The sequence below is a fragment of the Labrenzia sp. OB1 genome, from assembly GCF_001624695.1.
In the GTDB taxonomy this organism is placed as follows: Bacteria; Pseudomonadota; Alphaproteobacteria; order Rhizobiales; family Stappiaceae; genus Roseibium.
On sequence record NZ_JSEP01000007.1, the window covers coordinates 172,611 to 229,454 of the forward strand.

Consider the following 56,844-nt stretch of genomic DNA (forward strand, 5'->3'; position numbering starts at 1 on the left):
CTGCTGCTGTGGCTCACATGGGCGCAGCCCCTGCGAAACCCCCAGCATGAGTGAGGGCTGAACTCGGGAAGCGATGATTGCGGCGTTTTCCAGAACCCGACCTGTTTCAGCGCCGTGCGCTGCTCATTGATCACGTAAAGCCCGCCCGAAAGATCCGGAAAAATGTGCGGTGCGAATATGCTGACGACGTCGCTCAACTCCTCCAGCCGCTGGCAGGCCTGCAGGCGGTGCATCATCTGCAGGAAGAGATCCTTCATCTTGACTTCCCGCTGGCTCTCCATATCAAGGCGCTCACGCTCAAGGCCATTCTGACGGAATATATGTATGGCCGCGTTGAGCTCGCCGATCTCGTCACTGCGATTTTCCAACGGCACTTCGACTTCATAGTCCTGGGTCGCGAGACGATTGACGATGCCGCTCATGCGCTTCAATGGCAAGGCCACCCGCCGGCGCAGGACAAAATAGAGCACTCCCAGGAACAGCGCCGCCGTAATACCGAGCAATATACGCGCGATCAGTCCGTACCAGTCGCTGCGCAGTTTCGCGATCTCAAGAGCTTCAGTGGTGCGCGCCTCCACCACCTCGCGAAACCGCGCGACATTCTCCACAAGCTGTATGTGATGCCGGTAATGCTCTTCGCCGAACAGGATGGACCGGGCGGCCTCATCATTGCCGGCCTTGCTGGCTTCGATTCCCTCCAACTCAAGGGTTTCCAGCGTATCGATCTGGCTCCTGATCTGCTCGAAAAGCACTAGTTCGTTCTGCGTTGCGCCGTTTTCATCGGCATGGCGGGCTTTTTCCTCCAGCCGGTGCTCCTCGGCATTGGCGACCTCGAAGGCCTCAAGGTGGATGGTATCGCCGCGCATCACATAAAGGCGGGCCTCATCGGTTCTCAGCTCGGCTTCGATTTCAAGCTGGTCGGCAAGACCTATCAGCGCCAGATGTTCTTCAACGGACCTGCGTTCATCGTGCGCGCTACGGACGGACAGGATAAAGGCGGTGCCGGAAAGAGCCGTCAGAATGACCGTTACGCCATAGGCCCAATTCGTGATTGTGCTGATCTTCATGTAACCGATCCGAAAGTCCTGGCGTGCAGAAGCAGCAGCGACGCGCTCCAGCCGGCCTTCGAGCGATATCCGCTCTGTCCTCCCTTACAGGGTGACACGAACCAATTTAATTTCCGTTATGGATCCGTCCCCTGCCGAAACAGGTTCAAGGATCCATCCATTCTTCCGGGCAAGTCTCGTTGAGACCGTTCGCGCAAACGAGACAGGCTGCAACTCCGCCAGGGAAGAAACACGGTGGTATTTTTACGAAATTCGCTTGAGGTTTAAGCGCGTTCCAGCACATGACCGCCTGAAGGCCGGTATTCCATTCGAGGCGCCCGACGCACATGCATGCACACCCCGACTGCCCATAGAAACGGCAGGTACGCCGGCCTTTCGACCGGCGCTCCTGCCGTTACGTTAGGATCAGATCAGTGCAGCGAGGCCATCAGCAGGTCTGCCTCGAAGGCATTGGCAACCGCGGCTTCGCGGCTGTCTGCAAGCAGGATCGGCGTGCCGTCCGCATTGAGCAGCGCATAAAGCGTCATGTTGTCGTGCAGGGGCGGAACATCCGGGAACATTTCCTTCAGGTCACGCGCCTTGATCGGCTTGATATAGGCGATATCGCCCGTTCCGAGCTCGGTCAGTTCGTCGACAGACATGAATTCGGACAGAATTTTGCGGTCTGTCCAGGCCGGGATCTTCGTATTGTGCATCAGTCATTCTCCATCCGTTGGCCGACGAGGGTCTATTCGCCGCTGGAGATTTCTATTTTTCTTATAACACGTTCCGGTTCGGGACGTGCGAGGTCGATGGACAAAAGCCCATCTTTCAGGTCGGCACCGAGGATTTCGATCCCCTCGGCCAGAACAAAGGCCCGCTGAAACTGCCGGGCGGCTATACCGCGATGCAGATACTGCCGGGACTTGTCATCCACCTGACGGCCCCGGATGACGAGCTGGCTCTCCTCCACGGAGACATCGAGCTGGTCTCTGGTAAAGCCCGCGACAGCGAGCGTAATGCGGATGGTATCGCCCTGATCGTCCGATTTCGGCAATCTTTCGATATTATAGGGCGGATAACCGTCATTCGCGGCCTTGGAGACGCGATCAAGCACACGCTCGATATCGTCGAACCCGAGCATGAACGGGCTAGAAAACGCTGACATGCGTGTCATCCTCAAAGTCCTTGTCGAAGCGACCTTGCATCCGGACCCTTCTATTAGGCATCCGGACCGGAGCCCACCGGCTCCATTCGCCATTAAATATGGCGCTTCGTTAAATTTGATTCAAGGAGGGGCGTTTTCAGCGCTTTTTGGCAGCCTGTCATCCTGTTGCGGGCAAACATGGTGAACAGGAACCCTTTGATCAAGGCGGCCGGATTTCCCGGCGAGGCGCGCAGTGCAGCTGACCGATCCCGTCTACCGGTTGTCCATGTGCTCACCCTATGGCAAGATCTCCGAAGACATCTGAGCATGATAGGGATTGTTCACGGGCCGGGAGACAGGAGCGGGTTTTGCTTCAGCATCTTTGCAAGAGCCGAGACCGCATGGCGCACAGCCGGTTCGTGGCGTTCATCCTGGTGCATGACCAACCAGCGCTCCGTTGTCAGGCTTTCGACAGGATCCGTGATCCGGAGCAGATCCGGATAGGCATCACCGACAAATGTCGGCAGCAGCATCCGGGCATATCCCTTGCGCACGAGTGACAATGCCAGGGTTGCGTTGTTGACCGTTATATCGACCTCTTCTCCATGGTTCTCCTTGAGCCACAGACCCGTCGGGAAATGCGCCTCCTCCTCCACCAGACCGATCCAGCCGGGCTCGCCGCCGGAAGGAACGACCCTTGCCCGGTAGGCGGCATGTTCGACATGGCCAACCTTTTGTCCCGCCAGCCAGGCCTGTTTTGGCCGGCCGTTCCTGACGCCGATATCGATCTGGCGTCTGGCGACATCGCGATTGCGCAGGTCCGTTAAAAACTCCGGCACCCAATCCGAGCCCGGGGACCAGAAGCCGGCGATGTTGTCGATCAGGAGGCGCGAGGTCCAGCCGCCGGCGGAGATGCGTATCCGGCGACGGACCCTGCCGCTTTCCCGCCAGGTGGCGATGGAGCGGGCTGCCTGATCCATGTCTTCCAGATGCAGAAGCAGATCGCGCCCTTCCGCTGTCAGCTGGTAGCCGCGGGCCTCGCGCTCCACGAGACGCACGTTCAGGCTTTTCTCCAGGGACGATACCCGCCGCCCCAGCGTCGCCGCGCTGACGCCGGTTTTTTCCGCCGCCCCCGAAAGCCCACCTGCCTTGGCGACGGCAAGAAACAGCCGTAAATCTTCCCAACCCATATTTCGTTTCATTTTTGAAAACTCAATTACACTTTGAAAACATGCCAATAACGTCGCTTCATGAGATTGATTGCAAGACACCACGAAAAGCAATCAAATATGAAGAGAACCTGCATGTCCATCCCCCTGCCCCCGCGCTCACAGTCTGCGCGCACGAAAAACGGCGGCCTCGCCTGGAATGACCCACTAAGGGAGCTGCATCCGCACCACGCGGTCTTCTGGCCGGAAGACCTGCCGGAGCATGTGCTGCTTGAAAGGCGGCACATGGCCCGCGCTCTCAGGATCAGAAAACTCTTCTGGAGACGCTTGCTGCGCAGGATGCTCTCCCCCTTTCGACGCGCTGTCCGACGGGTCAGACAGGGCCAGGTCGCCCGGGAGACTGGGTCGATCGTGCCTTCCCGCGAACAGACCTGTCAGGCTTTTCCGCCGAAATGACGCGTCCGTGATCCGGTTCGCCTTGTGCCCGGGGGCAGGACAGGCCAGTCTGGCCACCGGCCCCGCGCCGGTGCCGCATTGCTCATGAATGTTCCCGCATACACGACGCTTCAAATGACCCGCGACGAATTCGATATATTCTGCAGCCGGCTGCCTGCGACCACCCATGTGGTGCAATGGGGCAATGCGTCCGTATGGAAGGTGGGCGGCAAGATCTTTGCCATCTGCTCAAGATGGGGAGACGGCGATCTTCCCCGGTTCAGTTTCAAGTGCTCCGACATCTCCTATGCGCTGCTGATCCAGCAGGACGGCCTGATCCCGGCGCCTTATCTCGCCCGGGCGAAATGGGTGCAGATGGAGGAAGAGGGCGCGCTCGATGATGACAGCCTGAAAGCCTATATCGAGGCCGCGCACAAGATCATCTCGGCGAAGCTGACCCGCAAACAGCGCAATGAGCTCGGCCTTGCCGTCTGAGCGCGCCCTGAAATGGCGGTCGCTCAGGCTCCTCATGCTGGCCGAAATCTCAGCCATGAGCCTATGGTTCATGTCTGCCGCCGTCCTGCCCGATCTGACCCGCGAATTCGGGATTTCCCCGTTCCGGCAGGCCGCGCTGTCCAGCTCCGTGCAGATCGGCTTTGTCGCCGGGGCTCTCGTCTCCGCATTCCTGGGGCTGGCGGACAGGATCGATCCGCGGCGTTTCTTTGCGTTCTGCGCGATCCTTGCCGGTCTTTTCAACGCCAGCCTTCTGGTTGTCGAGCCGGGTGGAGCGGCCTCTATCCTCGCCCGGTTCGCGACCGGCGCCCTGCTTGCCGGGGTCTACCCGGTGGGCATGAAAATCGTCGTCGGCTGGGGACAGAAAGATCGTGGATTTCTTGTTGGCATGCTTGTCGGTGCGCTGACGTTCGGGTCGGCCGGACCGCATCTTCTCGCCCTTCTGGGGGGCACGGACTGGCGCTGGAGCCTGACGGTGGCCTCTATTGCCTCCGCTGCCGGCGGGGTCCTGTGCCTTCTGACCGATCTCGGCCCCTACCACGCCCGCGCCGCACGCATGCAGGTGCGCGCCATCCTGACGGCCTGGACCAACCCGAAGATCCGGTATGCCTATGCCGGTTATCTCGGCCACATGTGGGAGCTTTATGCCATGTGGGCGTGGATCGGCGTGGCGCTCGCCGTTTCCTTTTCCGCGCATATGGGACAGGAGGCGGCCATTTCGCTCTCGCGCCTGATCGCCTTCCTGAGCATCGCGGCCGGTGGCGCCGCCTGTATTGCCGCCGGCCTCGCCGCCGACCGGATCGGCAAGGCGAATATCGCCGTCCTCGCCATGGCCGTGAGCGGCACCGCCGCCATTGCCTCCGCCCTCACCTTCGGCGGCCCCGTCTGGCTGACGATTGTCTGCGTTCTCGTCTGGGGTGCCGCGATCCTTCCGGACTCGGCGCAGTTTTCAGCGCTTGTTGCCGATTACGCCCCGGCGGACCAGGCCGGCAGTCTGATGACCTTCCAGACCGCGCTCGGATTTGCTCTGACGTTCTTCACCGTGCAACTGACCCCGCTCGGCGTCGATCTCATCGGCTGGCCGGGCGTGTTCGCGCTCATGGCCATCGGTCCGGTGTTCGGGATCTGGGGCATGGTGCGGCTGAAACGGCTCGGCTGATTTTCGCAGCGCGCGCCGGGCTCCATGTCGGTCTTCCATCCCCGTCCTCGTCTTCGAGAGGTCCCGGATCTTCGCTTCACTTCGTCCGGGACAGCTGAGGGAGATGCAGGCGCAATGAAGCTGCGGTTACCTCTGGCGCTCCGGCATCACCAGTTCAAACTCCACATGTCCGAAATCCTGGCCATTGATGCGCAGGCTGAGCGCCTGCGTGCCGCCGTAATAAACCCGCGTGGTGATCGGCCGGATAGTATGGATGCGCGCCAGGGAAATGGTTTCACCGGGAGCGAGCCGCAGCTTCGTCCATTTGAATACCTTCGGGGACAGCGTCCCGTTGGCCTTCCTGAAATGCACCAGATAGTCGATCACCAGGTCCTGCGACGTGCCGCCGGTGGAGACAAGATCGGCGGCGAAGGCAACCGCGTCGCCATATGACACCACGGGGCTCTCGATGCTCAGGCCCTCAAGGCGGATCTCCGGCGGATTGAGCCCGAAGGCCGTCAGCGTCGCCGGATGACCCTGCTTGATCAGCGAGCGGCAGGCGTGGCGCACCAGTTTCTCCCGGGTCCTGTCCGCGCCCTTCAGCCAGCGCGCGGCAAGCTCCGCCACCAGATCCGGATGGTCCTTGGCGATGTCGTTCAGATGGTTGGCGACGGAGCGGCGGACGTAATCTTCCGGATCGTCCTTCAGCGCTTCCAGAAGCGGCAGGGTCGGCGACGGATCCTCCACAAGGCGTCTGAGCCGCATTCCCCAGGGAAGACGCGGGCGCGTACCTTCGGAAACAAGGCGGCGGACATGCACGCTCCGGTCTCTCACCCAGGGCGCCATGATCGCAAGCGCCCGGTCCTGATCCTTGTCAAGGAATGGACGGACGTCGAATTCGGCCGTCGCCCTCCTGGTCATTTCTTTCAGGAGCGCAAAGGATTTCTCGAAATCATCGAGACCGGATCTTGAGACGATCATGCCCAGCGGCATGATACCCCAGCCACGGATGCCTTTCTCGTCGCTGCCCCGGTCGAAGGCAATCTCCGTTACCGGATGCAGGACAGCTTCCAGAACGGCAAAGCGTTCGCACAGATTGTCCGGCAGATGGCGATCCGTCACATCGGCAATATGCGCGGCCCGCTGTTTAAGCTCCAGTTGCTCCAGATCTGACAGGATCGCCGCTTCATAGGCCTGCCGGTCGAAGCCTCTCACATGCCGCGCAAAGTGGCCACCAAGGCAACGCACGAGGTCCGGCGAGATATTGTTCTTGAACGGTTCCATGCTCCAACCTCCTTGTCCGTGATCTTGCACCGTATGCCGGAGGAGCACCGCTTCGCCTAGTCCGGCCCGGAGAGCTCCTGACAGCGTCTGTCAGGAGACCGCATTCCGGACGATTGCCGCACCGTATCGAGGCCGGCCAACAAAAAAAGCCACTCCGGTTTTCCGGAGTGGCCAGTTCGGGTCGAAAGACCCGTGTCGGTCCGCCGCTACGGCCCGTTATTCAGGTTCTCAAAGTATCCGGGCGTCAGTCAATCCGGCGACCGGTCTGTGCGTCGAAGTAATGGACATGCTCCGGAGCGACCTTCAGGGTGAGCTTTTCGCCTGCCGGGTGGACCGCATGGCTGGAGACACGCACCACGAGTTCGGGACCGCCTTCCTCGAAGCTGGCATAGATGAAGCTTTCCGCGCCGACCGGTTCGAGAACATTGACGGTAACCTCAAGGGTTAGTCCGCCGCCCGCCGACGCACTGTCCACGACTTCCATGTGTTCGGGACGGATGCCGACGGTGTAGCCGTCCCCGCCCTTGACGTTCGCGCCGGACAGCCCCGTGCCTTTTACCAGTTCCAGGCCGTCGCCATTGGCTTTGACTTCCAGAAGGTTCATCGCCGGCGAACCGATGAAGCTGGCCACGAAGGTGGAGGCCGGATTGTCGTAGACCTCGATCGGCGCGCCGATCTGCTCGATGTTGCCGCCATTCAGAACCACCAGCCTGTCGGCCAGGGTCATGGCCTCGAGCTGGTCGTGGGTCACATAGACACTGGTGGTGCCCAGGGCCCGCTGCAGGCGCTTGATCTCCACACGCATCTGCACGCGCAGCTTGGCGTCGAGATTGGACAGCGGCTCATCGAACAGGAAGGCCGCGGGCTCGCGCACGATGGCACGGCCCATGGCGACGCGCTGACGCTGGCCGCCGGACAGGGCCCGGGGCTTGCGGTCGAGATACTCGCCGATTTCCAGGATGCCGGCGGCTTCCTTCACCCGGCGGTCGATTTCGGCCTTGTCCATGCCCCGGTTCTTCAGACCGTAAGCAAGGTTGTTGTAGACCGTCATATGCGGATAGAGCGCATAGTTCTGGAACACCATGGCGATGTCGCGGTCGGCCGGGTCGACCTTGTTGACCAGACGATCGCCGATCCTGATGTCGCCGGTGGTGATCTCTTCCAGACCGGCGATCATGCGCAGCAGGGTGGACTTGCCGCAGCCGGACGGACCGACCAGCACGATGAATTCGCCGTCGGTGATATCGATGGAGACACCTTTGACGGCCTCCACATTGCCCGCATACACCTTTCGGACGGTGTCGAGAGTAATCGTTGACATTTAATACCTCACTTATCGCTCTCGACGAGCCCTTTGACGAACCAGCTCTGGAAGACGACCACGATCAGGACCGGCGGCACGATGGCGAGGATCGCCAGGGCCATGGCCTCGTTGAAGTCCGGGATCTGCGCGCCCACCCAGACCTGAAGGATCTGCTTGATGCCGCGTACCAGCGTGAACATGGATTCATCGGTGGTGATCAGGGTCGGCCAGAGATACTGGTTCCAGCCATAAACGAACATGATGATGAAGATCGCCGCGATCATCGTCTGGGAAAGCGGCACCAGGATATCCTTGAAGAACTTCCAGGGACCGGCCCCGTCGATCCTGGCCGCTTCCAGCAACTCATCGGGAACCGACATGAAGAACTGGCGGAAGAAGAAGGTGCCGGTCGCGGAGGCGATCAGCGGCACGATCAGGCCCGAATAGGTGTTCACCATGCCGAGCTGCTGCACGATCTCGTAGGACGGCAGGATGCGCACCTCGAGCGGCAGCAGCAGCGTGGCGAAGATCACCCAGAAACACAGCGTTGCCATGGGAAAGCGGAAATAGACGATCGCATAGGCCGCCAGCATGGAAATCACGATCTTGCCGATGGCGAAGCCGAAGCCGAGGATCATGGAGTTCTTGAGCATGACCAAGCCGTTGACTTCCTTAGTGAAGCCACCGGCCTCGAACAGGACCGTCTCGTAGTTCTTGAAGAACTCGCCGCCGGGCGTGAACTGGAGACCCTGCTTGTAGATGGTCAACGCATCGTGGGTGCTGGTCATGAAGGCCAGCACGACCGGGGTGACCATGAAGAAGACACCGAGAAGAAGGATCACGTGGTCCGAGATCTGCAGTCGATTCATTTCAGCTCCCCCGTCAGGTGTAATGCACGCGCCGCTCGATGAGGCGGAACTGGATGATTGTCAGGATGAAGACCATCGCCATCAGGATGACGGACTGGGCCGATGAGCCCCCCAGGTCATTGCCGCGGAAACCGTCCAGATAGACCTTGTAGACAAGGGTGACCGGGTTGTTGCCGGGCTCGTTCTTGACGATGACGTCGATGATGCCGAACGTATCGAAGAAGGCGTAGGTGATGTTGATGATCAGCAGGAAAAATCCGGTCGGCGCCAGCAGCGGAAAGGTTACGGTCCAGAAGCGGCGGAAGCCGGACCGGCAGTCTATGCTGGCGGCCTCCTGAACGGACTTCGAAACACTCTGCAGGCCGGAGAGAAAGAAGATGAAGTTCACCGGGATCTGCTTCCACACCGCCGTGGTGATCATGGCGAAACTGGTGTCGAAATAGTTGACGCCTATCTGCATCTGCCAGCCGAACATGGCGAAGAAATCCACCATCGGGCCAACATGCTGGTCGAACAGAAGGACGCCGATCAGACCGGCGACCGGGGGCGCCACGGCATAGACCCACATCAGCAGCGTCTTGTAGGAGGAGGCCCCGCGCAGAACCTTGTCCGCCTTGACCGCCAACAACAGGGCAAGTCCCAGAGACAGGAAGGTCACGGAACATGTAAACACCGCCGTGAACCGGGCGACGCGGCCGTAATCGGTCGATGTCAGCGTGTCCGTGAAGTTGTCGAGACCGACAAAGGTCGAGCCGAAACCGAACGGATCTTCAAGGTAAAAGGACGATTCGACCGCTTCGGCCGCCGGCCAGAGGAAGAAGATCGCCACGATTGAGAGCTGCGGCAAAAGCAGCAGATATGGCAGCCACGGGGACTGGAAGTGGACTTTTTTCATCGGATTGCGTCTCGACCACCGGGAACGGGCAAAGCGAGCCACCGGTCGACCGGCAAGCCCGCTTCCCATGTATGGGAAATGGGGGCGCGAAGCGTCCCCATCGGGATCAGGTCAACTGCCGATCAGTTGCCGGCGGTCTTGGAGAAACGATCCAGAAGCTTGTTGCCGTCCGCCTCGATCGTGGCGAAAGCATCTTCTACGGAAGCTTCACCGGACAGGATCTTGCCGTATTCGCGGTTCATGACGTCACGGATCTGGACGTAGAACCCCATGCGGTAGCCCTTGGTCCATTCGCCGCCCGGCAGGGTGAGCTGCTTGATGCCGACTTCGGCAGCCGGCGTGCTTTCGTAGTAACCGTCTTTCTTGGCCAGCTCATAGGCAGCGTTGGTGATCGGCACGTAGCCGGTTTCCTTGTGCCACATGTACTGGACTTCCGGGGAGGTCAGGTACTGGTAGAAGGAGGCAACACACTTGTTTTCCTCGTCCGGCTTGCCGGACATGGCGAACAGGGCCGCGCCGCCGATGAACGTGCCGGTGCCGGCGCCTTCAACAGCATCCCAGTAAGGCAGGTAGGTTGCGGAGAACGGGAATTCGACGGTCTTGGAGATACCGCCGAAGGATCCCGAAGATCCGAGCCACATGGCCACCTTGCCTTCGTTGAACGGGGTCTGGTTGTCGCCCCAGCCGGTGCCGTAGTAACCGAACAGGCCATCGTCCAGCCAACCCTTCACCTTGGTGAAGTGGTTCTTGATCGGCTCACCGAAGACAAGCTTGGTGTCCTTCGAACCGTCGTAACCGTTGTTGTTGGTCGCGAACTGCAGGTTATGACGGGACTTGAAATTCTCGGTGAAGATCCACGGCAGGTGAGACTGCGCAAGCGGCACATAACCGGCTTCTTTCAGCTTCGGAGCGATTGCCTCGAACTCTTCCCAGGTCTTCGGCGCCTCGACACCGGCCTTCTTCAGGGCGTCCTCGTTGGTGTAGAGGATCGGCGTGGAGGAGTTGAACGGCATACCGATCATCTTGCCGTCGCTGTCGGCGTAGAAATAGCGGACACCGTCGATGTAATCCTCAATGTCGAAGCCCACACCGGCGTTTTCCAGGATGTCCTGGGCCGGGATAACGGCACCCTTGGCGCCGATGATGGTGGCTGCGCCCGCATCGAAGACCTGCAGGACGTTCGGCTGTTCGCCGGCACGGAAAGCCGCGATACCGGCTGTCAGGGTCTCTTCATACGTGCCCTTGAACACGGGAGTGATCTGGCAGGCGTCCTGAGCATCATTGTAACCATTGGCGATGTCAACGACGACTTCGCCAAGGCGGCCGCCCATGGCGTGCCACCAGGTGATGTCGGTCGCTGCAAAAGAAGCGGAGGAAGTGCCCAAAAGGGCAGCCGCAGCCACCAGGCTGGCGACAGTCTTACGATAAGCCATGTATTTTTGCTCCCATGTATCAGGGCGTCGGGGCCCATGTCAGCAGTTGGTCTCTTTCACGATGCTGAATTGGCTCGATCAGCATCAAAAACGATAACGCCTGCGTTTCGTATTGTTTTCATATGAACGTTATGTGACGCTCATATGAACATTAAAAGACGCCGTGACCGCGTCCGCAAGCAGAAATGGTTTTAAATCTGTAAAACCCGGTTTCCTGTTCATTGCGACAGGCTGTTTGCGGAGTATCGATGGCCCGTCCGGCCTTGCAATTCCCTTGCGTCTGCCCCCTTCGGAAAAACGGGAGAGCACTTTCAAAAAATTATCCGGCAGAAGGTTAGACGGCTCATATGAAGCTTGAGCGTCGTTCATATGAACAGACGGCGACATATTCCCGGGCCTTGCGAATCCACACGGGTTCTGCCTCCCGCACGCCTGCGTGAGGGCCCGCGGGCCGGGGTCAGACCCTTGCCGGACAGACTTAGAGCTTGCCGAAAATCCGGCGTTTGGTGCTGGCGGAGGAATGCAGGATCTTGTTGAAGAGGTAGTGTCTGGCGCGCATGTCCACGAACCGGAGCGCGTATTCCAGCCTGCCGGCCAGGCTCCTGCGGGCCCTTGGTCCCGGGGTCAGATGTCTCACAATGCGGCCTTCGGCGCAGAGCCGTTCGGTCCAGTGGCGCTCCGCGCTCCAGTCGTGAGTGTGCTGCTTGCCCTCATGGGTGAAGCCGAACAGATGGATTTCCGCCTCGGGGTAGAGGTCCAGCAGCTCGGCGATGATCGATGCCCCCGAGGTCGGGTTGCTCTGATCGAGCGCGTCGAACTCCTTCAGATGGGCACGGGCCCTGGTGATGGGACCGAAGCCGAGGTAGCGCGGTTTGCACTCCCGTTCGAACAGCCAGTCAACCCGGCCGTTCTCCTCGATGTCGTTCACCCAGACCTCCGGTGCGCGGTGCAGGGCCAGCGGGTTGATCCGCTTGCTCATGTAGACGCGCGCCCGGTTGAGCATCAGGGCGTCGACCCTCTGGCCCGCCGCCCCGCAGGCCGGCGCGCTGTTGAAGCGCAGCACGAAATCCGCATCGTCGACAAGCGCCGCATCGGCCTGCGAAACAGGTCCGTTGCCGACGATGGAAATCGTTTTGATCGGCCCTATGTCCGGAATACCGCCCGTCATCGCATGTTCCCGATTTTCTCTGACAGGCCGTATAGCAATCCGGCTCCCGACCGGCAACGGCTGTTTGCCGGGGCAGAGGCGGACCGCATTCGGCCTGTGATTTGCAATCAACCTTCCCCGTTATTCCGGACAAGCGCAGCCGTGCTGCGCTTGTCCGGAATAACGGAATGAAGGCACGCCGGTTGCATGAAAGCCGGTTCCGCACGCGGCCGGCTTCCGCTAGGATATGGACCCATGAAATTCTCCTCCGCCTTTCCCCTGAAGAAAGCCCGCGCCCATGAAGTGTGTGGCGACGGCGCGCTGGCGTTTGCCGCCATCAGTGCGGGGCTTTCCGAAGGTACCGTCGTGTGGGTGTCGGAGCACCGGCTGCCGGTGGTGAACCCGGAAGGGCTTTTTCCCTATTGCGACCCCGGCCGGCTGCTTGTCACCCGCGCCGACAGCCATGTGAACGTGCTGGCCAGCACGGAGACGGCGCTGCGCTCCGGGGCTGCGGGACTGGTGGTGGCCGAACTCGGCGCCGCCATCGGCCTGACGGAGGGCCGCCGCCTGCAACTGGCCGCCGAGGCCGGCGGCACCACGGCGCTGCTGGTCATCCCGGAGGGCGCGGGAAGCAATGCGGCGGAAACCCGCTGGCGCTGCGCGGGCCTTCCGCCGGATACAGGCGGGTCTTCCGATCTGCCTCTACGTCAAAATTACCCTCCGCAAAACGGTCCCGACTCGACTCGCTGGCGCTGGTCGCTTATAAAGAACAAAATAGGAACATTGTCTGAATGGATTGTAGGTTGGGATGCAGCGGCGCATCGTGTCATTGTGGTTTCCGAGGCTGGCGGCTGAGCGCTCCTTACGCGCCCGTCCCGTCGACGCGCCCTTTGCGCTGAGCCTTTTCGACCGCAATTCCGAACGCCTTTACGACCTTTGTCCGCGCGCGGAAAGCTTCGGCCTGCAGCGCGGCATGACACTGGTGCACGCGCGCAGCTTCTGCCCCGGCCTTCTGACGCGGACCGCAGATCCGGACGCCGACCAGCGCTTCCTGCGCATTCTGGCAAGATGGGCGACACGTTATTGCCCCTGGGTGGGGCTCGACGGCCGGGACGGGCTTTTTCTGGACGTCACCGGCTCGGCCCATCTTCTGGGCGGCGAGGAGCCGCTTCTGGGCGACATCCGCGCCCGGCTGGCGCGTGCCGGTCTTTCCGCCCGCCTCGGCCTTGCCGGAACGCCGGGGGCAGCCTGGGCGCTGTCACGCTTTTGCGAAGGCATCGCGCCGCCCGGCGAGAACCTGTCGCGCATCGGCCCGCTGCCATTATCGGCCCTGCGCCTTGCCGACCAGACCTGCACCAGCCTGGAGCGGCTCGGCATCGCGACGGTGTCCGACCTTCACAACCTGCCCCGGGCCACCGTCGCCCGGCGCTATGATCCCGATGTGCTGCGCCGTCTCGACCAGGCGCTCGGCGCGGTCGGGGAACAGATCTCCCCCCTGCAGGACGCGCCGGGCTTCGCGGCCCGCCTCACCCTGCCCGACCCCATCGGCCTTCTGGACGATGTGATGGCCGGCGCCCGGCGCCTGATCGGCCATATGTGCACCCAGCTGGACGCGACGCAGAAGGGCGCGCGCATGCTGCGGCTGACCTTCCACCGGGTGGACCAGGAAAACCGCTCGGTCGAATTGCGCCTTGCCCGGCCGATGCGCGATCCGGTTCGCATCGCCGCACTGTTCGAGCGCGGCGTCGGCGCGGTGGATGCCGGCTACGGCATCGACATGATCCGCCTGGAAGCGGTGGAGATCGAGGCGCTCGGCATGCGCCAGCTCGACCGCGCCCAGAACCGGGAAAAGGACAGTCTCGACGATCTCGTCACCCAGCTCGGCAACCGGCTGGGGCTGGACAACATCCTGCGCTTCCAGCCTGTCGACAGCCATATTCCGGAGCGCAGCTTCACGCTCGTGCCCGCCGCCGGGAGCCGCCCCGCCCCGGCCTGGCCGAGCCGCCGCCCCCGCCCCCTCAGGCTGTTTGCACCCGAACCGGTGATCGCCTCCGGCGGCGGGAGCCGCCAGGGACTGGAACCGCCGCCCCGCTTCCGCTGGCGCGGCAGCTTTCTGACAACCATCGGCGCCGAGGGCCCGGAACGCATCACCCCGGCCTGGTGGGAAAACGACGCCGGCTGGCGCGGCGGCCTGCGCGATTACTGGCGCGTGGAAACCGGCGAGGGCCGCCGCCTCTGGCTGTTCCACACGCCCCAGGCACCGCGGCCCCGGGGATGGTTCGTGCAAGGGGAGTTCGCCTGATGCCTTTCTCCTTCGCCGCTTGCGCATTCTCTCCCCCCTTGAGAGGGAGATGTCCCCGCAGGGGACAGAGGGGGGTATCGGCCTGCCGGCAGACGCAGCCTTTCAGAATGCGCCGCACCGCTTCCCCCCCCTCTGTCAGCAGAGCTGACATCTCCCCCTCAAGGGGGGAGAGTGGTGTTCGCCGCGCGGCCAGGAAAATAAAACCGGGTGGAGAAAGGCTGTCTTTCGGCACCGCCTCCCGGCCCATGCGGCGGGACGGAGGTCGGCGATGAGTTCCCTGCCCTCCCCCGGCACGTTCCGCGTCGAGCCTGCGCGCTATGCGGAGCTGTGTGTGACGTCGAACTTCACCTTCCTGACGGGTGCCTCCCATCCGGAGGAGCTGGTGACGCGGGCGGCGGCGCTGGGGCTGGAGGCGATTGCCATTACCGACCGCAATTCGCTGGCCGGCGTGGTGCGGGCGTTTTCGGCACTGAAGGAGATCAAACGCGCGGCGGCGGAAGAAGGTGTGGCCGTGCGTTCGCATGCGCAGACGGATCCCTCCTCCCGCCAGGTCACTACCGCCGCGCCGCCGCTTGCCCTCACCCTGCCCGCGCCGCAAGACCCGGCTGGAACCGCTTCCGAAACCGCCAGCAGTGCTGCCTGTGAGGCCCACTCCGCGACCACGCTCCGCGCCCCCCCGCACTCCGGTCCCCTGAAACTGCCCAGACTGATCGTCGGCGCGCGGCTGGTGCTGCGCGACAGCCCGGTGGAGTGGGTGGCGCTGCCGAGCGACCGGGCGGCCTATGAACGGCTCAGCCAGCTGCTGACCCTCGGCAAGCGGCGGGCGGAAAAGGGCGACTGCCATCTCGATTTCGCCGATCTTGTGACCGCCGCCGCCGGACTGATCCTGATCGCGCTGCCGCAGGTGTCCGGTCCCGTGCATGAATTTTGTAAGACGGCTAAGGATCATATCCGCCGGCTGCGCGAAGCCGTTCCGGGGCATGTGTTTCTGGGTGCCGCACCGCGCTATGACGGTACGGACCAGGCGTGGTTTCGCACCTGCGCCCGGGCCGCTCACTCTCTGGCCGCGCCGATGGTCGCCGTCGGCGACGTGCTGATGCACCATGCCGGGCGGCGGCGGCTGGCCGACGTGCTGACCTGCCTGCGCGAGGGCTGCAGCATCGATCAGATCGGCACCCGTGCCCTGCCCAATGGCGAGCGGCGGCTGAAATCGCCGGCCGACATGGCCCGGCTCTACCGCCACTACCCGGCGGCGCTGCGGCGGAGCATCGAGATCGCCACCCGCTGCAGCTTCGACCTGTCGGAACTTTCCTATGAATATCCGGACGAGATCACCGGCGACGAAAGCCCGCAGGAGCGGCTGGAACGGCTGACGCGGGAGGGCCTGGAGCGGCGCTACCCGCAGGGCGTGCCGGCAAGTGCCGAGGCGCTGGCGGAAAAGGAACTGGCGCTGATCCGCAAACTGAAATTCGCCGCCTATTTCCTCACCGTGCACGACATCATCCAGTTCGCCCGCAGCCGGTACATCCTGTGCCAGGGGCGCGGCTCGGCGGCCAATTCGATCATCTGCTACGCGCTCGGCATAACCGATGTGGGACCGGAGACGATCACCATGGTCTCCGAGCGCTTCATCTCCGAGCACAGGGGCGAGCCGCCGGACATCGATGTCGATTTCGAACATGAGCGCCGCGAGGAGGTGATCCAGTATATCTACGAGCGCTACGGCCGCCACCGGGCGGGGCTGTGCGCCACCGTCATCCATTTCCGCTCGCGCGCGGCGACCCGCGAAGTCGGCAAGGTGATGGGGCTGAACGCCGATGTCACCGCCGCCCTCACCGGGCAGATCTGGGGCAGCTCGAACACCGGTCCGGAGGAGACCCGGGTGAAGGAGATTGGCCTCGACCTCACCAACCCGCGCATTATCCAGACCATCGAGCTGATCCGCGAGATCATCGGCTTTCCGCGCCATCTCAGCCAGCATGTCGGCGGCTTCGTGATCACCCAGGGACGGCTCGACGCGCTGTGCCCGATCGAGAACGCCGCCATGGAAAACCGCACGGTGATCGAATGGGACAAGGACGACATCGACGCGCTCGGCATTCTCAAGGTCGATGTTCTCAGCCTCGGCATGCTGACCTGCATCCGCAAGTGCTTCGACCTCCTGAAGGACCATCACGACCGCGAGCTGACGCTGGCGAGCGTGCCGCAGCACGACACGCCCACCTATGACATGCTGTGCGTGGCCGACGCTGTCGGCGTCTTTCAGGTGGAAAGCCGGGCGCAGATGAACTTCCTGCCGCGCATGCGACCGCGCGTCTTCTACGATCTGGTGATCGAGGTGGCGATCGTGCGGCCCGGACCGATCCAGGGCGGGATGGTGCACCCTTACATCAACCGCCGCCAGGGCAAGGAGAAGATCACCTTTCCCTCCAGAGAGCTGGAGGAGGTGCTCGGCAAGACACTCGGCGTGCCTCTGTTCCAGGAACAGGCGATGCAGATCGCCGTGGTCGCCGCCGGTTTCACCCCGTCGGAGGCGGATAAACTGCGCCGCTCCATGGCGACCTTCCGGCGCATGGGCACCATCGGCCAATTGAAGGAAAAATTCATCACCGGCATGCTGGAGCGCGGCTACCAGCTCGAGTTCGCGCAGAACTGCTTCGGCCAGATCGAGGGGTTCGGCGAATACGGCTTTCCGGAAAGCCACGCGGCGGCCTTCGCCATGCTCGCCTATGTCTCGGCCTATCTGAAATGCCACTTCCCGGCGGAGTTCGCCTGCGCGCTGCTCAACTCCCAGCCGATGGGCTTTTACGCCCCGGCGCAGATCGTGCGCGACGCGCGCGATCACCAGGTGGAGGTGCGGCCCGTGTGCGTCAACACCAGCTCCTGGGACTGCACGCTGGAGCGGCGCGGCGACGGCGCGCTGGCGCTCAGGCTCGGCTTTCGCCAGATCAAGGGTCTGCGCGAGGAAGACGCCGCCTGGATCGTCGCGGCGCGCGGCAACGGCTATCCGGACCCGGAATCTCTCTGGCTGCGCACCGGCGTCGCGCCGGCGACCTTGGAACGCCTTGCCGAGGCCGACGCCTTCGCCGGCATGGGCCTGAGCCGCCGCGCGGCGCTGTGGCAGGTGAAGACCATCCGCAGCCCGAAGCCGCTGCCGCTGTTCAACGATCCCATCGACGGCGAGGCGATCTTCGAGCCGCAGGTCACCCTGCCGGCCATGCATCTGGGCCAGGAGGTGGTGGAGGATTATCTCTCGACACGCCTGACCCTGCGCGCCCACCCGATGGAGCTGCTGCGCCCGCATATCGCGCAGCTCACCCCGCACGACCGGCTGGCCGCGCTCTCTTCGCGTGAGGCGCGCCGGGTCTCCGTCTGCGGGCTGGTGATCACCCGCCAGCGGCCGGGCACGGCGTCAGGCGTGATCTTCCTGACGCTGGAGGACGAGACCGGCGTTTCCAACGTGGTCGTCTGGCCGAAAATCTACGAAAAATACCGCCCCACCGTCCTCGGCGGGCGCCTCGTCAAGGTCACCGGCCGTCTGGAACGCGAGGGCCAGGTCGTGCATCTGATCGCCGACACCATAGAAGACCGCTCCGCCGACCTCTCCCTGCTCGGCCACCCGAACGGCAACGTGCTGGGACAGACGACCGCCAAGACCGACGACGTCCCCGCCCACATGAAACCACCGCCAGCCCCAAAGCCCCGGGCGATGCATCCGCGGGATCAGGCGAAGCGGCTGTTTCCGAGCCGGGATTTTCATTGAGGGGGAAGTTCTAAAACGAGCGGGAAATTGACTTTCGCTGCGCTCCGAACCAACGGCGACACAGCGGGAACTTTGCCGACTTTCGCTGCATGTGTGCCAATGTCCGGTTCAGAGATATGTTCAAAAGCGGGCGGTTTTTTTGGGGGCCATGCTAGCGCCAGAAGCCGCAGCATGGAGCTGTTTTGCCACTCGGTTGACAAAAACAGCTCCCTTATTTAGTTATCATGATAATCAAATAAGGGAAAATCCAATGCCAAGCTCATTATTCATTTTTGCTGAAATCAAACCAAAGCCAGAACACTTCAAGGATGCCCAGAAAGCCATCATCGGCATTCTGGATCAAACCCGGGCTGAAAGTGGTTGCCGCTCGTTCAAGCTATTCGAAGCGCCAGATCAGGATACTTTGTATCTTTTCGAGGAATGGCAAGATCAGGACGCGCTCGATCAGCATCATGCGCAGCCTTACACGTCCGCAGTTTTCAAAGCCTACGAAGGATGGTTGGCGCAACCACCCCATATTCTACCTTTGCATGGCGTGAAATAGCGGCATGTTTTTTCTTCGGGAACTGCCCACAAGGATGATGATCGACCGATACGTTTCGGCGTCTGGTGTGGGTGACACGGATACCGTGGCGCAAGCGCTATCCATGATGCGCGAAGCAAGCCAACTGGGGCGCATTTTGGACGCTTACTTTAGCAACTATAACCTTTCGCAGTTGAAGTTTCATATTCTCATCGTGATAGACCGGGAGCCGAATACGGACAGTCTTCGTCAAAGCGAAATCAATCAGCGACTGGATGTTTCCAAGCCAGTTCTGCACCGGACAGTGGCTTCGTTGCTGGACGAAGGGTTTCTCGTGCGTAATGACGATACCCAAGACTCACGTGCCCATCGTCTGGCCCTGACAGATGCAGGCAAGACCATGCTTGCTGCGATTCTCCCCGGCTATTTTGAGACCATTTCCGACTACATGGAGAAAAAGCCATGACGAGGTTCTTAAATGTCTTCTTCGTATGGTTGGCCGTTTATGTGGCGGTCACTGCTACGTTGACAGGATTTCAGTGGGCGGGCCTGGATATGCCCCTGCCAGCTCAAACATTCGTCCTTTCAGCTGTTCTGGTGCCAACGATGATCTTCATCATTGGGCCGTTTACAGCAAATCTTGCACAGTATTTGGTAAGTAAGTTTGGATAGGCAGATGACCTATCCGTCAGGCCGTTCCAAAGATCCATTCAAACCCAGTCTTTTCTGGAAGTTTTTCAGCTGGCTCATGAAGCAGACATCCGTGCATCATGCAGCATCGGTGACATTGGGCCCGGGGCTGACTTATACCAACCGCAATAAACAAGAACCTATTGGATGGCTTGTTCAGGCCCGTCTGCAAGGCGCGGCACGCAGATCGGCCTGGTTGGCCGGTCCACACCAGAAGTTTCGCAGCGATCCACAAAAGACACCCAAGCTGTTCAGTCAGCGACGCGAACCTCACTTAGGTGGTTTCGTGTGCCCGGCTTCCTGCTGCATACGCACGGCCCAAGCATCGGCAAGATCGATCAGAATGGCCTTGAACTGAGGTTTTGCCATTGTCGCGAACAACCATTTCGACAAGGCGTTGCCTTTCAGCGTGGCGATAATCTCGATGTCGAACTCCGATCCCAGCGGATGCTCCTTGACCCTCCAGCGGCCAGACAATTCCGCAAACGGATAGGGATAGTCATCGGCCTCCGTGTGGATGCGAAACCCGTAGGCGTGGCCCGGCTCGAAGAGATCGCAGGTTTCCTCCCAGTTCTCGCCTTTCGGACCAAAGCACCGGCGCTTCATACCCAAGCCGTCGCCTGACAGGACTTCGACTTTCGCGATGTTGTCTGCAACATCCGCGTAGGCCGGGTGGTCCGTCATGACGTTCCAGACTGTTTCCGGCGGCGCCTTTACGGTTCGTTTGACGGTTGCGAAAAGCTTGCCGTCCGTAGCTTCGACACGCGCGACAGGCACTGGCTTTTCGATTTTGGCCGCGGCGGCAAACTGGGACACGGCGAAAAACGCCACGACCATCGCGACTACAGACACTGCAACGATGCCCTGTGTCGTGAAAATGTCTCCCATGAAAGCGATAAGCACGACGCTGCCCACAACCCATAAAGCGTCGAGCAGGACAATCTCATTGACTACTTTGCGCGACACGAACCTGTGCCTGGACAGAACATAGAGAAGCACGGCAAAGCCCAGCAAACCGACCCCGAGAGCGCGCAGACCGGGGGCGGCCCAATCGACCGGATTGGAAAGCAACAGGGGCGCGATCAAACCGGCTGCGAGCAGCAAGCTGACGCCATTGAGCGCTGAAAACTGACTGTTCAGTTTGAGAAAGATGCGGGCGGATGCTGAGCGTGGCATAATGTACCTCCGATGGTTTGTTCCGTTTCGACCATCACTCCCACCCGGGGCCCCGCCTCTCAATTACTTCTTACGTAATAAGAACGCAGACAGGCAGGTGCGATAGGGAGATATGACACTCTTGATGAACAGACCTCAGGATGCATTTGGTCCGCTGCTCAAATCATGGCGGAACAGGAGGCATGTAAGCCAACTCGACCTTGCGATGGATGCCGGCATGTCGCAGCGCCATATCAGTTTCCTCGAAACCGGCCGTTCCAGCCCAAGCCGATATGCGGTCAGGCAAATCTGCGAAGCCCTTGAAATGCCGGCGGCGGAACAGGACGTCATGCTGGTCTCAGCGGGGTTCGCGCCGCGGTCCAGCACGGCAAGTTGGAGCGCTGACGTTCGCGCTGCGGTGGACATCTCGATAGATCATGTGTTGGCGGGCCATGAACCATACCCCGCTGTCTCCATCGATCGTATCTGGAACCTTCAAAAGGCGAACGAAGGGGCGCTGGCGTTCTTTGCCGTTGCAGGCGGTACGGGGCAACCGAACCTGCTTCGGGACGTGTTTTCGCCCGGACGGCTCCGCAATAACATTCGGAACTGGTCAGAGGTGACCCGCGCCCTTTTTCGACTGCTTGACCTTGAGGTGGCGCGGCGGCCCCATGATGAAGACGGAAAGAACCTGCTGGAAGACCTGAAGTCGCTTCCAGGTGTTGCCGATGCAATCGCGGAGCGCCCGCAGGAGCATCCAGCGCCGGTCTTGTCAATCGAGTTCCTCATTGACGGCACCGAATTGAAACTCTTTTCACTGATTGCCACCGTGGGGATGAGCATGGATGCAAACCTCGATGATTTGCGGATCGAAACCTTGCTTCCGGCCAACGAGCAAACCCGGCAGTGGTTCGCAAGTTTCAGATCATAGAATGAGGGCGTGCATCCGGTTCGCAATGCAAAAAAGCCTCGACGTCACAGGCCGTCCGGAACGCGAGGGCCAGGTCGTGCATCTCATCGCCGACACCATCAAAGACCGCTCCGTCGACCTCTCCCTGCTCGGCCACCCGAACGGCAACGTTCTGGGACAGACGACGCCCAAGACCGACGAGGTGCCCGCCCACATGAAACCGCAGCCAGCCCCGAAGCCCCGGGCGATGCATCCGCGGGATCAGGCGAAGATGCTGTTTCCGAGCAGGGATTTTCATTGAGGGGGAAATTCTGGAATGGGCGGGGAGCGGACGATTAATGCGGTTTGTAGGAATGACCATAAGGGGGTCGAGAGGGGACTGGCGAATTTTGGCGGATAAAATGGCAAATGCGCCATTAAGAGAAAACATAGAATGATTCTCGTCTCGCCATTCCGTTTAAACTAAATTCTACCCTACAATTAATTTGCAGCTTCTTGACAAGAAATTGCATCTAACTTCTTCTAAACCGATGATAGGGAAGAGGCTAATTCTAGAAGTTCTGCGGTTGGGCCTGCAGCGGGTTACTTTTACCAACTGCGGTATGGCCTGCTAAGGGCATTAGAAGTATTTCCGAAACACCCTACATCAATCATTTCAATAGAGACTTTGGACGACGTTTCAATCGAGGGTGAAAATCTCACGGTAGACAGCCAGCTGAAGCACAGCGTTGATATTCAAAAAAAGATATCAAAGTTCAGTCCGGCGATTTGGAGGACTTTGGCTATCTGGATGGCGCGTTTGCGCCTGGGTGTCGAAGATCATCACGAATTCCACTTCGTCACCACTGGCGAGGTAGAAGATGACAACCCCTTACATTTCCTTCGACCGACACCGAACGACTTAGAGGTCAACGCGGTGCTTCAGGGCCTAGAAGTGGCTGCGAAGAGTTCGTCAAACGCCATTACAGCGAATGACAGGGCGGCATTTTTGGCCGCTTCAGCTGGAGAGCGACTTTCGCTCGTGCGCCGCATTCGGCTTGCAGACACAAGCCCAAATCTCGAAGCGATTGGAAGCGAGATCGAACACGAAATCCGCTACGCCTGCGAAGCGGAACAAGTTGCCTCCTTCCGCAGAGATCTCGAGGGTTGGTGGATCGGACGCGTTTTCGACAAATGGATAGCTGATGGTGGCGCACAAATCGAACTCGAGGAACTCGGGGCGCAAGTGAGTTTTCTAAAGGAACGCTATAAACCGAGTGAACTTCCACTCGATGTCCCTGAACAAGAATGCGAGGACCTGATGGAAGACAGCGTCTTCATCAAACAGATCCGCGCTGTGACTGAAAGCGAACGGCGCTTGAGAAACGCCCAAAGGGCGTTTTTGCGAGCCAAGGTGCAACGATCAAAATGGGTTCGCGAGCACCGTATCGATCCGCGCGAACTCGAGAGCTTTGATGATGCTCTCAAGGATCGATGGGAAGCCCATCATGCGGGCGAGTGTGATTCACTTTCGACCGCCTCGACGCCGGATGAAAAAGTCACTGTGGGGAAGAACGTTTTGAGGTGGGCTGAAACCAGTGAAGTGCCCATCAGATCGACCCGAAGCGTCTACCTCACAAGCGGCTCCTACCACGCCTTGGCTGACACGCTGGAGATCGGTTGGCATCCAGAATTCCCCGATCTGTTTGGACCTCAGGAATGACCCCTGAAACCCTACGCCTTCTGAACCCAGCATTTCTCGCCACCGTGATAGGACATGCTGCAACTGGCTATGCCGAGCATCGGGACCAAGGCCTTCCATTCGCCCTTACATTCATCGTACCACCATTGGTGCTTCACAAAGACACACGTATCGTACTGCCCAAGATGATCACCTCAAAACTGCCAGATTGGGCTCACAAAAATTCTGCCGAACTCGCCTTTCTTCCGAATCATGCTCGTGAACTTCAACCGGCGGTCAGAAGCGCAATCCTGATCGGGGTGCACTTCGACATCATACAATTTGATGAAGAGGCACGAGTACGCGCATCCTCGCAGTTCAACCCCAAGGCAGCCCAGAAAGAACTCAATAAATCGGACGAAGTCGGAGAAATCATGAAAAAGAGTCAATTCATCGGGCGGTGGCTATCCGTGTCAGGCAACCAGCCAACCGTTCTCAGTATTCTTGGAATTGGCATTTGATATGCGCATCGGCGAGATCCTCGTTTACAGCCATGATGGTCAGCAACGGAAAATTGGCTTCGCGCCGAGTGGGTTAAACATCATCACCGGCGAATCTAATTCCGGTAAATCCGCGATCATCCATATTCTTGACTACTGTCTCGGGTCAAAGAATTGTCACATCCCGCTTGGGATCATCAGGGAGAAGGTTGCTTGGTACGCTGTCAGGCTAATCCTTGATGACGGCGAACTTTTCGTGGCGCGAAAGAACCCAGCCGCCGATAAGAAGACATCCTATGAGATCTTCCTTGACACCCAACCTGAGACTTCGCCGGGATCGCACGATGAACTAGAAGCTAATTCCAACTTGGACGGACTCCGCAAGGTCTTGTCGTCGGCGGTTGGCATTGGTGAGAATCTTCACGTCCCAGGTGAGGGACAGACGCGTGATCCATTGGAAGCGAATTTCCGTCACTCCTTAATCTACAGCTTTCAAGACCAGAGCGTGATCGACAATAAGAACCAACTATTTTTCTCCCAGAATGATTCCTTCGTGGAGTTGGCCATTCGCGACACGCTCCCATATTTTCTCGGGGCAGTAGATAAGGACGAACTGCTGAACCAGAATCGTCTGGCGAGTCTGAAAAGACGACTTAAACAGCTGGAGAAGCAACTGACTGTCGCCATAAGTTGGCAGGACGCATCGATCGACCGCGCACAATCATTCCTCGCGGAAGCCCGCCAAGTAAGGCTCATTGGCCCAGAACAACGTCCAGTCTCGCCCGACACCGTTTTCGAGCTCCTTGCGGACGTTCCGTCGATGACCTTGGAAGATCCTGAGTTTATGGACACCGATGACGAGCTCGAAAAGCTGGAGGACGTCAGGGATAGCTTGCGGGATGAGTATTTTGCAATCGGAAAACGCATAGACGACGCGTTGAACCTTTCCGTCAGCCGCAAGGAATATGGCAAGGAGCTACTGGAACAGCGCGCTCGGCTTTCTCTCCTACCGGAGAACGACCAGGAAGCCGTAGTCTGTCCGCTCTGCCACAAAATCGACGAAGCCAGCCAAGAGTTGCTCCAACTCCTGAGTGGCGAGATTTCGGACGTTTCGGACCGAATAGCGGAACTGCAGATTCACGGCCCGCGCCTCCAAGCCCATATCTCGCGCTTGGAGAAGCGTCAGACTGAGCTGCGCGAACAGATCTCAAGTAGTCAGGCACAGATCAACAGTATCCTCGCGCAAGCGGAGAAGCTCCGTGAAATACGTAATCTGCAGGCGAGACGTGCTCGCGTGCAGGGCCGCATAAGCGCATTTCTCGAGCAGCAGAGTTCTTCTGAAGAACGCGATGAGCTGGAATTGAAAGCAGAAGAGCTAAGGCGCTCAATCGCTCAGATCGAATCCAATATCGATGGTGATAACTTTTTCGCTCGGCTCCGAAACGCAGAGGCCAATCTCGAGCGGCTTATGACCGAGTATGCACGCGATCTACTGCTGGAACATTCGGATGGGCAAACACGGCTCGATACACGGCGGCTCACAGTGGTTTCAGAGACGCAATACGGGTCGATTCCCCTCGAAGACATGGGAAGTGGCGACAATTGGGTTGGCTGTCATGTTATCTCCCACATGGCGTTGCACGATTGGTTTAGAGCAAAAAATAGGCCTGTCCCGGCCTTCGTCGTTTTCGATCAACCATCAAAGGCCCATTACCCACCCGAGATTGATGATCTAAGCGGCATGGATGACGATGACCGGAAATCCGTAGTCCGCTTGTTTCGCTTTATGTACGAAAAAAGCGAGATGGACCGCCCGTTTCAAACCATTGTGCTGGACCACGCAGACGAGAAAGAAGAATGGTTCCAGGCAAGCGTCATAGAGCGTTGGCGGGAAGGTGTGAAACTCGTTCCCGACGTATGGCCGTCGCGATAAAGTATCTAAACTGATGTATTGGGGGCAAGAAGCAGATGTTGGCCCCAAAATTGATGAATGGCAAATCCGGGCCGAAAGAAGTCGTCTTCTTGTCACCAAAGCTCGCCTGAAAACTCGTCGCCGTCAGCGCAACATGCGCCTCCAGCGGTGGGCGCAGTTCGAAGGCCTTGGGAGCGCGGGCTAATTCGTAGAGGCGGAAGAGGTACCAGTCGTCGCGATGGGCCTCGGCCTCCTCCAGTTCGTTGCGCGAGATGTGGAAGGGTTCTGGCTTCCCCCCTTCCAGCGCCCAAGCCAATGGCTTAAGAAAGACCTCGTCAGATTTTGCAAGACGTCGAGGGTAACATGGAACAACGCAGACTGGGTGCAAACGGACCGGAAATCGGCGCGATCGGCTATGGGGCGATGTCCTTTTCCGACATGTACGGGCCGACGAACGAGACGGAAAGCCACGCGATCCTCGATGCCTGCCGCGACCTTGGCGTCACGCATCTGGACACGGCAAATGTCTATGGCATGGGCAAATCGGAAAACGCCATCGGGACCTATCTGAAAGCCGATCCGGGCGCGCGGGACGACTTCATCATCGCGACAAAGGCCGCGATCAAGCGCGATGCGGACGGCAACCGCGGCTATGACAATTCGGCGGAGCACCTTGAATCCGAGCTGGACAAGTCGTTGCAACGGCTCGGTCTGGAGTGTGTCGATCTCTTCTACGCCCACCGCCGCGATCCGCGCTTCACCCCGGAGGAAACGGCGGCCAATCTTGGCCGGCTGGTCGAAAAAGGCAAGGCCCGCGCGATCGGTCTTTCGGAAGTCGCGCCCTCGACCCTGCGGCGCGCCATGAAGGCCTTTCCCGTCGCCGCCGTTCAATCGGAATATTCGCTCGCCACGCGCGCGCCCGATCTCGGACTGGTGCAGGCCTGCGCCGAACTCGGTGTCGCCATGGTGGCCTTTTCGCCCCTGGGCCGCTCGCTGCTGACGGACACCCCGATCCCGCGCGAGCGGATCGCCGATCTGCCGTTCCTCGCCGCAAACCCGCGTTTCACGGAACCGAACCTGAGCGAAAACCTGCGCATCATGGAAGGCTTCCGCAAACTCGCGGCGGAGATGGGCACGACGGCGGCAGGGCTGGCGAATGCCTGGCTGCTGAGCCGCGGACCGCATGTGATCCCGATCCCGGGCACGCGCTCGGTGGATCACCTGCGCGAGTGCATCTCGGGCGCGGCCCTGACCCTCACGGCAGAGGATCTGGAGCGTATCGAGGCCGTGCTGCCGGTCGGCTGGACCCACGGCGACCGGTACTCGGAGGCACAATGGGCCGGCCCCGAGCGCTATTGCTGAAAGCTTCTCGCCGTCAGCGTGCCGTGTACTCCGACGGCGAGAGCCGTTCGACGGCCTTGCCGCGCGGCGTGCTGCCGCCTTTGCGCCTCTTTGCCCGCCAGCGGTCGAGCCCGTGAATTGCCTCGCCGACAAGGCCGCGGGGCAAGAACATGACGCTGACAATGAAGAGCCCGCCGAGCAGGAGAAGCCATGTGTCTCCAAACACGGATGACAAGTTGCTTTCAAGAACCCTTACGAGGATCGCGCCGGCACAGGCGGCAACCAGCATGCCGCGTCCTCCCAGAGCCACCCAGATCAAGACCTCGGCCGAGAGGCCGAACCCGATCAGGGACGGCGAGACGAAGCCGAACTGCACGACGAACAAGGCTCCGGCCAGACCGGCTATGGCGGCCCCGATGGAAAAGGCCGTCGTCTTGTAGTGTGCCGTATCGTATCCGAGACTCTTGGTGCGCATTTCGTGAGACGCGACCGCCTTGAGCGCAAGTCCCCATCGGGACCGCATGAGCGCGGCAAGGACGCTGAAGCCGAGAACGAGAACAAAGAGTGCGGCGTAATAGAGCGGAACGGCTTCCCATAGCTCGTAGCCGTCGCCATTGAGCCCCAGGACAATGGGGGGCACATTCATCAGGCCGTTCAGGCCGCCGACAAAGTCCCAGTTGATGAACAGGCGCTCGACGATGAATGCCACGGCCAGGGTGACGATCCCGAAGAACGCTCCCTGCAATCCCTGCGCATGGAACAGGAAACGGCCGAGCAGCTGTGCGGCAAGGGCCGGAACCGCGATTGCCGCGGCAAAGCCGAGCCAGGTGGAGACCATACCCTCCACGCCGGGCACCATACCGAGGGTCACCAGGCTCATGGCATAAGCGCCAAGGCCGAAAAAGACCGCCTGTCCCAGGCACAAGAGCCCGCAGTGCCCCCAGACAAAGGCAAGACTGGCGGCAAAAAGAGCGTAGGAAAAATAGATCGAAAGATCACTCAGGAGCCAGCTTGAAGCGCCCAGGGGCAAGAGCAGCAGGACAACCAGCAGGATCCCGGCAACGAGACTTTCGGTTTTCATGTGTGACAAAGCTGTCCGGATCATGTCTGGCGCCTCTTCTTGCCCAGCAGCCCGCCTGGCGCCAGGCGAATGACCAGAACCGCCGTGATGAACACAATCAGTTGGGCGTAGACGGGAGAAAGAAAGGTCGCGGCGAGGTTTTCGGTCACGCCGACACCGGCGGCGCCCACAACCGGCGCCATGATGCTGCCCAGCCCGCCCACGAGGATCGCCAGAAAGGCCGGCACCAGATAGCCAAGCCCCAAATGCGGATCGAGCGAAATCAGCGGCGCAATGACGGCGCCCGCCAGACCAGCCAGGGCGGCGCCCAGCGAAAACGTCATCCGGTCAAGATTGCGGGTATTGATCCCGAGACATGCCGCCATGTTGCGGTTTGCAATGACGCCCCGGGCGGCCAGACCAATGCGCGTCTTGAAAAAGAACAGAAAGGTCGCTGTCACCACCAGCAGCGAGATCGCCATGATGAACAACCGGTAAGCGGGATAGGGCGCGCCGAAGATCATGACCGATGCCGATATCGGGTCCTCGATTGAATGAGATCCCGGACCGAAAACCAGCACGATGGACTGTTTGAGCAGAAGGGACAGCCCCCAGGTGGCCAGAATAGTGTCCAGAACCCGATGATAAACGCGCCGGATCACGACCTCTTCAATCACGAGGCCAAACAGTCCGACCGCAAGCGGTGCCGCGATCAGACCCAGCCAGAACGGCCCGCCGGCCATCTGGATCGACAGCACGGTGTAAGCGCCCAGCATCAGGAACTCTCCGTGCGCCAGATTGATGACGTTCATCAGCCCGAAGATGATGGCGAGACCAAGCGCGATCAGCAGAAGGATCAGCGCGTAGTTGCTCGCATCAAGTACGATTGTTGCAACGCTACTCATCGTCAAAAGGCCATGTATTTGTTCAGCAATGCGGGACTCTCAAGCAATTGAGCCGCCGGAACGGACGTGGCAATCCGGCCGCCTTCCAGGAAAACAACCCGGTCACAGCACTGGGTAATCATGTCCATATTCTGCTCCACGAGCATGATCGTCATGCCTTTTTCCGCCGAGACCTGCTTCAAGGTGGTTCCGATTTCGCGAACGATCGAAGGCTGGATGCCTTCCGAGGGTTCATCGAGAACGAGCAGCGCGGGGCGACCGATCAACGCGCGGGCAATAGCGAGTTGCTGTTGCTGTCCGCCCGACAGGCTTCCACCAGTGGCGCGCGCGCGTTCCCGCAGTACGGGAAACAGGTCCATTGCGGCGTCGATGTCGTCGTTCCGGGCTTTCAGGTTTCCCATAATGAGGTTCTGCCGAATGGTGAAATCGGGGAAGACCTCGCGTCCTTGCGGCACATAGCCAACCCCTGCCGCGGCGACGCGATAAGACGGCGCATTGGTGAGATCATGGCCGGAGAAGGTCAGCCTGCCGCTGCGAACCTTGAGAAGCCCCATGAGCGTCTTGAGCAGGGTCGACTTGCCGACGCCGTTGCGGCCCATGATCCCCAGGACCTCGCCGCGATCAACGGTCAAAGACAGGTCCTGCAAGACGAGGCCCGTGCCGTAGCCGGCTGAAATACCATCGAGTTCGAGCACCGGCTTATCCAAGGTAGGCCTCCTTGACCATGTCCAGCTCACGCACAGTGTCGTAGTCTCCCTTGGCGATCACCTGACCCTGCATCATGACCGCCACCGCGCACTTCAGGGTTTCAACGAACCACATGTCATGTTCAATCAGGATCACGGCGACGCCCTGCTCGCGGTTCATGGCCTGCACCAGTTGCGCGGTTCGCTCGGTTTCCTGCCGGGTCATTCCCGCCGTCGGCTCGTCAAGCAGGATCAGGTCGGGACCGGTCGCAAGAACCATCCCGATCTCCAGCCATTGGCGCTGTCCGTGGGACAAATGTCCGGCCGGCGCTCCCGCTAGCTCCTCCAGGCCGATGAGACCGATGAGGTTGGCAAGCCGGCGATCGTTTCCGGTCCTTGACGTGAAAAGACCGCCCAGCCCTTTGCGCCCAGGTTCCGCGAAGTCCGCAACGGCGAGATTTTCCGAAACGCTCAGGTCCTCGTAAATCGAGGGCACCTGAAATTTCCGGCCGATGCCGCTACGTGCGACAAGATGAGGGGCCATGCCCGTGATTTCGGCCCCCTTGAACTGTATGGAGCCAAACGATGGGCGCAAGTGGCCCGAAATCAGGTTGAAGAGGGTGGTCTTGCCGCAGCCGTTGGGGCCAATGATGCAAAGCAGTTCATCGGCCCCAATCCGCAAATCGAACCCGGCGACGGCTTGAACGCCGCCGAAGCTCCTGGACAGACCGGAAATCTTCAGGAGATCTCCTGGCATGTGGTTTCCTGACATGGGAGGGAAATCAGGAGCAACCGGCCTCGGGCACAATGCTCCCAAGATCTTCGACAACGGAGAGACCGGCGCCTTCCGTTTTTGCAAGGTACATGTTCATGGTCACATGATGATCCACCGCGCCGATTTCCGCCGGTCCGGTCGGCGTGCTGATCGTAAGGCCCTGCATGGAGTCCATCAGCGCATCCTTGTCGACGGCGCCTGCCTTTTCCAAGGCGTCCTTGACGGCCATCAGCGCGTTGTAGTGGGTCATCACATAGTGGGACACGGGAACGTCGGATCCCGCCTGAGCACGAATTTTCTGAACGAATTTCTGGGCGCCGGGCGTCTGAAGGGATTCCGCGAAAGGAACCGCAACCCACATGTTCTGGGCCTTGCCTTCGCCGAATGCTCCAAGATATGTCTCGGCAAAGCCGAGGAAACCGACCGTCACGTCTTCCAGAAGGCCAAGGTCTTCAGCCTGTTTGATGAAGGTAATGCCGTCAGCTCCAGGCAGCGCGAACAGCAGCACCTTGGCACCTGACTCCTTGATGCGGCGAATGACCGGCGCAAATTCCTTGACACCCCAGGGGGTGAATTCGACCCCGGCAACCGTCCCCCCTTCACTTTCGACAAGGGATTTGGCGGTCTCAAACATTTTCTGCGGCCAGACATAGTCGGCGCCGAACATGTAGAAGGAGTCGCCGGCCTCTTTTTTCAGGGCAGGTACAAGCTTTTCAAGTTCCTGGTTCGGAACCGTGTTGAAGCAGAATACCTCCCGGCTGCATGCACCGCCTTCGTAGTTGGTTGCATACAGAAGCGGTGTTTTCATGCGTTTGATCGTCGGGGCCATGGCATCGCGGGCGTTCGACGTGATCGGGCCGGTCAGCGCAAGAACTTCGTCGCGCCGGATCAGCGATGTCGCCCGTTCAACGGATGTCTTCGGATCGGTCTTGTTGTCCTCATAGAGCACCTCGATTTTCTCACCGAGGATGCCGCCGCCTCCGTTTATTTCCGAGACCGCAAGGTCCAGTCCGAGCCTGGCCTGGTTTCCATAAAGCTCAAGGCCACCGGAAAAAGGCAGGACCGCGCCAACCTTGATCGTGCCCCCGGAAGCAAGGGCCGGAAGCGACAGTGATGAAGATGCGGCGATACCGCCGGCAACAGCTGCTGCTGAACCAAGGAACTTACGCCGTGTTATGCTGGTCATGATGAATATTCCCCTCATTTTCAGTTCGAGCGTGAAGCTGTTTTTTATTGTATGGACACGCCGCCAAATTCATATGTACACTAACAATAATGCTTATAAATAGGCAATAGCTATATCTGCCTTCTTTTTCACCACGCGATAGTCATCTTGGGAGCAAATCGACGATGATTAACAATGAAACCGATGCGTTTGTGATCATTGACGTTCAGAATGATTTTTGCCCGGGGGGCGCACTTGCCGTTGAGGACGGTCATGCTGTTGTCGCGCCGATCAATGCGCTTTCGAAAAAATTCGACCATCGAATCCTGACCCAGGACTGGCACCCGGCCGGTCATTCCTCTTTCGCAAGTTCACACGAAGCCGGGGTGCCCTTCGCGCTCACGCAAATGCCGTATGGACCTCAAACCCTGTGGCCGGATCATTGTGTTCAGGGAAGCGACGGTGCGGAGTTTCACCCGGACCTTGAGGTGACCGGTGCCGGGATCATCATTCGCAAGGGCTTCCGGAGCAACGTGGATTCATACTCGGCGTTTTTCGAAAACGACCAGACGACCCCAACCGGGCTGACCGGTTATTTGCGCGAACGCGGCTTTACACGGGTGTTTGTCGCCGGTCTTGCAACAGACTTCTGTGTGGCGTTTTCTGCCATCGACGCCAGCCGTCAGGGCTTCACGACCTTCGTGATCGAGGATGCGAGCCGTGCGATCGATATGGCGGGCTCCCTTGCAGCCGCCCATGAGAAAATGGTGGATGCGGACGTCACGATCATCCAGAGTACCGATCTCTAGAGTATGTCCCGGTCACGCGGATTGATGGTTTCAGGAGGCCGCCCGAGGCCGCGTTTGTATTGCAAAGGCGGTCGGGCCGTTCCTGAAGTCACAAGATTTTTCTCAGGATCTTGATAAGGGATCTCTGCTCCGACGGTGTGAGGGGGGCAAGCGTTTCGGCACTCACCTCCAGCCCCTGCTTTGCCTTCTGCGTGAAGCAATCCCAGCCGTCCTCGGTCAGCGAGATCAGTTGACGGCGTCTGTCACTGGGGGATGGCAGGCTCTTGACAAGCCCGCGGGCAAGAAGCCTGTCGACGACACCCTTCGTTGTCGCAACATCCAGCCCGACTGTGCGGCCAAGCTGATTTTGCGAAACATTGCTGAGTTCCGTCAGGCGGGCCATGACCGCAAATTGTGTCGGCGTCAGATCCTGGATTTTTTCAGAAAACAGGACAGCATTGCGCTGATACGCCTTTCGCAGAAGATATCCGATCTGATCATTGAGCACATACTCCGGCTCGAGTATCTGGCTCCGAGTCTCGTTCTCTTGATCGTCCAAGTTCTTTTCCTTGCGAAAGGTGGTCCGTTCCTTGTCCATTTGGCCACGCGTATATCACAGGTCAGAAGAACGTCTACAGCGATGCCCGGTTTCTGCTGATGCCCCGGCCCGGCCCCTGCCCCTGCCTCTGCCCCTGGAGGCGGGGCCTCCGGGCCGCCCTGTCGATCAGCTAGATTGACAGATACGCATCGCGAACCTGCGGATCCTCCTCGAGGTCTTGAAAAGTACCATCGAATTTTTTGGCGCCCCCCTCAATAATCACCGCCCGATCAGCGACCATTTTTGCGAAATGGAGGTTTTGCTCGGAAATGACAACAGTCAACCCATCTGCCTTGAACTTGAGGATCGTCTTGGCCATCTGTTCGACGATCACGGGCGCAATGCCTTCCGAGGGTTCATCCAGAAGCAAAAGGCTTGGATTGCCCATAAGCGTTCGGGCGATCGTCAGCATCTGCTGCTCTCCTCCTGACAGAGCCTTGCCCCGATTGTTCCTGCGTTCTTCAAGGTTGGGGAACAGTTCGAACAAGGCCTCAATCGTCCAGCTCGGTGTCTGCGCGCGAGGCGATTGGCGGCCGACCTCCAGGTTTTCCAGTATGGTCAAATCCGTGAAAATGCGGCGTTCTTCGGGTACGTAGCCGAGACCGAGACGCGCGACCTTGTGCGCCGGCAGACCAGTGATGTCGGTTCCCGCGAAAGACACCGAACCGGAGCGCGGCCGCACCAGCTGCATGATCGATTTCATCGTCGTGGTCTTGCCCGCACCGTTACGCCCCAGCAGTGCAACGACTTCGCCTCGGGCGACCGAGAAGCTCATGTCGTTGAGAATATGCGCCTTGCCGTAGAAACTGTGAATCCCGTCGATCTCAAGCATGGGAACCCTCCGCAGCATAGAGCGTTCCACCGCCCAGATAGACTTCCTGCACGCGGGCGTTGGCGCGCACTTCGCTCGCGGTCCCGTCGGCGATCAGTTCGCCCCTGTTGAGCACCATGATGTGATGGGCATGGGCAAACACCACGTCCATATCGTGCTCGGTGAAAAGAACGCTGATCCCGCGATCGCGCACAATGTCGGAGGTCAGCTGCATCAGGTTGATCCGCTCTTTCGGCGCCATGCCCGCGGTTGGTTCATCCATCAGCAAAAGCATCGGATCGTTGCTGAGTGCGATTGCAAGTTCCAGACGTTTCAGGTCGCCATAGGCCAGGATGGCGCAGGACCTGTCGGCCTGATCAGCCATGCCGACGACATCCAGAAGGGCCAAAGCTTCCTCGCGGAACAAACGGTAAGCATAAGGCAGCAGCGAAAAGAGTTTCCTGTGATGGGACATCAGCGCCATCTGCACATTCTCAGCCACGGTCATGCTTTGGTAGGTGCCGGTGATCTGGAAGGTCCGCCCGACGCCCTTCCGCCAGATCACGCGCGGTGGCAGGCCGGTGATCTGTTCCCCCTTCAGATAAACCTTTCCCGCCGAAGGCATAAGCTGGCCCATGAGCATATTGAAGCAGGTCGATTTTCCGGCGCCATTCGGACCGATCAACGCCTTCAATTCGCCGGGGGCGACTTCGAAATCGACCCCATTGACGGCTTTCACGCCACCAAAGGATTTCGACAGGCCTTCGACCTTCAGGACAGCGGTCATCGCATGCTCTCCTGTTCTTTCAGAAGTCCTATCCGCTCGCCCAGCTTTCGCAAGGAGCCGACAATTCCGTCCGGTGCGATGATGACCACACCGATGATCACCAGCCCGAGGATCAGGCGCCAGTATTCAAGCCGGGTCAGCCAGTCCTTGATGCTCTCCATGAAGACGGCGCCGACAACACCTCCCGAAAGGGTCTTCACGCCCCCCAGGAAAACGACGATCAATGCATCGAAGCTTTTGCCGATTTCCAGTTCATTGGGAAAGATCGAGCCCTTGGAGAACACAAACAGCCCACCGGCCAGACCTGCCATTGTGCCGGCAAGCGCAAAGGCGAGCCATTGGACCCTCTTGACATCAATGCCGGTTGCTTCGGCCTGCCGGGCGCTGTCGCGTGTCGCCCGCAAGGTGTATCCGAAAGGCGAGTGGATGATGTGACGCAGCACCAGAATACCGCCCACGCCGACAGCAAGCGTGAAATAGTAATAGGCCGTGGTTCCGGAGAGCCATGCTGACGGCCAGATGTTGACCAGACCGTCGTCACCTCCAGTGACGGCACCCCACTGATACACCAGCGACCACACCAGTTGACTGAAGGCAAGCGTGAGCATGGCGAAATACACCCCGCTCAGGCGAATGCAGAACCAGCCGATACCAAGTGCCAGAAGGCCGGCGCCCAAGGGCGCACACAGCAGCGCAAGTTCCATCGGCGTATCGGCGTAGGTGACCAGAAGAGCCGCTGCATAGGCGCCGCCGCCGAAAAAGACCGCATGGCCAAAGCTGACGAGACCGCCGGAGCTGAGAATGAACTGCAGGGAGGCCGCGAAGAGGCAGAAAATCAGGATATCGGTAATCAGGACCTGGAGAAAGGAAGAGCCGACAAAGGGAACGCAAGCCAGCACAACAAGCAACACGAAGACAAACGCGCGGCCCCTGGTGCCCACAGGCCGTATCGGACGTTCCACTTCTCCGACCTGGCCGTGCTCTCCGGCCTTCTCCTCGCGGCCCAACAGGCCATAGGGGCGGACCGTCAGAACAACAGCCATGACCACATAAATGAGGACGAGCGTGCTTTGCGGAATATAGGCGACGCCAAAGACGTTGAGCACAGAGATGAGCACAGACGCAATAAACGCTCCCGGGATTGAGCCCATGCCGCCGATGACAACGACCACGAAGACCGCCGAAATGATGTTCAGGTCCATGAGCAGATCGGCGCCGCCCTTGGGCAACTGGATGGCTCCGCCGAGGCCCGCCAGCGCGGCTCCAAGAAAGAAAACCCCCGTGAAAAGCCAGGACTGGTTGACGCCCAGGGCACCGACCATCTCGCGGTCCTGGGTTGCCGCACGCACCAGGATGCCTATGCGTGTCCTGGTTATGAACCACCATAGCGCGAACAGGATGAAGGGTGTGATGGCGATCAGCGCCAGATCGTACTGGGGAACCGGCTCGCCCAGAATTCGGACAACGGATTTCAGACCCGGCGCGCGCGGACCAAGACGGTCTTCAGCGCCCCAGATCATCAGCGCCAGGTCCTGGATCACCAGGATAACGCCAAAGGTCGCCACCAGTTGGAACAGTTCCGGGGCGCGATAGATCGGCCGAAGGACACAGATTTCAATCAGGATGCCAATCAGACCGACGACCAGGCCGGCCAGCACGATCGAACCCCAAAATCCGAAAGCGCCCGGCAGGGTGTTCATCAGCGTCAGGCCAACATAGGCGCCCAGCATGTAGAGGGAGCCATGCGCAAAGTTCACGATCCGGGTGACACCGAAGATAAGCGAAAGCCCGGAGGCGACGAGAAACAGCGCCGCTGCATTTGCAAGCCCGGTCAAGAGCTGCGCCACGAATAGACCCATAGCGATCAAAACATCCGATTATCAGGAGAATAGGGCCGGCGGCACCCTGTGTCGGGTGCCGCCGGATGTTTGGATTGCCAGTACCTATTCCGCGGGCCGCATGGACTTGATCTCTTCGTCGCTGGGCATGTAGGCCTCAGGATCCTTGTAGGTCCAGTCGACCATGACGCCTGCGCCATCCTTCAGGGCAGTCGTCCCGATGAAAGCCCCCATGGTGGACTGATGGTCGACGTCCCGGTAGGAGATTTCGCCCAGAGGCGTTTCCACCTTGAGGCCCGGGAAGGCTCCCAGAAGTGCGGAGGTCTCTGTCGATCCAGCCTTGGTGATGAGGGCCGCAATGGACTGAACCGTCATGTAACCGACAAGGCTGCCGATTTTCGGCGTTTCGCCGGTTTCGGCCTCATAGGCCTTGACGAAATCGAGCCCCGGCCCCGCAGGAATGTCATACCAGGGATAGCCGGTGACCACCCAGCCTTCCGGAGCTTCCTCGCCAAGCGGTTCGAGATATTCGGGCTCGCCAGTCAACAGGCCATAGACATTGCGGTCGTCGAAAAGGCCCCGGGTCGTGCCTTCGCGAACGAATTTGGCAAGATCCGGCCCAAAGGTGACATTGTAGATCGCGTCGGGCTTGGCGGCCTCAATTGCCTGGACTTCGGCACCCGCGTCGATCTTGAAGAGGGCCGGCCACTGTTCCGTGACGAATTCGACCTCGGGCTTCAGTTTCTTCAGGTTGACCTTGAACGCCTCAACCGCATCTTTGCCATATGCATAGTTCGGCGCGATGGTTGCATATTTGAGCGCGTCCGTTTTGGCGGCAGCCTCCGCCAACATGGCAGCCTGAACGAAGGTCGAGGTGCGCAGGCGGAAGGTGTAAGGGTTTCCGGCGCTCCACACGAGCGCGTCGGCCAGCGGTTCCGCTGCCAGGTAGACGTAGCCTTTTTCAGCTGCGAACGAGGAGATGGCCAGGCCGACATTCGACAGGATTGTTCCTGTCAGCATGACCGCGCCATCGCGGGTCATCAGCTCTTCGGCGATCTTGATCGCCTCACCGGGCTTGCCCTGATCGTCACGAAAAATGAACTCCAGCGGCTTTCCAAGAACGCCACCGGATGCATTCACTTCCTTGAGACCCAGCTCGATGCCCTTTTTGTAGGGTTCAGCGAAAGCCGCCAGGCGTTTGTAATGGTTGATTTCGCCAATCTTGATCGTGTCGGCCGCGTGGGCCGCTGTCGCCGAGATAGCCAGGGCCGCAGCGGCCACCAATGTCTTTACTGTTTTCATATTTCCCTCATTTGATTGGAAGTTGGCCGGCTTTGCCGGTCCGTTTTTTAGACCTTGCCGGTCCTTTTTTTAGTCGTGATAGACGAACGCGGGACTGGGATCGGAGGCCACATCGTGTATCCTCTCCCGTTCCAGCAACTCGTTTATGCGCTTGCGATAGACCATCGGTCCCTTGTCGATGGCGATGCGCAGCGGGCGCCGTTTTGCCGGTCTTTCCTCTTCCTGCTGAACCGCTTCCAGGATTGCCTTGTCCTCGGCAAATGCGATCCGGAACATTGCGTCCATGTTCGCGGCCGCGTCCTCATCGCCAAGCGCCGTATTGCGCAAATGCATCCAGCGGTCGATCGTGTGTCCTCCGGTGACCGGCGTCATGAAATGCAACGCGAAAATGCGAACGCCCTTGTTGCGTTCCTCTTCCGCAATCGCGTCTGCGGTGGGTGCGCTGCCAAAATCAATGACAGCCGTGCAGGGCATATGAAGATAGTAGTAGTGCCAGCGATCGACATTGCCTTTGAAGTCGCCGAATTTCTTGAAGAAACCAATCGGCTCCGCGTCGCGTATCCATCGCCAGGCGACGATCGTCTCGCCTTCCGTCGACACATGCACAGGCACATTCTCGGACGCGGAATTGCCGAGTGTCGTCGGGTGGACAAAGGAGACATGGGCCGGGTCGACCAGGTTTTCCGCGACGTTGAGATAATTGGACTTCAGGTGAAGCGCGTCCCCTTGATGAGCCTCCCAGGCGGGATCCGTGAATTCCGGCATGTCGAAGATTTCGGATGGATCGGCTTTTTCCGTGTCGCCCATCCAGATCCAGACGATGTTGTGTCGTTCGACAATGGGATAGGCATCCACATAGGCGGAAGCGGGCAGGTTGTTCTGCCCTGGCACCCGGACACATTTGCCGCTGCAGTCAAAGGTCAGACCGTGATAGCCGCACTGGATGTTGTCACCGATGCGCTTGCCTTTTGAGAGCGGGAGAAGCCGGTGCGGACATCTATCTTCAAGGCCGACAACAGAGCCGTCCTGCCTGCGATAGAGGACAATATGGTCGTCAAGAATGGTGAACCGCCTCAGTTCCTGGTCGATTTCCGATGACCAGCCCGCGACGTACCAGGCGTTTCTGATGAATTCCACGGCAGCTCTCCCTTCCGTTCGTTATCTCAAACCATCTTCGCGCTTTGCCGTCTCATGCGTTAAGCCGCCAACACGCGGCAGGGGGCGTCCATTGGTCGAAAGCGCAATGGCAACGACGATTTCGTTTGCACCCGGTGCGTCGGGACACTGCAATTCCATGGCGTCAAAATGGGATCGCACATAGGCCGCGTCCTTGTGGCCAAGAGGGATGTCGAGGGTTTGCCCCGCAGACCCCATTTTCTTCGCGGAGGGAACCAGCGCCTTGCCGCCGCCGAGCACATCGCGCAAAGGGGCTCCAAGACGCGGATGCAGGATCGCAGCAGCATGTTCCAGTTCCCCGTTTTCGCCGACCATGGCGGCCTTGCCGAAACTCTGGACGGAAGCGGCTTGTGCGCCCAGCGCTGCCAGGCATCGATTTGTCAGAACCGCGCCGAGGTCCGCGCCCATCGCCATCAGGTCTTCGAGATCCGCAACATAGGTTCCCGCGTGAGGATTGGTGATCACGGCAGCGGCAAGGGCACGGCGCGCCGGTGGCGACACCTCCTGCCCCATTTCAAGCCGGGTTTCCTCAACCAGGGTCATGATCTTGCGGATCTTAGCCTTCATCGCAGGCCGTCCTCGCCTTTGACGTCCGATGCCTTCAAACCGCCAACGCGTGCATGGATGCGCGGACCTGTGGTCATCACAAGGACCAGCAGGATCTCATCCGCCCTGGGAGCGTCGTTCAGACCCACTTCGATGGCGTCGAAATGCGAGCGCACATAAGACGCATTGCAGTGGGTAATCGGAACATCCAGACGGGTTCCGGGCCCGCCGATTTTCTTCGTCGAAGGAACGATTGCCGCAGAGGATGGCAGAATCTCGCGCATGGAATAGCCGCCTGGCACATGCCAAAGCGCGCCGTGTTCCAATTCGCCGGCCGATCCCACAATCGCGCCTTTGCCGTAGCCTTCAACAACACTTGCATCGCCGCCAAGTGCCTTGACCAGGTCGGCGGCCATCTCAACGCCAAGCGGTTTCAGGTCATCCATGAAGCCTTCGATTTCTTCGACATAACCGCCGGCAAACGGATTCTTGATAACGACAATCGCAGCCGCCCTGCGCAGCGGGTGTTCTGCGACGGGGCCGCCTTCGTGGAAGATCTCTTCAACAAGAACCGCCTTCTTGCGGATAATGGGATCAGGCATGGGCTGCGTTCCTCGGCGCTATTGTTTTTGTCTGATGTTGGGTAACCGTCACGCGCTTTCCGGCGAGCGCAAGATAAGCAGCGGATATCAGGCCGCGCTCCAGATAGTCTTCCGCCTTGCGCAGGCCAAGTCCAAGCGCGGCTTGAATTTCGGCCGGATCGAGTGCGCCGACATCCGTTGTGACGAGCCGGTCACCGAGATCGCTATCCAGTGACAGCGCGCTGGCGGCACAACGGGAAACTCGTGGCGAGAAAGGCACATCGACAGCATTGGCAATCAGCGTGGCGGCCGCGTCGGCTGCGGCCGCTGAACCGGCCAGAACCGTGACCGCATCGGCAATGCCGAGAGAGTGAGACCGGCCGCGCCAGCCACTGGTGGCGATACCGCCAATGCCGTCTTCAGGGTGAATGTCGACAAGACCGCCAGATTCGCCTGAAACGGGATCATCGCAGATCCCGATCCGGAAGCTCCCGTCGGTCAAATGCAACGCGATATCGCCGCCGTTGTTCACGTAAGCACGCGTCAGCGACCGTCCCGCGATCATCCGGGCGAGCACGTGATCGGCAACACTTCCGGCGACCGCCGCCATCGGCGTGATAAACTCGGGCACAAAAGGTCTGGTGGCGTCATACATGAGCCGCGCGGCTGCCCCCGCCGGTGGCACACCATGTTGCCTCCGCAGGCGCGGCAGTTCTCTCACCAAGTCGTCCAGGACAGGTTCGAACGCGTCCCGCGCTTGATTGTAAGCCTGATTTATCTCGTCTGCAGGCCCGCTTGCGCCAATCACAAGATCAATGGGGCCATATTGCAGGTGCAGCCGTTGCCCGTCCGGCAGCATGGTTGCCAAGGCCCCCATTGCTTTGCGGTTTTCTGAAGACGGGCGCAGCGCAGTCATTCGGTGAATTTCCTCCAGGGATAGTTGTCGGAGCCTGCGGGCCAGGGATTTCCGGAGGAGGAGGAGATCGAACGGCGGCCTTTCAATATGTGGTCGTTCTGCCGCCCTGTCTTGCCTTTCAAGGCGTCACCAAGAGGCATGACGTAGTCCATATGCCCCCCGAGTGAGCGATAATCTTCAGCGCGCATTGTGAATTCAAGGGGAGCGACCAAAGCGGGCGTCGGTACATAACCGAAGGCGTTCCGGGGCAGGCGCGTGACATCGGCCATGAATGTGATGCCGCCGCCGGGCCAGGTGTAAACCGGCGCCCCGCCGCAACTGACATAGGTGAGCGAGTTCTGGACCGAGCGGGTCAGTCCAACCGGGTGCTCCGTCACACCTGAACGCAAGGACCCGCCGGCACCGGCCATAAACAAGATCGATGTCAGGGCCGGCTCGCAGTTTTCCTCGATCCGGTGGACGGATGGCAGAAGGCGGTCCGGCATGTCCATCTGGACCGGCGTCAGCTCTTCATCGAGTTCATAATAGGCTGAATGCTCGCCCGTGGTGGAAACCATGAGAAGACTCAATCCAGGACGGGCAACCTTCCCATTGAACGGTCCAATGATGGCAAGTGGATCGGTCAGGTTCGTGCCACCCCAGCCGGTTCCAGGTTCCGCAACCTGAAAATAACGTCCCGGGGTCGAGCGGCGGCCATTGATCTTGATGCCGGTCGGCTCCCACCCGATGACCTTCCCTGCCTGGTGTTCGGACATGACGCCGGTAATATGATCATCGACCACGACAACTTCGTCGACGAGGTCTTTCCATTGCGCGGCGAACATTCCAACCGTCGCGGAACCGCAGCCAACGCGCATCCGTTCTTCCAGAGCGCCATTGATAACCGGGGCCTTGCCTGCCTGAACCGTCAAGTCCGCGCCACCATCGATTGTCAGGTCGGCTGTCTCGCCATTGCACAGCGCCAGCATGGTGGCGCACGTAACCCGGCCCTCCTTCTTCGACCCGCCTGTCAGATGATGAACACCGCCAAGTGACAACATCTGACTGCCGTACTCAGAGGTGGTTACATGGCCGATTGCTTCGCCGTCGGAGCGCACAACGGCGCATTCGTCGCCCAGGTGCCGATCGGTATCGATCTTCAGTTTGACGCCGCAATAGCTGAAAATGCCCTCGGTCACGACGGTCACCATATCGACACCATCAACCTGCGAGGCGACAATGAAGGGGGCAGGCTTGTAATCCGGATAGGTCGTTCCCGCGCCGATGGCGGTCACGAAGGTTTCCGGACCCGGAACAATGTCGCCGTCCCACTCACGTTCCAGAAACGGAACGACAGACCCTTCGCTGCCCGCGGCGTCACGCCGGCTTTCCAGAATGGTCAGTGGATCGAGCCGGACCAGATTGCCATTGTCATTCGCATAGCGATCGCAAGCGCCCGAACGACCTTCGGCGATGTAGCACATCACCGGACAGGCGTCGCAACGGATCTTTTCTGGTTTGCCATCGGTCGCAGTCAACGTCGGGGCTCCTCATTGCCAAACCGGCAATTGTTAGTATGCAAACATATTTCAAGGTTCTGTCAACGGAGTTCGAGATTCTGCCTCGCTGATTTGCTGGGCAGGACAGGTGAAAATCGAGGCAAATTCCCGCTCAATCGACAAAGGCTCTTTCGACAACGAATTCACCTGGCTTGTTGTTCGCACCCTCGCTCATGCCGTGATCCAAGCAGAGGTCCTTGGTGTCGCGGAGCATGGCCATGGAGCCGCAGATCATCGCGCGGTCTTCTTCCGGCCCCATGGGTTGCAACCCGAGGTCTTCAAAAAGCTTGCCTGACGTTATCAGGTCGGTAATGCGGCCTTGCCTCGGGTGATCTTCCCGGGTCACGGTGGTGTAGTGGAGCAGCTTTCCATCGACCATCTCGCCTATCAACGGATCGTCCTTGAGCGCGGCGACCAGATCCTCGCCGTATTTGAGTTCCGCCACTGTGCGGCAGCCATGAACCAGAACGATCGTCTGAAACTTGTCATAGGTTTCCGGGTCCCGAACCAGACTGGCAAAAGGAGCAAGTCCCGTTCCGGTGGCAAACATCCAGACGCGTTTGCCGGGCAAAAGGGCATCGTTGACCAGCGTCCCCGTCGCCTTTTTCCGCATGATCACCGTATCGCCGGGCTGGATCTTCTGCAGGTGCTCGGTCAAGGGACCGTCCGGAACCTTGATCGAATAGAATTCAAGCTCTTCATCCCAGGACGGACTTGCGACAGAATAGGCTCGAAATACCGGCTTGTCTGAATTTGGCAGGCCGATCATTACAAACTCGCCGGAGCGAAAACGAAATTCCTGCGGTCGCGTGACGCGAAACCGGAACAAGGTGTCGGTATAGTGCTGAACGTCGGTTACCGTCAGAGCGTAACAACCTTTGGGTACACAAAATGGCGACGGCGCTCCGGCCAGGATGGGTGTCTCGATGGTCATCGCGTCCTGCATTCGGGTGTTCCTTCGTGAAATTCAATTCGGCATAACGCTGACAAAAAATTCGTTTGCATGCAAATGAAAATTAGCGCCCGCTGCAAATTTGGTTTGCCTGATTAGAATTTGCGCAGATGCGAAGGGATGCGCTGCTTGACAGTTGATCCAATTCGATTCAGTTTTGTTAGTATACAAATGAAATGCGTTGAGGACGCCGATGCAATTCTATCAGCCTGAGACTTTGGAAGACGCGATTGCCTTGCTCGCGGAGAGCGGTGGACGCTTGCTTGCCGGCGGCACGGACTTCTATCCGGGTTTGATGGATGCGCCTGTATCCGGACCGGTTGTCGACCTGGGGCGGCTTTCAGCCCTGCGCGGGATCAGGCGGAAGGAGGCCGGCTGGCGGATCGGGGCAACGGCAACCTGGCGGGATGTTTCGCGCGCGGACTTGCCGGCACTTTTCGATGGCCTGAAACTGGCGGCACGCGAAGTCGGGTCAATCCAGATTCAAAATGCCGGCACGATTGCAGGCAATATCTGCAACGCATCTCCGGCCGCCGATGGCGTTCCGGCCCTGCTGACATTGGATGCGGTCGTTGAAATCGCCGGCCCCTCGGGCCTGCGTGAAGTGACGCTTCAAGAGTTCATAACCGGTGTGCGCCAAACAGGGCTTCTTCCAGGCGAAATCGTAACGGCTGTTGTTGTTCCCGATTGCGAGAATGGGGTTTCGAGTTTCCTGAAGCTCGGCGCGCGCAAATACCTGGTGATTTCGATTGCCATGGTCGCGGCTACCATTGTGCTTGATCCGGCGGGCGCAATCTCACAGGCCCGGCTTGCGGTTGGCGCTTGTTCGGCGGTTGCCCGGCGGCTGCCGGATCTGGAAGCGGCCCTGGTTGGCATTCGGCCTGAAGGCGCGGCGCTCCGGGATCTCCTGACCAAGACCGAGCTGAAAGAGCTGACGCCATTGAGCGACGTGCGTGCAAGCGCGGATTACCGGCTCGAGGCTGCCCGTGAGTTGATTTGTCGTTCCATTTTGATGGCAGTAGAGGGAGGTGCCTGATCATGGCTCTTTTGGATGTAGACGATCAGGCAGTGATCTCGTTTGATCTCAATGGCGTTGCCGTGAACCTTCAGGCGCCCCCCGCCGAGCGCCTGTCAACCGCGCTGCGTGAGCGCGCCGGATCGAAGGATGTCAAGGTCGGCTGCAATGCGGGCGACTGCGGGGCCTGTACGGTCCTCGTCGATGGATTGGCTGTCTGTTCCTGCACCACCGCTGTCGCCCAGGTTCAGGATGCGAAAGTCGAAACCCTGACCGGTCTGGTTGAAAGCGATCCTCATGCGAAAACGCTGGTCCGTTCTTTCCAGCGCCATCAGGCCGCCCAATGCGGCATCTGCACACCCGGCATGATGGTGTCTGCGGTTGCCCTGCTGCGCGAAAGCGAAGAGCTGGAAGAGGCAGAGGTTCTCGATGCGCTTGGCGGCGTTCTGTGTCGCTGTACCGGCTATCGCAAGATCATCGATGCCGTGATGGATGCGGGCCTCGACACACTGCCGGAGAGCGGCGGCGTCGGGTCTGCCATGGCGCGGATCGACGGATTTGCCAAGGTCACCGGCACGGAACTGTTCGGCGATGACGCGGCGCCTGCAAATGCGCTTGGACTGCGGGTGATCCGCTCTCCCTATCATCGCGCGGCTTTCAGCCTCGGCGACCTTGAAGCATATCGGGCCCGATACGGTCTGGATCTGGTTCTGACCGCCGCGGATGTACCCGGTGAGAATATCTTTGGTGTCATACCCGGTTTCGAAGACCAGCCGATGTTTGCCGAGACCGCGGTCAAGTTCAAGGGGGAAGCGGTTGCCGCCGTCGTCGGTGTGCAGGAAATCGTGAATTCGCTCGATCTTTCGCTGTTTCCCGTCGACTGGTCTCCCCTGCCGGAGGCTCTCGTTCCGGCCACTGCCGACGGGATAGATGACCTGCACGCGGGCCGCGATGAAAACATCATGTGCCGTGGTCTGGTTCGTCGCGGCGAGCCGGAACAGGCGCTTGAAAATGCGGCGGTCGTCGTTGAAGGCACCTTCTCGACCGGGTTCATCGAGCATGGCTATATCGAGCCGGAAGCCGCCTTCGCCCAGATGGTCGGCGGGCGCGTCGAGGTGCATTGCTGCACGCAGGCCCCTTTCATGAACCTGTCAAGCATCGCCCGATTGCTGGATTTGCCCACGAGCGATGTCCGCATCGTTCCTACGGCGACCGGCGGAGGCTTCGGTTCCAAGCTGGATCTTTCCGCGCAGCCCTATGTCGCCCTGGCCGCCTTGAAGCTGAACAAACCGGTCCGGGTCACCTACACACGCACGGAATCCCTGATGTCCACGACAAAGCGGCATCCCTCCGAGATTGCCATGCGCATTGGCGCGGATGCGGAGGGGGCCATCGTGGGGGCCGTGTTTGACGGAACATTCAACACGGGAGCCTATGCAAGCTGGGGTCCGACGGTGGCCAATCGCGTGCCGATCCATGCATCCGGTCCGTATCGAACCCCGAACTATGTGGCGCGAAGTGCCGGCGTGCATACCAATTGCGCGCCTGCCGGAGCGTTTCGCGGATTTGGCGTGCCGCAATCAGCGCTCGCCCAGGAGCCGCTTTATGATGATCTGGCCAATGCACTCGGCATGGATCGGCTGGAATTCCGGCGTCGCAATGCCTTGCGCAACGGCGACCCCACGGTCACGGGTCAGGTATTCGAAACAGGCATGGGAATTGTCGAGTGTTTTGAAAGTCTGAAGCCGCATTGGGAAAAAGCCCTTGAATCTGCCACTAAATTCAACACTTCAAGTGAAACCGTAAAGCACGGTGTCGGGATTGCCGGTGGCTGGTACGGCTGTGGCAACACGTCCCTCTCGAACCCTTCAACGATAAAGGCCGGCATCACGGCTGAAGGTCGCTTGATGCTGCATCAGGGAGCCGTGGATATCGGTCAGGGGTCCAACACGGTCATCGCCCAGATTTTTGCAACCGCGCTGGGAATTCCGGTCGACCGGATCGAATTGATCGGCCCGGATACCGACGTGACACCGGATGCGGGCAAGACATCCGCAAGCCGGCAAACCTTCATCACCGGGAATGCTGCACGGTTTTGCGGTGAAGCGCTCAGAGCCAAGATCCTTCGTCTCGGCAACGTTTCATCCGCGGCATCAATCGACATTGCGGACGGCGGAATCCGGTTGATCGAGGATGGCGTGGAGAGCATCATTTCCCTGGCTTCTCTCAGTCCTGAAAGCGGCGGGGCTTACGTTCTGGAGGCGACCGAGAGCTATGATCCGCCGACACAGCCCCTCGATGAGAACGGACAGGGCGAACCCTATGCGGTGTTCGGCACGACGGCGCAAATGGCCGAAGTCGAGGTCGACCTGGCGCTTGGGACGGTCAAATTGTTGAAAATCACCGCAGCGCATGACGTCGGCAAGGCGATCAATCCCTTGCTGGTGGAAGGTCAGGTACAGGGCGGTGTGGCGCAAGGCATCGGCCTGGCGATGATGGAGGAGTTCCTTCCCGGGCGGACGGAAAACCTGCATGACTATCTGATCCCGACGATCGGCGACGTGCCTCCCATTGAAACCATCATCATCGAGAGTGGCGATCCCCATGGCCCCTATGGTGCCAAGGGGCTCGGCGAGCACTGCCTGATCCCGACAGCCCCGGCGATCCTGAACGCCATCAAGGATGCTTCTGGAGCTCGTGTCTGCAACCTTCCGGCAACGCCGGACAAGGTGCGTGCTGCAATCCGGGCATTGAGCGCCAACTGACAGTCGAAAACCGGCAGGAACCCAGCGTGGCTCAGCCGGTTTTCGATCTTTAGACTCATTAGTATACAAACATTAGAAACCAGCGAGACCTAATCTCCATGAATGGTTCCAACGCCCGCCCATCGTCGCATACAGACACTTCAGCCTTGGACAGCCTCGTTGCCGGTGTGGATGTCGGGGGCACCTTTACAGACCTGGTGCTGTTTGATGCCGGTGCCCGCAAGGTTCGCCTCGCCAAGACGCCGACAACCCTGGACAATCAGGCGTTCGGAGTTCTGAATGCCCTGCATGCAGCCGAGACGAACCTGGCGGCGGTGGATTTGATCGTTCACGGCACGACGACCACGACAAATGCGGTTCTGGAACGCAATCTTTGCAAAACCGGGCTCGTCACCACCCGGGGCTTCCGTGACATCCTGGAACTTGGCCGGCGGACACGGCCTCAGCCTTACGGGATGAAGGGTGAGTTCCGGCCGATCATTCCGCGCAATCTGCGGCTTGAAGTGCCCGAGCGACTCAATGCCTTTGGCGAGGAACTCGTGCCGCTGGACGAGACGGCCTTGCGTGACGCGCTCAAGGCGCTGATCGATGCCGGCTGTGAATCTCTCGTGATCCATTTTCTGCACTCCTATGCCAACCCGGCCCATGAGGTGCGGGCAGGCGAGATCGCCGCCGAGATTTGGCCAAATGAGAACATCACCCTTGGGCACGCGCTCCTGTCCGAAAGCCGCGAGTTCGAGCGCGGCGTGACTGCCGCCATCAACGCATCCGTTCAACCGCTGTTGCGCCGTTATGTGGAACGCCTGGCGGATCACCTCGCGCGTGAGGGCTATCGTCACGACGTTCTGGTGATGAACGGCAATGGAGGCATGGTGTCGGCGCGCCGGGTCGCCCGGGAGGCGGCCAAGACGGTGATGTCCGGTCCCGCGTCCGGTGTCATGGCAGCCGCCTACACCGGGCGGCGGGCGAAAATTCCGAACCTGCTGACCTATGACATGGGTGGGACCTCGACCGATGTCGCCCTGATCCGCGGCGCCGAGCCGGCAGTCTCCAACGAGATAGAGATCGAATATGCCATGCCGATCCATGTGCCTATGGTCGATGTGCGCACCGTCGGCGCCGGCGGCGGGTCCATTGCGCGGGTCACCGATGCCGGTCTCCTGCAGGTCGGCCCGGAAAGTGCCGGCTCGAGCCCGGGACCGGTCTGCTATGGCCGTGGCGGCACCCAGCCGACCATCTCCGATGCCAATCTCCTGCTGGGGCGGATGAACCCGGACAAGCTGAATTCCGTCGCCAACAAGATTTCCCTTGAAGATATCGAGGCGATTTTCTCCGAAAAACTGGGCTTGCCGCTCGGCCTTTCAGCGAATGAAGCGGCCGCGGCCGTGTTGCGGATCGCCAATGCGCGGATGTCTGATGCGGTTCGCATGGTGTCCATAAGTCTCGGCGAGGATCCGCGTGACTTCGCCCTGTTTGCCTTTGGCGGGGCGGGTCCGCTGCATGCAACGGCGATTGCGAGAGAGTTGGGCGTCCCCAGAGTGCTCGTGCCGTCCCGCCCCGGCATCACAAATGCCCTGGGCTGCGTGGTCGCCGATCTGCGCCACGATTTCGTCAATACGGTCAATCGGCCGCTCGATGCCGTCGACATGGATGCGGTGCACGCGCTTTTCGATCAGCAATCCGCGGAAGGGCGCGGTTTGATCGACAAGGAAAGCGTGCCGATTGAGGAATTGAAGGAGATCCGTTCGGTCGACATGCAGTTCATCGGCCAGACACATGTTCTCCGGGTTCCGCTCGAGACGCCCAGACCAAGCCGCGAGGACCTTCAGGACCTGTTCGAGAAAGCCTATTTCAGCCGGTTCCATGTGGAGCTGCCGGAGATCCGCGCGAGCCTTGTAAATGTCAACACATCGGTCATCGGGCGCCGCCAGGAGATCGACCTGTCCATGCTGATCGATCCGGCAGGCCGGCGGGAAACCCCGGACCAGGCCGTGACGGACCATCGCAAGGTCTGGTTCGACGGCTGGACCGATACGCCCATTTACTGGCGGGATTTTCTTCCGCTCGACGCGGTGATCGAAGGTCCGGCGATTGTCGAACAGATGGACACCACGATTGTCATCGAACCCGGAGATGTCGCGGCGCAGGACCACGATGGCAACATCATCATCACGCTTGCATCTGAAAACGGCGGAGAAAACGCATGAGTATCGATCCGATCACCCTCAGCGTTATCCAATCCGGCCTGCAGCAGGTTTGCGATGAAATGGATCTCAGCTTTTCACGCGCCGCCTTTTCGCCGGTCATCGCGGAAGCCAATGATCGCTCCGACGGAATTTACTCTGCGGAAGACGGCTCCTTGATTGCCCAGGGCGCCGGCGGTTTGCCGGTCTTCGTCGGCACCATGCAGTATTCCACCAGAACCCTGATCGACATGATCCGATCGGGAACGGTTGCTGCGCCGAAACCGGGCGACATCTATATCGTCAACGATCCATATCTCGGCGGCACGCATTTGATGGATGTGCGCTTTGCCATGCCGTTTTACCGCGATGACAAGATCGTCTGCTGGCTGTCCAACACCGGGCACTGGCCCGACACCGGCGGCGCGGTTCCAGGTGGATTTTCGGCCTCCGCCACGTCTGTCGAGCAGGAAGGCTTGCGCCTGCCACCCGTGCGGCTGTTCAAGCAAGGCGAGCTCGATACGGAGATCTATTCGATCATCTGTTCCAATATTCGCGTCTCCGAACAAAGGATCGGCGATGTGAAGGCCCAGGCGGCAGCACTTCTCGTCGGCGCCGAACGCCTCACCCGGATTCTGGATCGCTACGGTGACGATGTGGTCTTTGAGGCGATCGGGGAATTGCGCCGCAGGGCCAGCGAGCAAATGCGGGCGAATATCGCGCTGATCCCCAATGGCGTTTATCGATCGGTCGCCTATGTCGACAGCGATGGCGTCGTCAATGAACCGCTGGAAATTCGCCTTGCGGTGACTTCCAGGGACGGCATCCTGGAATTCGACTTCACCGGATCTTCAGAGCCGTGCATCGGACCGATGAATTCGGTTCTGGCGACAACCCTGTCTTCGGTCTATCTGGCGATGCGCCATATTTTTCCGGACGTTCCGATCAGCGCGGGCGCCTTCGAGCCGCTGCATGTGAAGACGCCCGTGGGCACGTTCCTGGATGCCCATTATCCGCGTCCCGTCTCCGGTTGTGCCGCGGAAGTCAGCCAACGCATTGCCGAGGCCGTTTTTGCGACCCTGGTGGAGCCATTGCCGGATCTGGTGACGGCAGCACCGGCGGGGAGTTCCGGAAATTTCGCGCTTGGGGGATATGATCCCGAGCGGGGCCGGAACTTCGTCATGTATCAGATTTCCGGCGGCGGTTACGGCGGCAACAGCGATCATGACGGTCTGGCGAACGGTTGCTCGACCATCGGTATTTCCAAGGCGCCACCGGTTGAGATCATGGAGCAACAGTTCCCCGTGCTCTACCATCGATATGCCCTGCGCGAAGGCTCTGGCGGCGCCGGAAAACATCGCGGCGGCTTCGGTCTCGATTATGAAATCGAGTTGCTGCGCGGTCACGCCACGGCGAGCTTCGTGATGGATCACGGCCGGTTCGGTCCCCAGGGCGCTCTTGGCGGCTCGGACGGGCAGCCGAATTCGGTGAGAATCCTGAAAGATGGCAAGACGATCATCCCTGAACATCTGTCGAAGGCGCAGGACATACCGCTGAAACCCGGTGACCGGGTGCGCGTCGGCACGCCTGGCGGTGGCGGCTACGGGGACCCGAAAGAGCGGGATCCCGAGCTGATCGCCGAAGACCTGCGTTTGGGGCGCTATGACAAAGAACAAACCGTTGAGATGTTCGGGGAAGGTAAAGCCGGCTGATACCAACCGTTACCGACAGCGACCCGAACGGCAACGCTCCGGGTGCCCCTTTTCTACCGAGCCCTGCCAGCGGATGGTTGGAACGCAATCAGCCCCGCCAGTGGTGTCCGGCGGGGCTGCCGCCAACCGTCATACGGTTGAACGAACCTGCAGGCCGGAAGGCTGCTTTCCAAGCCTGCAGGCTGAATTGATCGTTTTATTTCAACAGGCTGCAGGCCTTTTCAATCCGCTTGCAGGCCTCTTCGATGACTTCCGTACTGGTCGCGATGGACAGGCGGAAATAGGGCGACATGCCGTAGGCCGCGCCATGGATGGAGGCGACACCGACTTCTTCCAGCAGGTATATGACGAAGTCGAGGTCGGAGGTCAGAACCTGGCCCGATGGAGTGGTCTTGCCCATGACGCCAGCACAGCAGGGATAGAGGTAGAAGGCGCCATCCGGTGCGAGACACGACAATCCGGGGATTGCGTTCAACCGGGCAACGGCCAGATCGGCCCGTTCGCGGTAAACGGAGACGCTTTCGGTGACGAAATCCTGCGGGCCGGTCAGAGCTTCGGCCGCCGCAGCCTGGCTGATGGACGACGGGCAGGATGACATTTGCGACTGCAGCTTGTTGATCGCATCGATCAAGGGCTGCGGTCCCGCGGCATAGCCGATCCGCCAGCCCGTCATGGCGTAGGATTTGGAAACGCCGTTGACGATCAGGGTCCGGTCCGCGATTGCCGGAACAACGGCGGAGATCGTTTTGGCAGAACCGGACGTGTACCAGATCTGGTCGTAGATCTCGTCGCACAGAACCCAGACCTGCGGATGCCGCAAGAGCACCTCTCCAAGCGCAACAAGCTCGGCTTCCGTGTAAGCCGCGCCTGTCGGATTGGACGGCGAGTTCAAGACCAGCCAGCGGGTGGCGGGGGTGATGGCGGCTTCCAGAGTGGCGGGGTTCAGCTTGAAACCGTCCTCTTCAGCACATTTGACAACAACCGGCTTGCCGCCATTGGCGATCACCATGTCCGGGTAGGACACCCAATAGGGGGCTGGAATGATGACTTCACTTCCGGCTTCGACGGAGCTCATCAGAGCCAGGAAAAGGATCTGTTTTCCGCCGCCTCCGACACAGATCTGGCTGGACGTGAAGTCGAGACCCAAACGCCGCCTGAAGTCATGCTGTACCGCATCGCGCAGGGCGGGTGTGCCATTGACGGGCGTGTATTTCGTCTCTCCGGCCCTGATCGCCGCAATGCCGGCAGCCTTGACGGTTTCCGGCGTATCGAAGTCCGGCTCGCCGACGGTCATGTCGACGATATCCTTGCCGGCATTGCGCAGATCGCGCGCCTTCTGGGCTGCCGCCGTGCTGGGAGAGATGCTGATGTCGGAGACACGGCGTGCTGGAACAAAGGTTGACATGGTCAACTCCGGAGTCTGGGGTTCTTCAAAATAATTCCGCACCATAAAACGCAGCCCGAGAGGTCAGGCTGCGTCTTGTCTGGTCACAGGATGACGGTGTCGCCATCGCGTTTGGCAGTGCGAAGCCCGCCGGGAACCTGGAGCGTCGGCATCAGCTCGATCATGCCGATGTTGACGTATTGCGGGGCGTCGATGGCATAATTGACGGCGTCAGCGATGTCTGACGGCTGCGGCATTTCGAAACCTTCGAAGTATTTCTTCTTGGCCAGCGCCGGATCGATCTTCTCGACCTTGGCGAAGATGTCGGTTTCAACGCGGCCCGGAGAGATCTCGGTGACGCGAACCCGGCGTCCAAAGGCGTCCGTACGCAACTGGCGGGACACCGTGTGCATGGCTGCCTTGGTCGCGTGATAGACCGTATGACCGCTGAACTCATAATGACCGGCGATAGAGGTAATGTTGATGATATGGCCCTTGTCGCGCTCCATCATGCCGGGCAGCAGGAGGCGGGACAGGTGCAACGCGGCACGCAGGTTGACGTCGATTTGCTCATCGACATCGAAGGCATCGGAAGACAACAGGTTGCCGGGGCGTGAAACGCCGGCATTGTTGACGAGAATGTCGATTTCCAGGCCATTGAGCAATTCGGTGACGGCGTTTGTGTCCGAGACATCGATTGCATGGGGAATGACGCCGCAGTGCTTTTCCAGATCGGCGAGCTTGTCAGCGTTCCGGGCCAGCGCATGCACGGTGATGCCATTGGTCCGCAGGCGCTCGGCAATGGCCCAGCCCATTCCGGCGGAGGCCCCGGTGACAATCGCTGTCTTGTAATCTGAGAATGGCATTTTAGTCCTTCCTGAAGAGTGTTTGTCCGGAGGAACCGGACCTTTGGCTGTCTTGCGACAGCGGTGTGATTGTGCCGCCGGCCCGGGCAATCGCGTCGCGTAGCGTCTGCGCCAGCCTTACCGCTCCGGCGGTGTCTGAGTGGATGAGGATGGATTGCACCGGCATATCGATTGCCGTCCCGTCAATGGCTTCGACCGTTGCCGTCTCGATCACCTTGAGGACGCGGCTGACAACAGCGTCCGGGTCGTGAATGACGGCTCCCTGCCGGGAGCGTGGAGCAAGCTGTCCATCGGGTGTGTAGCCACGATCCGCCAGGAACAGCCTCACGGTGCGGCTGCCCGCAGCCAGCGCCGCACGATCCAGAGCGCTGCCAGGCAGAACGAGAAAGGCGATTTCCGGATCAAAGGATCGCGTGGCGCGGACGAGCGCTTCCGCCGTCGCCGGATCCGCGCTGGCCAGATTCCCGAGCGCCCCGTGGGGGTTCATGTGGGTGACCTTGTGATCAGCGCGGGCGGCAAGTCCGGCGAGCGCACCAAGCTGGTAAAGGACGTGAGCCTCCAGCTCGGGCAACGCCATATCGATCCGGCGGCGGCCAAAACCCATTCTGTCCGGGTAGCTCACATGGGCGCCAAGATCGACGCCGTGGTCTTTTGCCAGCCGGATGGTCCGGTCCATGATGACGGGGTCACCCGCATGATAACCGCAGGCGACATTCGCGGAGCTTACCAGACCCATGAGCGCAGCATCGTCGGCAATCTGATAAGGACCAAAGCCTTCGCCCATGTCGGAGTTCAGGTCGATGTTCATGGACGCACTTCCAAAGTCATGAGGATGTCGCCATATCCGGTGATCCGGCCGGTACCGGGCAGTTCGCCAACCAGTGTGCCGGCAACAGGCGCGATCACGGCGTGCCGTGCGGACCCCTGAGCGACATAGCCGAGTATCTCGCCGTTGATGACAGCCCGATCCATGGCGATGGGCTCAAGCCCGTCCTCCAGGCCCCTTGGCGAAAAGGTTCCGATTCCGGGACTTCTGACCGGGATCCGGGCGGGTTCCGGAACGCTCGGCGGTGCGGCGTTGACCGGTCCCGTGCTGCCGTCCGGAAGGACCAGCCGCAAGGTGAGCTCCGGTGCCTCGACGATCATCGACGAGACGGCATTGGCCCGCATGGCCGTGACGAGTTGATCGAGATCTTCCGATGTCATGACTATCTCCACCCCTGTTGCAGGCCATGCCATGCCTTGCGGTCGTTGGTCAGCTTGTCGAACAGCCCCTGCAGCTCACGCTCTGCGGCGCGCGCGCCGTCCAGGTCCGTTCTCACGAACCGCAGGCGGTCGCCTGGCACGGTTTGCCCCAACCGCCAGAGGTCGGCACTGATCACGGCGGCAATCTTGGGATAGCCGCCCATGGTCGCTGAATCAGCCAGCTGGATGATCGGCTGACCGCCGCCCGGAACCTGTACGATGCCGGGTATGATCCCGTGTGAGCGCAGTTCTCCCGCCTGGTCGCGGCGAAGATCCGGTCCCTGAAGACGGTAGCCCTGGCGGTTGCTTTGCGGCGTTATCCGATAAGTTTCAGACCAGAAGGAAGACCTTGCAGCCTCCGTGAAGCTCTCGTGCTCCGCCGCAGGCAGGGCTCTGAGTTCAATCGTCTCGCCATGCGGCCGGGTGAGTTCCGGAACGGCAAGGCTGACGCCATTTGCCGGGAAATCCTCAGAGGTTGCCAGTTCCGGCTTCAAGACATCGCCAGTGCGCAGGATACGACCTTTGAACCCGCCAAACCCTTCACGCAGCTGGGTGCTTCGCGAACCGAGGATTTCAGGCACATCGATGCCGCCACTCAGGGCAAGATAGACGCGTCCACCGTTCCGGAACGGCCCGAGATGCAATTCCTGACCGGCCCTGGCCATGCCGGCCCACGTCTTGGGGAGCAGGACATCATCCAGCCTTGCGCCGCAGGCCGCACCCGCCAGGGCGAATGCCTGATCCTGGCCGAACCGGAAGCTGGCCGGGCTGAGGGGTATTTCCAAGGCTGCTGCGCCCGGCTCATTGCCGAGCATCAGGTTTGCCAGCTTCAATGCCACCGGATCCATGGCCCCGGCACGTCCGAGGCCCTGGAACCAATGATGGTCCCGACCCAGATCTTGCACCGTCGCGAGCGGAGGTATGCTCAGGATCTCGATCATCGGTTCATCGCCAGCGGTGTGAATTTGATCCTGTCGCCAGGGCACAAGAGCGAGGCCGGACTGCGCAGGGGATCGAAGAACGTCACGTCGGCGGTGCCGATGGTGTTCCAGCCGCTGGGCCCCGCGGACGCGGAAACGCCCGTTTGCATGCCGGCCAGGGAGAGGGAGCCACCCGGAAGATTGGTCAACGGCACCTTGCGGCGCGGTGTTTCCAGCCGGGGATCCAGACCACCAAGATAGCAATAGCCCGCATGGCTGCCGACAGCATAAACCGTGTATTCCGGCTCCGAGTGGAGATGCACCACCTCTTCCACACTGAGGCCGGTCATTGTGGCCACCTCATCCAGATGCGGCCCGCCTTCCCCACCGTAGTGGATGCCAACTTCCAGCAGTTTGCCGTCGACGACCTTGCGAATACCGCTTTCCCAGGCTTCGCAGAGTTGCGCGGCCAAGGCATCCAGATCCTGTGGAATGCTATCAAGCAGAAGCGTGAGGTTGGTCATCCCGGGAACGGCTTCCCGGACATCGGACCATTGTGCCGCCCTGTCGGCCAAGGCCCAGATCCGCTGCTGATCCTCAAGGTCGAACGGGCAATCGGGCGTGAACAGGACAGCATGGCTGCCAAGCATGGAAACGCGCGCGGCTTCAGGCTGCATTGTCGCCCTCCCGCGTCTTGAGCCAGCTTTCCATGTGATGGATGCTCACGCCGCCGGCGCAAAACTCCGGTTCAGCCATTATTTGACGGTGCAGCGGGATATTGGTCAGCACGCCCTCGACCTGCATTTCGGCAAGTGCGCTACGCGCGCGCGCCAGCGCCTCGTCCCTGGTCTGGCCAAAGGTAATGACCTTGGCGATCATCGAATCGTAGAACGGCGAAACCGTCATGCCGGCCACAGCGTGGGTGTCGACCCGCACACCGGGACCACCGGGAAGACGCAGGCCGGTGATTGTCCCTGCGCTCGATACAAAGCTGGACGGATCTTCGGCATTGATCCGGCATTCAATCGCATGACCGGTCGTGCGGACCTGGTCCTGGGTCACCGCGAGGGCCGCGCCTCGGGCGACATCAATCTGCATTGCAACAATGTCGAGGCCCGTCACCATCTCGGTCACGGGATGCTCGACTTGAACGCGGGTGTTCATCTCGATGAAGAAGAACTGGCCGTCCTCATAG

54 protein-coding genes (2 of these 54 running past the window's edge) are annotated in these 56,844 nt (G+C 60.1%); 19 read left to right on the forward strand and 35 right to left on the reverse strand.

From position 1 onward, the window contains the following. The 4 genes from OA90_RS11715 to OA90_RS11730 form a co-directional block, all read right to left on the reverse strand. Positions 1-1,067, reverse strand: partial view of a diguanylate cyclase gene (locus tag OA90_RS11715; RefSeq protein WP_068411184.1) — the 5' portion only. The gene continues 730 nt to the left of window position 1, outside the view; the window shows 1,067 of its 1,797 coding nt (coding positions 1-1,067); its start codon is at positions 1,065-1,067; the stop codon falls past the left edge of the window. Positions 1,068-1,477: 410 nt separating this feature from the next. Beyond that, entirely contained in the window at positions 1,478-1,762 is a 285-nt protein-coding gene (locus OA90_RS11720; RefSeq protein ID WP_208986094.1) for a DUF1150 domain-containing protein, read from the reverse strand. Positions 1,763-1,794: 32 nt separating this feature from the next. Next, positions 1,795-2,223, reverse strand: a complete 429-nt coding sequence (locus OA90_RS11725) for an Hsp20 family protein (RefSeq protein WP_068411189.1) — start codon at positions 2,221-2,223, stop codon at positions 1,795-1,797. Positions 2,224-2,534: 311 nt separating this feature from the next. After that, positions 2,535-3,383: a LysR family transcriptional regulator gene (locus tag OA90_RS11730; protein WP_208986095.1), complete on the reverse strand. Its 849-nt coding sequence runs from the start codon at positions 3,381-3,383 to the stop codon at positions 2,535-2,537. A gap of 114 nt (positions 3,384-3,497) precedes the next feature. Between OA90_RS11730 and OA90_RS11735 the strand changes: the two genes are divergently transcribed. The 3 genes from OA90_RS11735 to OA90_RS11745 all read left to right on the forward strand — a co-directional run bounded on the left by OA90_RS11735 (position 3,498) and on the right by OA90_RS11745 (position 5,469). Continuing rightward, a complete protein-coding gene (locus OA90_RS11735; RefSeq protein ID WP_156510466.1) occupies positions 3,498-3,818 on the forward strand; it encodes a hypothetical protein in 321 nt (106 codons plus the stop codon). 114 nt (positions 3,819-3,932) lie between these two features. Beyond that, a complete protein-coding gene (locus OA90_RS11740; protein ID WP_068411197.1) occupies positions 3,933-4,292 on the forward strand; it encodes an MmcQ/YjbR family DNA-binding protein in 360 nt (119 codons plus the stop codon). Beyond that, entirely contained in the window at positions 4,270-5,469 is a 1,200-nt protein-coding gene (locus OA90_RS11745) for an MFS transporter (RefSeq protein WP_068411200.1), read from the forward strand. The genes OA90_RS11740 and OA90_RS11745 overlap by 23 nt, the downstream gene beginning before the upstream one ends. Positions 5,470-5,595: 126 nt before the next feature. Here the strand turns inward: OA90_RS11745 and OA90_RS11750 are convergent, their stop codons facing one another. The 6 genes from OA90_RS11750 to OA90_RS11775 all read right to left on the reverse strand — a co-directional run bounded on the left by OA90_RS11750 (position 5,596) and on the right by OA90_RS11775 (position 12,400). Continuing rightward, the gene (locus OA90_RS11750) at positions 5,596-6,732 is read right to left on the reverse strand and encodes a DNA alkylation repair protein (RefSeq protein WP_068411203.1); all 1,137 of its coding nucleotides are present in this window, start codon (positions 6,730-6,732) and stop codon (positions 5,596-5,598) included. A 244-nt stretch (positions 6,733-6,976) separates the two neighbouring features. Next, the gene (locus OA90_RS11755; protein ID WP_068411206.1) at positions 6,977-8,053 is read right to left on the reverse strand and encodes a sn-glycerol-3-phosphate import ATP-binding protein UgpC; all 1,077 of its coding nucleotides are present in this window, start codon (positions 8,051-8,053) and stop codon (positions 6,977-6,979) included. An 8-nt stretch (positions 8,054-8,061) separates the two neighbouring features. Further along, positions 8,062-8,904 carry a sn-glycerol-3-phosphate ABC transporter permease UgpE gene (gene ugpE / locus OA90_RS11760; RefSeq protein WP_068411209.1) on the reverse strand — a complete coding sequence of 281 codons (843 nt, stop codon included), beginning with the start codon at positions 8,902-8,904 and terminating at the stop codon, positions 8,062-8,064. A gap of 13 nt (positions 8,905-8,917) precedes the next feature. Then, the gene (locus OA90_RS11765; RefSeq protein ID WP_068411212.1) at positions 8,918-9,799 is read right to left on the reverse strand and encodes an ABC transporter permease subunit; all 882 of its coding nucleotides are present in this window, start codon (positions 9,797-9,799) and stop codon (positions 8,918-8,920) included. A 122-nt stretch (positions 9,800-9,921) separates the two neighbouring features. After that, complete coding sequence (locus tag OA90_RS11770) at positions 9,922-11,232, reverse strand: extracellular solute-binding protein (protein WP_068411215.1); 1,311 nt, start codon at positions 11,230-11,232, stop codon at positions 9,922-9,924. Between the two features lie 478 nt (positions 11,233-11,710). Continuing rightward, positions 11,711-12,400, reverse strand: a complete 690-nt coding sequence (locus tag OA90_RS11775; protein WP_068411218.1) for a hypothetical protein — start codon at positions 12,398-12,400, stop codon at positions 11,711-11,713. 234 nt (positions 12,401-12,634) lie between these two features. Between OA90_RS11775 and OA90_RS11780 the strand changes: the two genes are divergently transcribed. The 5 genes from OA90_RS11780 (at position 12,635) to OA90_RS11800 (ending at position 19,433) form a co-directional block, all read left to right on the forward strand. Next, positions 12,635-13,234 (forward strand): hypothetical protein, encoded by a 600-nt coding sequence (locus tag OA90_RS11780; protein WP_068411582.1) that lies wholly within the window; start codon positions 12,635-12,637, stop codon positions 13,232-13,234. Beyond that, the gene (locus OA90_RS11785) at positions 13,188-14,681 is read left to right on the forward strand and encodes a DNA polymerase Y family protein (RefSeq protein ID WP_068411220.1); all 1,494 of its coding nucleotides are present in this window, start codon (positions 13,188-13,190) and stop codon (positions 14,679-14,681) included. The genes OA90_RS11780 and OA90_RS11785 overlap by 47 nt, the downstream gene beginning before the upstream one ends. Before the next feature lie 268 nt (positions 14,682-14,949). Beyond that, entirely contained in the window at positions 14,950-18,444 is a 3,495-nt protein-coding gene (locus tag OA90_RS11790; RefSeq protein WP_068411227.1) for an error-prone DNA polymerase, read from the forward strand. A 148-nt stretch (positions 18,445-18,592) separates the two neighbouring features. Then, positions 18,593-18,988 carry a putative quinol monooxygenase gene (locus OA90_RS11795; protein WP_208986096.1) on the forward strand — a complete coding sequence of 132 codons (396 nt, stop codon included), beginning with the start codon at positions 18,593-18,595 and terminating at the stop codon, positions 18,986-18,988. 4 nt (positions 18,989-18,992) lie between these two features. Next, positions 18,993-19,433: a MarR family transcriptional regulator gene (locus OA90_RS11800; protein WP_068411233.1), complete on the forward strand. Its 441-nt coding sequence runs from the start codon at positions 18,993-18,995 to the stop codon at positions 19,431-19,433. Positions 19,434-19,927: 494 nt separating this feature from the next. On the opposite strand, the gene OA90_RS11810 is transcribed toward OA90_RS11800, so the two are convergent. Continuing rightward, positions 19,928-20,833 carry an SRPBCC family protein gene (locus OA90_RS11810; RefSeq protein ID WP_068411240.1) on the reverse strand — a complete coding sequence of 302 codons (906 nt, stop codon included), beginning with the start codon at positions 20,831-20,833 and terminating at the stop codon, positions 19,928-19,930. 124 nt (positions 20,834-20,957) lie between these two features. Here OA90_RS11810 and OA90_RS11815 point away from each other — a divergent pair, with 124 nt between their 5' ends. The 5 genes from OA90_RS11815 to OA90_RS11835 all read left to right on the forward strand — a co-directional run bounded on the left by OA90_RS11815 (position 20,958) and on the right by OA90_RS11835 (position 25,815). Further along, positions 20,958-21,743 (forward strand): helix-turn-helix transcriptional regulator, encoded by a 786-nt coding sequence (locus OA90_RS11815; protein WP_199823679.1) that lies wholly within the window; start codon positions 20,958-20,960, stop codon positions 21,741-21,743. Between the two features lie 25 nt (positions 21,744-21,768). Further along, positions 21,769-22,023 (forward strand): hypothetical protein, encoded by a 255-nt coding sequence (locus OA90_RS11820; RefSeq protein ID WP_156510467.1) that lies wholly within the window; start codon positions 21,769-21,771, stop codon positions 22,021-22,023. Between the two features lie 366 nt (positions 22,024-22,389). Continuing rightward, the gene (locus OA90_RS11825; protein WP_068411250.1) at positions 22,390-23,424 is read left to right on the forward strand and encodes an ABC-three component system protein; all 1,035 of its coding nucleotides are present in this window, start codon (positions 22,390-22,392) and stop codon (positions 23,422-23,424) included. Continuing rightward, the gene (locus OA90_RS11830; RefSeq protein ID WP_068411253.1) at positions 23,421-23,903 is read left to right on the forward strand and encodes a three component ABC system middle component; all 483 of its coding nucleotides are present in this window, start codon (positions 23,421-23,423) and stop codon (positions 23,901-23,903) included. The genes OA90_RS11825 and OA90_RS11830 overlap by 4 nt, the downstream gene beginning before the upstream one ends. 1 nt (position 23,904) lies before the next feature. Next, positions 23,905-25,815: a DUF3732 domain-containing protein gene (locus OA90_RS11835; protein ID WP_068411256.1), complete on the forward strand. Its 1,911-nt coding sequence runs from the start codon at positions 23,905-23,907 to the stop codon at positions 25,813-25,815. Here the strand turns inward: OA90_RS11835 and OA90_RS29480 are convergent. After that, positions 25,757-26,182 carry a DUF3883 domain-containing protein gene (locus tag OA90_RS29480; RefSeq protein WP_347876834.1) on the reverse strand — a complete coding sequence of 142 codons (426 nt, stop codon included), beginning with the start codon at positions 26,180-26,182 and terminating at the stop codon, positions 25,757-25,759. The two genes, OA90_RS11835 and OA90_RS29480, sit on opposite strands and share 59 nt — an antisense overlap. Here OA90_RS29480 and OA90_RS11840 point away from each other — a divergent pair. Then, complete coding sequence (locus OA90_RS11840) at positions 26,158-27,156, forward strand: aldo/keto reductase (protein WP_068411261.1); 999 nt, start codon at positions 26,158-26,160, stop codon at positions 27,154-27,156. The two genes, OA90_RS29480 and OA90_RS11840, sit on opposite strands and share 25 nt — an antisense overlap. Positions 27,157-27,169: 13 nt before the next feature. Here the strand turns inward: OA90_RS11840 and OA90_RS11845 are convergent, their stop codons facing one another. The 5 genes from OA90_RS11845 to OA90_RS11865 are packed head-to-tail and all read right to left on the reverse strand — an operon-like array spanning position 27,170 to position 31,747. Then, the gene (locus OA90_RS11845; RefSeq protein WP_199823680.1) at positions 27,170-28,216 is read right to left on the reverse strand and encodes a branched-chain amino acid ABC transporter permease; all 1,047 of its coding nucleotides are present in this window, start codon (positions 28,214-28,216) and stop codon (positions 27,170-27,172) included. A gap of 20 nt (positions 28,217-28,236) precedes the next feature. Then, entirely contained in the window at positions 28,237-29,100 is an 864-nt protein-coding gene (locus tag OA90_RS11850) for a branched-chain amino acid ABC transporter permease (protein ID WP_068411267.1), read from the reverse strand. Positions 29,101-29,102: 2 nt separating this feature from the next. Beyond that, positions 29,103-29,807, reverse strand: coding sequence for an ABC transporter ATP-binding protein (locus tag OA90_RS11855; protein ID WP_199823681.1), 705 nt, complete (start codon positions 29,805-29,807; stop codon positions 29,103-29,105). Next, the gene (locus OA90_RS11860; RefSeq protein WP_199823682.1) at positions 29,800-30,543 is read right to left on the reverse strand and encodes an ATP-binding cassette domain-containing protein; all 744 of its coding nucleotides are present in this window, start codon (positions 30,541-30,543) and stop codon (positions 29,800-29,802) included. Before OA90_RS11860 ends, OA90_RS11855 begins: the two co-directional genes overlap by 8 nt. A gap of 25 nt (positions 30,544-30,568) precedes the next feature. Continuing rightward, the gene (locus OA90_RS11865) at positions 30,569-31,747 is read right to left on the reverse strand and encodes a substrate-binding protein (RefSeq protein WP_199823683.1); all 1,179 of its coding nucleotides are present in this window, start codon (positions 31,745-31,747) and stop codon (positions 30,569-30,571) included. 164 nt (positions 31,748-31,911) lie between these two features. Here OA90_RS11865 and pncA point away from each other — a divergent pair, with 164 nt between their 5' ends. Continuing rightward, positions 31,912-32,535 (forward strand): bifunctional nicotinamidase/pyrazinamidase, encoded by a 624-nt coding sequence (gene pncA, locus OA90_RS11870; protein WP_068411282.1) that lies wholly within the window; start codon positions 31,912-31,914, stop codon positions 32,533-32,535. Between the two features lie 88 nt (positions 32,536-32,623). On the opposite strand, the gene OA90_RS11875 is transcribed toward pncA, so the two are convergent. The 11 genes from OA90_RS11875 to OA90_RS11925 form a co-directional block, all read right to left on the reverse strand. Then, positions 32,624-33,073, reverse strand: a complete 450-nt coding sequence (locus tag OA90_RS11875) for a MarR family winged helix-turn-helix transcriptional regulator (protein WP_208986097.1) — start codon at positions 33,071-33,073, stop codon at positions 32,624-32,626. Positions 33,074-33,242: 169 nt separating this feature from the next. Continuing rightward, positions 33,243-33,944: an ABC transporter ATP-binding protein gene (locus tag OA90_RS11880; RefSeq protein ID WP_068411288.1), complete on the reverse strand. Its 702-nt coding sequence runs from the start codon at positions 33,942-33,944 to the stop codon at positions 33,243-33,245. After that, complete coding sequence (locus OA90_RS11885; protein WP_068411295.1) at positions 33,937-34,710, reverse strand: ABC transporter ATP-binding protein; 774 nt, start codon at positions 34,708-34,710, stop codon at positions 33,937-33,939. Before OA90_RS11885 ends, OA90_RS11880 begins: the two co-directional genes overlap by 8 nt. After that, on the reverse strand, positions 34,707-36,569 hold the full coding sequence (locus OA90_RS11890) for an ABC transporter permease (protein WP_068411301.1): 1,863 nt from the start codon (positions 36,567-36,569) through the stop codon (positions 34,707-34,709). Before OA90_RS11890 ends, OA90_RS11885 begins: the two co-directional genes overlap by 4 nt. 84 nt (positions 36,570-36,653) lie before the next feature. After that, positions 36,654-37,850, reverse strand: coding sequence for an ABC transporter substrate-binding protein (locus tag OA90_RS11895; protein WP_068411304.1), 1,197 nt, complete (start codon positions 37,848-37,850; stop codon positions 36,654-36,656). Between the two features lie 69 nt (positions 37,851-37,919). Beyond that, complete coding sequence (locus OA90_RS11900; RefSeq protein WP_068411307.1) at positions 37,920-38,987, reverse strand: aromatic ring-hydroxylating dioxygenase subunit alpha; 1,068 nt, start codon at positions 38,985-38,987, stop codon at positions 37,920-37,922. Between the two features lie 21 nt (positions 38,988-39,008). Beyond that, positions 39,009-39,593: an amino acid synthesis family protein gene (locus tag OA90_RS11905; RefSeq protein WP_068411311.1), complete on the reverse strand. Its 585-nt coding sequence runs from the start codon at positions 39,591-39,593 to the stop codon at positions 39,009-39,011. Continuing rightward, positions 39,590-40,174 (reverse strand): amino acid synthesis family protein, encoded by a 585-nt coding sequence (locus tag OA90_RS11910; protein ID WP_068411315.1) that lies wholly within the window; start codon positions 40,172-40,174, stop codon positions 39,590-39,592. Before OA90_RS11910 ends, OA90_RS11905 begins: the two co-directional genes overlap by 4 nt. Next, the gene (locus OA90_RS11915) at positions 40,167-41,069 is read right to left on the reverse strand and encodes a UPF0280 family protein (protein WP_244274601.1); all 903 of its coding nucleotides are present in this window, start codon (positions 41,067-41,069) and stop codon (positions 40,167-40,169) included. The genes OA90_RS11910 and OA90_RS11915 overlap by 8 nt, the downstream gene beginning before the upstream one ends. Continuing rightward, entirely contained in the window at positions 41,066-42,532 is a 1,467-nt protein-coding gene (locus OA90_RS11920; protein WP_068411592.1) for a 6-hydroxynicotinate reductase, read from the reverse strand. Before OA90_RS11920 ends, OA90_RS11915 begins: the two co-directional genes overlap by 4 nt. Positions 42,533-42,719: 187 nt before the next feature. Then, complete coding sequence (locus tag OA90_RS11925) at positions 42,720-43,553, reverse strand: ferredoxin--NADP reductase (RefSeq protein ID WP_082836999.1); 834 nt, start codon at positions 43,551-43,553, stop codon at positions 42,720-42,722. Positions 43,554-43,752: 199 nt separating this feature from the next. Between OA90_RS11925 and OA90_RS11930 the strand changes: the two genes are divergently transcribed. From OA90_RS11930 to OA90_RS11945, 4 genes are all read left to right on the forward strand, one after another. Next, a complete protein-coding gene (locus tag OA90_RS11930; RefSeq protein WP_068411323.1) occupies positions 43,753-44,595 on the forward strand; it encodes a xanthine dehydrogenase family protein subunit M in 843 nt (280 codons plus the stop codon). A gap of 2 nt (positions 44,596-44,597) precedes the next feature. Further along, the gene (locus tag OA90_RS11935; RefSeq protein ID WP_156510468.1) at positions 44,598-47,339 is read left to right on the forward strand and encodes a molybdopterin cofactor-binding domain-containing protein; all 2,742 of its coding nucleotides are present in this window, start codon (positions 44,598-44,600) and stop codon (positions 47,337-47,339) included. Between the two features lie 98 nt (positions 47,340-47,437). Continuing rightward, entirely contained in the window at positions 47,438-49,546 is a 2,109-nt protein-coding gene (locus tag OA90_RS11940) for a hydantoinase/oxoprolinase family protein (RefSeq protein ID WP_068411326.1), read from the forward strand. Next, positions 49,543-51,234 carry a hydantoinase B/oxoprolinase family protein gene (locus tag OA90_RS11945; RefSeq protein WP_068411333.1) on the forward strand — a complete coding sequence of 564 codons (1,692 nt, stop codon included), beginning with the start codon at positions 49,543-49,545 and terminating at the stop codon, positions 51,232-51,234. Before OA90_RS11940 ends, OA90_RS11945 begins: the two co-directional genes overlap by 4 nt. Positions 51,235-51,430: 196 nt before the next feature. Here the strand turns inward: OA90_RS11945 and OA90_RS11950 are convergent, their stop codons facing one another. The 7 genes from OA90_RS11950 to accC all read right to left on the reverse strand — a co-directional run. Beyond that, positions 51,431-52,639, reverse strand: coding sequence for an aspartate transaminase (locus OA90_RS11950; protein WP_068411339.1), 1,209 nt, complete (start codon positions 52,637-52,639; stop codon positions 51,431-51,433). An 83-nt stretch (positions 52,640-52,722) separates the two neighbouring features. Continuing rightward, positions 52,723-53,484 (reverse strand): SDR family oxidoreductase, encoded by a 762-nt coding sequence (locus OA90_RS11955; protein WP_068411344.1) that lies wholly within the window; start codon positions 53,482-53,484, stop codon positions 52,723-52,725. Position 53,485: 1 nt separating this feature from the next. After that, positions 53,486-54,292 (reverse strand): 5-oxoprolinase subunit PxpA, encoded by an 807-nt coding sequence (locus OA90_RS11960; protein WP_068411346.1) that lies wholly within the window; start codon positions 54,290-54,292, stop codon positions 53,486-53,488. Further along, positions 54,289-54,690 carry a hypothetical protein gene (locus tag OA90_RS11965; RefSeq protein WP_068411349.1) on the reverse strand — a complete coding sequence of 134 codons (402 nt, stop codon included), beginning with the start codon at positions 54,688-54,690 and terminating at the stop codon, positions 54,289-54,291. Before OA90_RS11965 ends, OA90_RS11960 begins: the two co-directional genes overlap by 4 nt. 2 nt (positions 54,691-54,692) lie before the next feature. Beyond that, the gene (locus OA90_RS11970) at positions 54,693-55,670 is read right to left on the reverse strand and encodes a biotin-dependent carboxyltransferase family protein (protein ID WP_068411351.1); all 978 of its coding nucleotides are present in this window, start codon (positions 55,668-55,670) and stop codon (positions 54,693-54,695) included. Next, entirely contained in the window at positions 55,667-56,326 is a 660-nt protein-coding gene (gene pxpB, locus OA90_RS11975; protein ID WP_068411353.1) for a 5-oxoprolinase subunit PxpB, read from the reverse strand. The genes OA90_RS11970 and pxpB overlap by 4 nt, the downstream gene beginning before the upstream one ends. After that, positions 56,316-56,844 carry the final stretch of an acetyl-CoA carboxylase biotin carboxylase subunit gene (gene accC, locus OA90_RS11980; protein ID WP_068411355.1) on the reverse strand. 842 nt of this gene lie beyond the right edge of the window, so 529 of the gene's 1,371 nt are visible here — the last part of the coding sequence; its start codon lies beyond the right edge, outside the window; the stop codon is at positions 56,316-56,318. Before accC ends, pxpB begins: the two co-directional genes overlap by 11 nt.

What these genes read in the sequence shown, in the direction of transcription:
- OA90_RS11780 (WP_068411582.1), top strand. Translation starts at nt 12,635, where the DNA reads ATGAAATTCTCCTCCGCCTTTCCCCTGAAGAAAGCCCGCGCCCATGAA.
- OA90_RS11905 (WP_068411311.1), bottom strand. Translation starts at nt 39,593, where the DNA reads ATGAAGGCTAAGATCCGCAAGATCATGACCCTGGTTGAGGAAACCCGG.
- OA90_RS11790 (WP_068411227.1), top strand. Translation starts at nt 14,950, where the DNA reads ATGAGTTCCCTGCCCTCCCCCGGCACGTTCCGCGTCGAGCCTGCGCGC.
- OA90_RS11955 (WP_068411344.1), bottom strand. Translation starts at nt 53,484, where the DNA reads ATGCCATTCTCAGATTACAAGACAGCGATTGTCACCGGGGCCTCCGCC.
- OA90_RS11830 (WP_068411253.1), top strand. Translation starts at nt 23,421, where the DNA reads ATGACCCCTGAAACCCTACGCCTTCTGAACCCAGCATTTCTCGCCACC.
- OA90_RS11940 (WP_068411326.1), top strand. Translation starts at nt 47,438, where the DNA reads ATGAATGGTTCCAACGCCCGCCCATCGTCGCATACAGACACTTCAGCC.
- OA90_RS11745 (WP_068411200.1), top strand. Translation starts at nt 4,270, where the DNA reads ATGAGCTCGGCCTTGCCGTCTGAGCGCGCCCTGAAATGGCGGTCGCTC.
- OA90_RS11860 (WP_199823682.1), bottom strand. Translation starts at nt 30,543, where the DNA reads ATGCCAGGAGATCTCCTGAAGATTTCCGGTCTGTCCAGGAGCTTCGGC.
- OA90_RS11970 (WP_068411351.1), bottom strand. Translation starts at nt 55,670, where the DNA reads ATGATCGAGATCCTGAGCATACCTCCGCTCGCGACGGTGCAAGATCTG.
- pncA (WP_068411282.1), top strand. Translation starts at nt 31,912, where the DNA reads ATGATTAACAATGAAACCGATGCGTTTGTGATCATTGACGTTCAGAAT.
- OA90_RS11925 (WP_082836999.1), bottom strand. Translation starts at nt 43,553, where the DNA reads ATGCAGGACGCGATGACCATCGAGACACCCATCCTGGCCGGAGCGCCG.
- OA90_RS11890 (WP_068411301.1), bottom strand. Translation starts at nt 36,569, where the DNA reads ATGGGTCTATTCGTGGCGCAGCTCTTGACCGGGCTTGCAAATGCAGCG.
- OA90_RS11885 (WP_068411295.1), bottom strand. Translation starts at nt 34,710, where the DNA reads ATGACCGCTGTCCTGAAGGTCGAAGGCCTGTCGAAATCCTTTGGTGGC.
- OA90_RS11850 (WP_068411267.1), bottom strand. Translation starts at nt 29,100, where the DNA reads ATGAGTAGCGTTGCAACAATCGTACTTGATGCGAGCAACTACGCGCTG.
- OA90_RS11725 (WP_068411189.1), bottom strand. Translation starts at nt 2,223, where the DNA reads ATGACACGCATGTCAGCGTTTTCTAGCCCGTTCATGCTCGGGTTCGAC.
- OA90_RS11880 (WP_068411288.1), bottom strand. Translation starts at nt 33,944, where the DNA reads ATGCTTGAGATCGACGGGATTCACAGTTTCTACGGCAAGGCGCATATT.
- OA90_RS11920 (WP_068411592.1), bottom strand. Translation starts at nt 42,532, where the DNA reads ATGTGCTACATCGCCGAAGGTCGTTCGGGCGCTTGCGATCGCTATGCG.
- OA90_RS11770 (WP_068411215.1), bottom strand. Translation starts at nt 11,232, where the DNA reads ATGGCTTATCGTAAGACTGTCGCCAGCCTGGTGGCTGCGGCTGCCCTT.
- OA90_RS11845 (WP_199823680.1), bottom strand. Translation starts at nt 28,216, where the DNA reads ATGAAAACCGAAAGTCTCGTTGCCGGGATCCTGCTGGTTGTCCTGCTG.
- OA90_RS11965 (WP_068411349.1), bottom strand. Translation starts at nt 54,690, where the DNA reads ATGACATCGGAAGATCTCGATCAACTCGTCACGGCCATGCGGGCCAAT.
- OA90_RS11915 (WP_244274601.1), bottom strand. Translation starts at nt 41,069, where the DNA reads ATGACTGCGCTGCGCCCGTCTTCAGAAAACCGCAAAGCAATGGGGGCC.
- OA90_RS11935 (WP_156510468.1), top strand. Translation starts at nt 44,598, where the DNA reads ATGGCTCTTTTGGATGTAGACGATCAGGCAGTGATCTCGTTTGATCTC.
- OA90_RS11815 (WP_199823679.1), top strand. Translation starts at nt 20,958, where the DNA reads ATGAACAGACCTCAGGATGCATTTGGTCCGCTGCTCAAATCATGGCGG.
- OA90_RS11835 (WP_068411256.1), top strand. Translation starts at nt 23,905, where the DNA reads ATGCGCATCGGCGAGATCCTCGTTTACAGCCATGATGGTCAGCAACGG.
- OA90_RS11750 (WP_068411203.1), bottom strand. Translation starts at nt 6,732, where the DNA reads ATGGAACCGTTCAAGAACAATATCTCGCCGGACCTCGTGCGTTGCCTT.
- pxpB (WP_068411353.1), bottom strand. Translation starts at nt 56,326, where the DNA reads ATGCAGCCTGAAGCCGCGCGCGTTTCCATGCTTGGCAGCCATGCTGTC.
- OA90_RS11800 (WP_068411233.1), top strand. Translation starts at nt 18,993, where the DNA reads ATGTTTTTTCTTCGGGAACTGCCCACAAGGATGATGATCGACCGATAC.
- OA90_RS11775 (WP_068411218.1), bottom strand. Translation starts at nt 12,400, where the DNA reads ATGACGGGCGGTATTCCGGACATAGGGCCGATCAAAACGATTTCCATC.
- OA90_RS11735 (WP_156510466.1), top strand. Translation starts at nt 3,498, where the DNA reads ATGTCCATCCCCCTGCCCCCGCGCTCACAGTCTGCGCGCACGAAAAAC.
- OA90_RS11950 (WP_068411339.1), bottom strand. Translation starts at nt 52,639, where the DNA reads ATGTCAACCTTTGTTCCAGCACGCCGTGTCTCCGACATCAGCATCTCT.
- OA90_RS11945 (WP_068411333.1), top strand. Translation starts at nt 49,543, where the DNA reads ATGAGTATCGATCCGATCACCCTCAGCGTTATCCAATCCGGCCTGCAG.
- OA90_RS11820 (WP_156510467.1), top strand. Translation starts at nt 21,769, where the DNA reads ATGCAAAAAAGCCTCGACGTCACAGGCCGTCCGGAACGCGAGGGCCAG.
- OA90_RS11930 (WP_068411323.1), top strand. Translation starts at nt 43,753, where the DNA reads ATGCAATTCTATCAGCCTGAGACTTTGGAAGACGCGATTGCCTTGCTC.
- OA90_RS11740 (WP_068411197.1), top strand. Translation starts at nt 3,933, where the DNA reads ATGACCCGCGACGAATTCGATATATTCTGCAGCCGGCTGCCTGCGACC.
- OA90_RS11730 (WP_208986095.1), bottom strand. Translation starts at nt 3,383, where the DNA reads ATGGGTTGGGAAGATTTACGGCTGTTTCTTGCCGTCGCCAAGGCAGGT.
- OA90_RS11960 (WP_068411346.1), bottom strand. Translation starts at nt 54,292, where the DNA reads ATGAACATCGACCTGAACTCCGACATGGGCGAAGGCTTTGGTCCTTAT.
- OA90_RS11755 (WP_068411206.1), bottom strand. Translation starts at nt 8,053, where the DNA reads ATGTCAACGATTACTCTCGACACCGTCCGAAAGGTGTATGCGGGCAAT.
- OA90_RS11720 (WP_208986094.1), bottom strand. Translation starts at nt 1,762, where the DNA reads ATGCACAATACGAAGATCCCGGCCTGGACAGACCGCAAAATTCTGTCC.
- OA90_RS11840 (WP_068411261.1), top strand. Translation starts at nt 26,158, where the DNA reads ATGGAACAACGCAGACTGGGTGCAAACGGACCGGAAATCGGCGCGATC.
- OA90_RS11865 (WP_199823683.1), bottom strand. Translation starts at nt 31,747, where the DNA reads ATGACCAGCATAACACGGCGTAAGTTCCTTGGTTCAGCAGCAGCTGTT.
- OA90_RS11910 (WP_068411315.1), bottom strand. Translation starts at nt 40,174, where the DNA reads ATGCCTGATCCCATTATCCGCAAGAAGGCGGTTCTTGTTGAAGAGATC.
- OA90_RS11895 (WP_068411304.1), bottom strand. Translation starts at nt 37,850, where the DNA reads ATGAAAACAGTAAAGACATTGGTGGCCGCTGCGGCCCTGGCTATCTCG.
- OA90_RS11785 (WP_068411220.1), top strand. Translation starts at nt 13,188, where the DNA reads ATGCAGCGGCGCATCGTGTCATTGTGGTTTCCGAGGCTGGCGGCTGAG.
- OA90_RS11810 (WP_068411240.1), bottom strand. Translation starts at nt 20,833, where the DNA reads ATGCCACGCTCAGCATCCGCCCGCATCTTTCTCAAACTGAACAGTCAG.
- OA90_RS11765 (WP_068411212.1), bottom strand. Translation starts at nt 9,799, where the DNA reads ATGAAAAAAGTCCACTTCCAGTCCCCGTGGCTGCCATATCTGCTGCTT.
- ugpE (WP_068411209.1), bottom strand. Translation starts at nt 8,904, where the DNA reads ATGAATCGACTGCAGATCTCGGACCACGTGATCCTTCTTCTCGGTGTC.
- OA90_RS11795 (WP_208986096.1), top strand. Translation starts at nt 18,593, where the DNA reads ATGCTAGCGCCAGAAGCCGCAGCATGGAGCTGTTTTGCCACTCGGTTG.